The sequence below is a fragment of the Mycobacterium hubeiense genome (assembly GCF_002838065.1).
Taxonomy (GTDB): Bacteria; Actinomycetota; Actinomycetes; order Mycobacteriales; family Mycobacteriaceae; genus Mycobacterium; species Mycobacterium hubeiense.
Genome location: NZ_PIZU01000016.1, coordinates 55,715 through 112,283 on the forward strand (window position 1 = coordinate 55,715; position 56,569 = coordinate 112,283).

A 56,569-nucleotide genomic window follows, 5' to 3' on the forward strand; every position below is an offset into this window, starting at 1 on the left:
CGGATAGATCGGCTGAGACGGCTGGCGATGCGCGTGCTGTCGCTACGCACGATCGTCATCGTCGCGGCCCTGTCCGTCGTCGCTCTCGTCATCACCCTCGGCACCTGGGTGTGGATCGGCGTCACCAACGACCAGTACAACCAGCTGGACCGACGGCTGGATTCGGTCAGCAGCCTCGGGGATATCAGCACACTGCTCACCAGCGCCCAGAACTCGGACACCGATGCGCCGGCGCCGGACGGCAGCCTGGTGCGCACCGCGCGCATCGCCGGCACGACGGTGTCGGTGCCCAGCGATATTGTGTTGCCGCACTTCGAAAATGGCTATGCCAACACCACCATCGACGGTGTGGAGTACCGCGTCCGCACCTTTTCCGCCGGCCCGGCGACGATCGCGCTCGGCGCGCCGCTCGCGGAGACACAGCGCCGCATCGACGAACTGCATCTGCGGGTGTTGTTGATCTGTGCCGGGGTCATCGGCGGCACCATCTTGGTCGGCTGGGTGATCTCGTTGATCATGGTCAACCCGTTTCGATTGCTGGCCCAGCAGGCGCGCGCGATCAACGCCCAGTCCAACCCCGACGAGGTGCAGGTCCGCGGTGTTCGTGAGGCGGAGGAGATCGCCGAGGCCGTCGAAGGCATGCTGGCCCGTATCGGCAATGAACAGCAGCGCACCAAGGCGGCGCTCGAGTCGGCGCGCGACTTCGCCGCGGTCGCGTCGCACGAACTGCGCACGCCGATGACGGCCATGCGGACCAACCTCGAAGTGCTCTCGACACTGGACCTGCCCGACGATCAGCGCAAAGAGGTGATCGACGACGTGATGCGCACCCAGAGCCGCATCGAGGCGACGCTGACCGCGCTGGAGCGGTTGGCGCAGGGCGAACTCACCACAGTCGACGACTTCGTCACTGTCGACGTCACCGAGCTGCTCGACCGCGCCGCCCACGACGCGCAGCACACCTACCCCGGCCTGAAGGTGACGCTGGTGCCGTCGCCGAGCGTGCTGATACCCGGGCTGCCCGCGGGGCTGCGGCTGGTGATCGACAACGCCATCGCCAACGCCGTCAAACACGGCAGCGCCACCAAGATCCAACTCAGCGCGGTGCGCTCGGCCGACGCGGTGGAGATCGCGGTCGACGACAACGGCAGCGGTGTGCCCGAGGCGGAACGGGCCGAGGTCTTCGAGCGGTTCTCCCGCGGATCGACGGCCTCGCGTTCAGGTTCCGGTCTGGGCCTGGCGCTGGTCGCACAACAGGCCGAATTACACGGCGGCACAGCGTCTCTCGACGCCAGTCCGCTGGGCGGCGCGCGTCTGCTGCTGCGCCTGCCGGTGACGCGCTCACGCGGCTGGTTCTAGGACTGCGCAGCCGCGACCTACTCACTCGTCGCCGGTTCGGCCAGCGACATCTCGCCGGAGATGGTCAGGGCAGCACGAGCCGCAGCCGCTCCCACCCGCGCACCGTGGACGTCGGCGCCAGCTGGGCGGTGTCGTAGTCGATGTCCCATTCAGGGAAGCGGTTGAGCAGCTCGTCGAGCGCGACCCGGCCTTCCAATCGCGCGAGGTTCGCGCCGAGGCAATAGTGCAGGCCCTTGCCGAAGGTGAGGTGGCTGATGTTGTCGCGGTGGATGTCGAATCGGTCGGGATCGGTGTATCGCCGCGGGTCGCGGTTGGCCGCGCCGAACAGCAGCAACATCGCGCTCCCGGCGGGCACGGTGGTCTCGTAGCACTCGAAATCCTTTGCCATCCAACGGGCTACGTGCGGGCCGGTGGGCTCGAAGCGCAGCGTCTCGTCGACCGTCCGCGTCAACAGCGACCGGTCTTCGTACACCTCACGCCGTTGGTCGGGATGTTCGGCGAGCACCTTCGCGAGCCAGCCGATCAGCCGTCCGGTCGTCTCGTTGCCGGCGCCGGCCACCACCTGCGTGTAGTGCAGCACCTCTTTACGGGTCAGCTTGCGGGTCACGCCCTGCTCGTCTTCGAACTCGACGTTGAGCAGTGCCGTCATCAGGTCGTCGGAGGGATTCTTCGAGCGCCATTCGACGTAGTCGGCGTAGATGCGGCCGTCGGCGATCTTGTCGGCCTGCACCACCTTCATCGGCGCGCCCGGCCTGGTGCGCAGATTCGCGTCATTGGCGTCGCGAACCGAAATCTGTTCGGACTCAGGGATGCCCAGCAGCATGCCGATGACGCGCATCGGCATCATCGACGCGAGTTCTGCGATGATGTCGAAGCCGTCCGACCCGACCCACGGGTCCAGGCAGGCGACGCAGTACGCGCGGATCTGGTCCTCGATCTCCGCCATCCGCCGCGGCGTGAACACCCGTGACATCAATCCGCGCAGCATCGTGTGCACCGGCGGGTCTTCGAACATCATCACGCCCTTGGGCATGTCGAAGTCCGACTTCACCAGCTCGAGGATGTCACTTCGACTGTTGGAGAACGTCTCCCAGTTCGACAGCGCTTTCTCGACGTCGGCGTGACGGGAAAGCGCCCAGAAGTCGTAGCGCTCGTTGTAGTAAATCGGCGCTTCCTCGCGCAGCCGCGCGTACGTCGGGTAGGGATCCGCCACAATGTCGACGTCGTATGGGTCGTAATAGACTGCGGTTGCGGTCATTTCAGAAGGCTGCCTGCATCGACGGGAAGGGTCACACCGGTGATGTAGCGCGCCTCGTCGGAGGCCAGGAACAACACCGCATTGCTGATGTCGGCCGGGGTCACCCACGGGATCGGCAGGAAGTGGAACGACTGGCAGATGGGCGCAAGGTCGTCGGGGCCGGGATTCTCCAGGTCGGGCCGAAACAGCCGGTACGTCGACTCGTTCATCAGCAGCGGGCTGTTCACGTGGGTCGGATGGATGGTGTTGACGCGGATCGAGTGCTGGCCCAATTCGACTGCGAACGTGCGCATCAGGCCGACCACGCCGTGCTTGGCCGCAATGTAGTGGCCCACTTGCGGATAGGCTTTCAAGCCGCCGACCGAGCTGGTGATGATGACCGAGCCGCCCCGACCGCCCGCCAGCAGATGCGGGACGCCCGCCTTGACGGTCTTCCATACACCGCCGAGGTTGACGTCGAGGGTCTCGTTCCAGCTCGCCTCGGGCATCTTGTGCAGTTTGACGCCGGTGGTCCCGATCCCTGCGTTGGCGACGATGATGTCGAGGCGGCCGAGTTGTTCGACACCGCTGTCGACGGCGGACTTGAGCGCAGCGAAGTCGCGGACGTCGACTTCGGCGGTGACGACGCGGCGGTCGAGATTCTTGACCATGTCCGCCGTCTCGGCGAGGTCCTCCGGTGTGGCGGGCGGCGCGGGCGAATCGTCGAACCCGCGGCAGATGTCGACGGCGATGATGTCGGCGCCCTCTTCCGCCAACCGCACTGCGTGGCTGCGGCCTTGGCCGCGCGCGGCCCCGGTAATGAATGCGACCTTGCCGTCGACCCGTCCAGCCACTCGCACCCCTCGGTTGTTGGGCGATCGCCCAATATCTAGGCTGACGCCATGTCTAGCAGCCCCGCCGAAGGAGGGTCAAGGGCTGTTCGCGAGTCGGCCACCCGTCGGGCATTGATCCAGGCGACCGCCCAGATCATGCTCGACGAGGGCTACGCCGCGGCGACCTCTCGACGGGTCGCGGCCAAGGCCGGAGTTCGGCCAGCCTTGGTGCACTATTACTTCCCCAGCATGGACGACCTGTATCTGGCCGTGCTACGGGCGGGCGCCGAGGTCAACCTGCACCGCCAGCGGGACGCCCTCACCGAGGAGGCGCCGCTGCACGCGCTGTGGCGACTCAACAGCACGCAGGGCGCCCATCTCTGGATGGAGTTCATGGCGCTGGCCAATCACCGCAAAGCGATCCGCAGCGAAATCGCCTCCTACGCCGATCGATTCCGCGATCTCGAGGAGTCCGCGCTCGCCATGGCCTTGCACGCCCACCAGGTCGACGTCGACGAGTTCCCTCCCGTGGTGATGTCGATGATCGTCGCCAGCCTCGCCCGCATCCTGCTGCTCGAACGCGGCCTCGGCATCACCCGCGGTCATGCCGAGGCGCAGGAGTTCATCGACCGCTACCTCGATCGATTCGATCTGCCCTCATAGCGTCACGCGGTCAGGGTCCGCGCCCGCGAGCGAAACGTCTCGACGGTCGCGGCGTCGGCGTCCACCACACCCGCTGCTCGTAAGGCGGCCTCTTTGAACACCCGGGCGGCGGAGCTGAGCCGGTACTGGACGCGGCCCGTATCGCCGGTGTCCGCCGCGCGGCCCCACAGCAGCACCTCTGCGGCGTCGACATCACGCAACTGGTCGTACAGGTCCGCGCATACCGCCAGCGTTTGCACGAAATCGGCCGGCCGTGAAGCTGTTTCGGCGCCGAGTATCACCAGGGGCGTGGGGTCGGCCGGTTCACGCAGAGCGACGGTGACTTTCCAGCCCGCCATCGAGCGGTCGAACAAGTACCCACCGGCATTGCGGACGACGTCGAGCACCGTCGGGGCGACGATGTGCAGGCGGTAGCTCAGCGGTGCATCGGATGTCATCGCAGCACTCCGCCTCCGCCTCGGTTCCTGAACCGTATCCCGTTGGGCTTACTATATGTGGCACTATAGCGTGCGGCCACTAGGTGGACCGGGCGGCATGCCCGCCCGCGATAACAATTCGATTACCGTCCAGATCACGATCATTTAAGGCTTGCCGGGAAATCTTGAGAGATTTCACAATTCGGCGACCGATCTGGTCGCCGACTTATCGAATTGCGGTGAAATTGCGACGAATATCACGCCGCGCAGATGTAACACTTCCGGCGCCACTGAATGCGGCTTGTGCAGGATGTTTAGCGCGTGGCGAAGGCGGCTACTTTGGATTGCGGGACGGGGAATCACAATCCCAAATTGCAATCTGAAGGAAACTGATCATGAAATTCAGTGGTATCACTGCGCGCCGGAAAATGGCCGGTGCATCTGCGGGCCTGCTGCTCGGGGGGATCGCGGCCGCCACCATCGCGGCGCCAACCGCCGCCGCGGCCCCGGCCGGCTGTAGCGCCAGCGAGCTCAGCGGCACCGTCAGTGCCGTGATGGGCGAGGCGCGTCAGTACCTCAACAGCCATCCCGGTGCCAACCAGGCCGTCACCGCGGCGTTCAACCAGCCGCGTGAGCAGGCGGCGGCGAATCTGCGCGGCTACTTCACCGCCAACCCGCAGGAGTACTACGACCTGCGCGGCATCCTGGCGCCGATCGGCGACAAGCAACGCTAGTGCAATGTGACGGTGTTGCCGCCGGAGCTGTCGTCGGCCTACGACCAGTTCATGGCCGGCTGATTCCGGCACGACCGGGACACGACAACCCGCCGCTGCAGCCCCGCTGTGGCGGCGGGTTGTCCGTTTCGCACCGCGCCGTACGCTGACGACGTGGCCGAGCTCCATCCCGACATTGCTGCGCTGGCTCCCCTGCTGGGCACGTGGTCCGGTGAGGGCGCCGGCGAGTACCCGACCATTGAGCCGTTCGAATACGTCGAAGAAGTCACCTTCGGCCACGTCGGAAAGCCGTTTCTGGCCTACAGCCAACGCACCAAGGCCAAAGATGACGGCCGCCCGCTGCACGCCGAAACCGGCTACCTGCGCGTCCCGTCGCCGAGCCGAGTGGAAATGGTGCTTGCCCATCCGACCGGAATCACCGAAATCCAGGAGGGCACACTGTCGCTTCGCGAAGCATCGATCGTGATGGAGCTGCACGCGACGACAATCGGGCTCACCGCCACCGCCAAAGACGTGACGGCGCTGAGCCGTTCGATCCGCGTCGACGGCGACGAGCTCACCTACACCGTCCGGATGGGCGCGGTGGGTCAACCCCTGCAACACCATCTGGCCGCGACACTGCATAGGAAGCCAACGTGACCATCCCCCAAACGCTGGACGGCAGAATCCGGGTGCCGGCCGACCTCGATTCCGTCACCGCCATCGGTGAAGAAGACCACTCCGGCATCGACCCCGCCGCTGTCGAGCGGATCTGGCAGGCCGCGCGGCACTGGTATGAGGCCGGCATGCACCCGGCCATCCAGGTGTGCCTGCGGCACAACGGAAAAGTGATCCTCAACCGCGCGATCGGGCATGGCTGGGGCAATGCACCCACCGATCCGCCCGAAGCGGAAAAGGTCCCCGTCACAACCGAAACGCCGTTCTGCGTGTACTCCGCCGCCAAGGCGATCACCACCACGGTCGTGCACATGCTCGTCGAACGCGGGGTCTTCTCGCTCGACGACCGGGTCTGCGAGTACCTACCCAACTACACCAGCCACGGCAAGGACCGCACGACGATCCGCCACGTGATGACGCACAGCGCCGGCGTGCCGTTCCCGACGGGGCCACGACCAGACGTCACCCGCGCCGACGACAGCGAATACGCCCGCGAACAGTTGGCCAAACTGAAACCGCTCTACCGGCCGGGCCGTGTCCACATCTATCACGCGTTGACGTGGGGGCCGCTGGTCCGCGAGATCGTCGCGGCCGCGGCCGGTAAGAGCATCCGCGAGATCCTGGCCACCGAGATCCTCGAGCCGCTCGGCTTCCGGTGGACGAATTACGGTGTGGCACCGGAGGATGTGCCGCTCGTCGCGCCGAGCCACGCCACCGGCAAGCCCTTACCGCCACCGATCCGGGCGGCCTTCCGCAAGGCGGTCGGCGGCACGCTGCACGAGATCATCCCGTTCTCCAACGACCCGTTGTTCCTCACCACGATCATCCCGTCGTCCAACACCGTCTCCACCGCCGACGAGTTGTCCCGCTTCGCCGAGATCCTGCGGCGCGGTGGCGAACTCGACGGCGTGCGCATCATGCAACCCGAAACTTTATGGGCTGCAACAAAGGAATGCCGGCGGCTGCGACCGGATCTGGCGACCGGTCTGGTGCCGCTGCGCTGGGGCACCGGATACATGTTGGGCTCTAAGCGGTTCGGTCCGTTCGGCCGCAATGCGCCGGCGGCGTTCGGACACACCGGATTGGTCAACATCGCGGTGTGGGCCGACCCGTCGCGGGGTCTCGCCGCAGGGGTCATCAGCAGCGGGAAACCCGGCAACCATCGCGAGGCCAACCGCTACCCCGCCCTGCTGGACCGCATCGCCGCCGAGATCCCGGTCATCGAGACGTAGATGACGTCGGCGTCGGCGTCGTAGTACGGCGTCACCGGCGACAACTGCGGCATACCGTTCGACTTGATCGTGGCCAGCACGCCGAGTCGCGCGTCGGCCAAAAGCGCACGCGGGTTGAATGGGGAGTCGGTCACACCCTGCCCAACCGTTGACCGCGCGCTCGCTATTCCTCCGGAGGCACACGATGGACGAACCCATCCGCAACGATCACGCCGAGCTGTTGCGCCGGCGTGCGCTGACCGAGGATGCCGCCCGGCCCGACGCCGTCGCACGCCGGCACGCGGCGAACGGACGCACGGCACGCGAGAACATCGCCGACCTCGTCGACCCCGGTTCGTTCGTGGAGTACGGCCGCTTCGTCATCGCCGCCCAGCGGTTCCGCCGCGACGTCGACGACCTCATCGCCCGCACGCCCGCCGACGGTCTGGTGGCCGGCACCGCGCGCGTCGACGGCGGGGCGTGCGCGGTGCTGTCCTACGACTACACCGTGCTCGCCGGTACGCAGGGCGTGCTCGGGCACCGCAAGAAGGACCGGCTGTTCGACATCATCGAACGGATGCGGCTGCCGACGGTGTTCTTCGCCGAGGGCGGTGGCGGACGACCCGGCGACACCGACTATCCGACGGTGTCGTCACTGGAAGTGCGCGCGTTCAAACTGTGGGCTGCGCTGTCGGGACTGGTGCCGCGCATCGCGATCGTGAAGGGACGATGCTTCGCGGGCAATGCCGTCATCGCCGGGTGCGCCGACCTGATCGTGGCCACCGAAGACGCGTCGATCGGCATGGGCGGCCCGGCGATGATCGCCGGCGGCGGGCTCGGCGACGTGCACCCCGACGTGGTCGGGCCGATCTCCGTGCAGGCGCCCAACGGGGTGGTCGACGTCGTCGTCGCAGACGAGGCGGCCGCCGTCGTCGTCACCAAACACCTCCTGGGCTATTTCCAGGGTGCGACGGAGCCGGGTGTCGCCGCCGATCAAACCGCCTTGCGCACATTGGTTCCCGAGCGCGCGCGACGCGCCTACCACGTCGGCCCGATCATCGAGACGCTCGCCGACGAAGGTTCGGTGACATTTCTGCGGGAGCGGTTCGCACCGGAGATGGTGACGGCGCTGGCCCGCATCGACGGCCGCGCGGTCGGCGTCATCGCCAACAACACCCGAGTGATGGCCGGCGCGATCACCGCCGCCGCGTCGGACAAGGCGGCCCGGTTCCTGCAACTGTGCGACGCGTTCGGGATTCCGATCGTCTCGCTCGTCGACTGTCCGGGCTACATGGTGGGCCCGGCGGCGGAGGCCGAGGCGTTGGTGCGACGCGGCTCGCGCATGCTGGTCGCGGGCGCGGCGCTACGGGTGCCGATGGTGGCGGTGATCATTCGCCGCGGTTATGGGCTGGGCGCACAGGCGATGTGCGGCGGTGGTCTGCACGAGCCACTGCTGACGGTGGCCTGGCCGGGCGCGCACCTGGGACCGATGGGCCTCGAGGGCGCGGTGCGGCTGGGGATGCGCAAGGAATTGGAGGCGATCGCCGACGAGGACGAACGCGAAGAGCGCGTGCGGCAGGCCACCGCGGCCGCGCAGGACAACGCCAAGGCGCTCAATGCCGCGTCGATGTTCGAAATCGACGACGTGATCGATCCGGCCGAGACGCGCTCGCTGATCTCGGCGACGCTGGCCGCGGCGCCGCCGGCGCCACCCGAGCGGCGTCGCTTCGTCGACACCTGGTAGCTCAGAGCGTCAACACCTGCTGACGCGGTTTCCCGGGACATGTCCGTCCAGTTGCGTCAACACGTGCTGACGCCGCTAGGAGCCGTTCTCCAACTCCAGGTACATGATGTGTAGGCCCACCAAGCCATGCCGACGTGACCGGTAGGCCCGCGGAACGGTGCCGATGATCCGAAAGCCCAGCGACTCCCACAGCCGCACGGCGGCCACATTGGTTTCCACCACAGCGTTGAACTGTATTGCCTTGTAACCGTTTTCACGGTGCCAGCGAATCACCCACTCCGCCATTGCACGCCCGACGCCGCGGGCAGACGACGCGGGGTCGACCATGAAGCTGGCGGTGCCGACGTGATCGCCGCGGCCGGGCTTGTTTGGCCCCATCCGTGCGGTGCCGACCACCGTGCCGTCGACCACAGCGACGATCGTGTGCCCCGGCGGCGGCGCCAGCCACGCATCCCGTATCTCGTCGTCCGTCAAATCGTCTGGGTATGTGTAGCTTTCGCCGTCGGCGACGATGGCCCGGAAGAACGGCGCAATCTCCGCGATGTCAGTGGAGCGCGCGGCGCGGATCTCCATGTCACTACGCTAACGGCATGGCGGCGCGGTCAGACATCAGGCGGTGGAGTTTCGCCCAGTACGGGCTGTTGATCATCTCGCTGTTCCACGTGGTGCAGGCGATCATCGGGTTTATCGTCGAACCCAGTTTCGCGACGGGTCCCGACGCCCCGACCGCGCAGATCCTCGGCATGGACTACAACGGGTGGCACGCGGTCGCCGGGCTGGCGCTGTTCGGTCCGGGCCTGGTGTTCGCGTGGCGCAAGTCGTGGGCCGTGCTCTACCTGCTGGTGGCAGCCGTCGCCGGCGCCCTGCCCGGCATCTGGGCGTTCTTCTCGCATCAGGTGGCGTACGTGTTCACGTTCCCCAACAACGTCACCGACGCGATCGTGCACCTCGTCACCGCAGCGGTGATGGTGGCCGTGGCCGCAGTGCAGATCCGCCTCGACGGAGGGCTGGGCAACTCGCTGGCCGACCTGCGCTCGAAGCAGCCCTGATCGACGACCGACAGGGCGCGCACCGCACCGGCGACGGCGAGCCTGTGCTGCGCCGAATCGATCCACCGCCAAACAGATTTCGGCACCGGCACATCGGGGTAGACGTCGCGAAACATCTGATCCATCTCATCGAACTCGTCCGCGTTGCGCACCGATCGACGGAACTCGGCTCGCTGGGGCTCGCATGATCCGATGGCGCCCCTGCGAAGTGATGGCTCCCAGACCTCGGTGAGCTCGGGTTGTCGTTGCAACCGCCAGACCGCGGAGGAATCCACCAGGAAGTGGATCAAGGCCCGACGGCCTTCTCGTCGGCTCGCGCGGTCACCCAGCCGTCGTAGTCCCAGCCCTTCGCCTGCTCGCGCGAGCGGGCCAGCGCCTCGATGCGCCGGAACTGCTCGACGTAATCGCGTAGCGCGAGGTTAACGGCTTCCTTCTTGGTGTGTACCCCGGCGATCCGCATGACTTCGGCCAGCGCCTCGTCGTCCAGGTCGATCGCCAACATCGATCCTGCGGGCCGTCGTGAAATCGCCCGTCCTACCGTCTAGGCATGGCAACTTTGCGATTGAAGCGACGGGCCGGGTCCGAGCCGCACAAACCGCGCAAGACCAGTCCGTCGCCGCTGACGCCGCCGTGGACCCCAGGACCGGCGCGTTACGGCGTCGGGGTGCGGCACAACGTCGCGGTGCCGATGAGCGACGGCGTCAACCTGCGCGCCGACATCCACTACCCGACCGTCCCGGAGACCGGTGAGCCCGCGACCGGCCCGTTCCCGGTGCTGGTCTCGATGACGCCCTACGGCAAGAAGGCTCCGCCGCCGGCCGCGCAGATCGGCGGCGGCGCGACGCCGTACCTGATCAAGCGCGGCTACATCGAGGTGATGGTCGACGTGCGCGGCACCGGCGCCTCCGAAGGATCCTTCGAAATGCTGGGCGTCGAGCAGACCCAGGACGGCGTGGACCTGGTCAACTGGGCGGCGACGCTGCCGAACTCCAACGGGCGCGTCGGCATGTTCGGCATCTCGTATCTGGCGATCAACCAGCTGATCACCGCCGCCGCGGTCGGGCCGGACTCGCCGTTGAAGGCGATCTTCCCGGTGATGGCCGCGCACGACTTCTACCGCGACGTGGTGACGATGGGCGGCGTGCCGCACATGCGCACGGTGCGGGCGTATGGCGCGGTCTACTCCTTGCTCAACCTGGTCAATCCGACGCTGGAGTTGATCGCCCGCGGCGGGCACGAACGCCCACGCGCTGGAGGTTTTGCCGCGGTGCGCCAGCGCGGCCGCGGCCAGCGGCAGTACTTCCGGACGCTGTCCGCCGACGCCGCCGCCGGCGGCGACACCGCATTCGACGGGCCGTTCTGGGACACCATGCGGCCGGGCGCGCTGCTGCCCAAGATCGTGGACAACGGCGTGGCCGTGTTCCTCGTCGGCGGCTGGCACGACGCGTTCCAGCGCGGCGCGCCGCTCAACTACTCCTCCCTGCAGAACGCGTTCGCGGGCCGACCCGTCGACGCGCCGATGGAGCCCGGCCAGCCGATCTCGGATCGGTTCCGGCTGCTGATGGGTCCCTGGTATCACGTCTCGGACTTCGACGGCCTGCACATGCACGCGCTGCAGTTGCGGTGGTTCGACCACTGGCTCAAGGACGTGCCGGAAGCCGCAGTGTCCGGGGAGCCGTTGACCTTCCAGCCGATCGGCAGATCCGAGTGGTTCCATGCGCGCGAATACCCGTTCCCGGACGCGACGCCGACGCGCTTCTACCTGTCGACGCAGAACCGGCTCGCCCGTGAACCCGACTCCGACGAGTCCGCTGCGACACTGAAGTACGTTGCGCGCGGCCCGATCTCGGGCCGCAGCCTGGAGCAGTGGAGCCTGGGGCTCGGCAGTTTCGCCATCTCGCAGCGCGGCAGGCGTATCCGCTACGACCTGGACAACCGCCGTCTTCAGCGCGAGGCGTTGTGCTACACCACCGACCCGTTCTCCTCGCCGACGATGGTCGCCGGGCCGATCACGCTCACCGTGCACGCGACGGCCACCACGTCCGAGACGCTGTGGGTGGCGCACCTCGACGACGTCTTCCCCGACGGCACCAGCCGCCCGCTGACGCAGGGTGCGCTACTCGGCTCGCATCGGGCGCTGGACCCGTCGCGCACGTGGTATCTGCCCGACGGCACCGTGCTGCGGCCGCATCACATCAGCACCCGCGAGGCCGTGAAACCCGTTGTCCCCGGCGAACTCACCCGCTACGACATCGAGATCTTCCCGACCGCCGCGGTGATCGAGCCGGGCCACTGCCTGCGCCTGACGATGACGACGTACGATTTCCCGCACTTGGTGCCCACCAAGCCCGCGCGTCGCGCGTTGGCCGGTGGGGAGTACCGGCTGCGCCAGGGCGGGGCGACGCCGTCGCACGTCGTCATTCCGCTGGCGGACGCGTCGCCCGGTAGAACGTAAGCCGATGTCGACCAGATGCGGCCGGCAACGGTAACGGATCACGTTGATAACAAGGCAATTACGGACCGCGCCGCGCGGCTGAGCAGACAGGCCGCGCTGCTAGCTTCCGGAGGTGCTCGTTGGCAATTGGATACAGCGCGTGGCCGCGGCCGCGCTGGCTGCGGTGATGACGTCCGCACTGTTGGGTACACCGTCGGCGACGGCGTTCTCGCGTGACGGCCTGCCGGTGGAATACCTGCAGGTGCCGTCGGCGTCGATGGGCCGCGACATCAAGGTCCAATTTCAGGGCGGGGGGCCCAAAGCGCTCTATCTGCTCGACGGCATCCGCGCCCAGGACGACGTCAACGGCTGGGACATCAACACCCAGGCGTTCGAGTGGTTCTACGAATCGGGACTCTCGGTCGTGATGCCCGTCGGCGGCCAGTCCAGCTTCTACACCGACTGGTACCGGGAAGCCAAGCACAACGGGGGCACCACCACCTACAAGTGGGAAACCTTCCTGACCCAGGAGCTGCCGACGTGGTTGGCCGCCAACAAGAAGGTTGATCCCCATGGCAATGCCGTTGTGGGACTGTCGATGTCAGGCGGTGCGGCGCTAACGCTCGCGGCCTGGCATCCCGAGCAGTTTTTCTTCGCGGCATCGCTGTCCGGATTCCTCAACCCGTCGAATGGGTTGTGGCCCACATTGATCGGCTTCGCGATGAAGGACGCCGGCGGTTTCAACTCCACCGACATGTGGGGGCTGGCCAGCGATCCGGCGTGGCGGCGCAACGATCCGACGGTCAACGTCGGCCGGCTCGTCGCCAACAACACCGCGATCTGGGTGTACAACGGCAACGGCGCGTCGTCGGATCTGGACGCCCCCGGCGGCAACTTCGGCACGCTCTACAGCGCGCAGTTCCTGGAGAACATCACCGTCACCTCCAACAAGGAGTTTCAGGAGAAGTATCTGGCCGCGGGCGGCCGCAACGCGGTATTCCACTTCCCGCCCAACGGAACCCACAGCTGGGGGTACTGGGGCTCGCAGCTGCAGGCGATGAAACCCGACATTCTGCGGGTGCTCGGCGTCGCGGCAGCCACCTGAGCGGACCGTAACGTCAGCCCAGCGACTCCCAGAAGCCGCTGAGGGCGGCCGCGCTGCGTGCCGGATCCTGCAGCATCCACCAATGTCCCAGGCCGTCAAGCACTTCGGTGCGAGCACCGGCGCGGTCCGCCGCGCGCTGCCGCAGTTCCAGTGAACCGACGTAGGGGTCCTCGGTGGGCATCAGGGCCAGGCCCGGCCGCGCGGCGGCGGCAGACAATTTGCGGCCCTCCTCGGCCATCGCGGGCTGAGCGGCCGAGCGGTACAACGACAGGATCGCCCGTCCCATCTCTGGGCCTTGGGCGGCCACAATCGTGGTCGCGATGTCGAGCGGAATGCCCAGTGGCACCAGCTGTTCGGCGCGCTCTGCCGCCGTGCCGCTCATCATGGTTTCCACCAGCTGCTCGCCCTCGTCCGGTGTCTGCCACACCTGCGCCATGTCGTGCCAGACGTACTCCGGGTCGAACAACCCGATGACATCGGTGGCCCAGCTGCGCACCAGCTCGGGGCGATCCATCACCGCGTTCACCACGTGGGCGCCGCCCCAGTCATGCCCGACGAGGTCGACGGGTCCGTCGATCCGACTTAACTCGGTTTCAAGCCAGTCGCGGTACGCAAGGTAGGTCGCGGGGAAATCGTCAGGCAGGGGGGCGCCGAACCCGGGTGGCGACAGCATCACCACATCGTCACGGCCCAGCTCATCGATGAGCGGGCCCCAGATCGCCTCGGTTTCCGGATTTCCGTGCACCAGCACCAATGTCATGCCGACATCTTGGCACGGGTCTGCCGGGTGTCGGTCAGTACCAATCGGGTTGGCTCATCCGCCGCGGCTCTCAGCGCGAGGCGACGGCGGCCGCGGCGGTCTGGGCGATCACTTCCGCCGTCCGGTGGGCCATCGCCATGGTCGAGATCATCGGGTTCACGCCCGTCGCGGTCGGCAGCGCGCTCGCGTCGCCGATGTAGACCCCCGGCGTGTCGTGCAGCTCGCCCGACGGGTTCGCCACCGATGTTGCCGGATCGGAACCCATGCGGCAGCTGCTCATCTGGTGCGCCGAGAAGATCCTGTGCCCGCCCGCGCCGAGCGGGAGCTCCTTCATCGCAGCGATGAACTCGTCGAGATCCTCACCGCGCCGCCAGCGCCTGTCCGTCGCGGCGAACGGGACGATCTCCTCGGCGCCGGCCGCGGCGTGCAGGCGGATCTGGGCTTCCATCGAGCGGCGCGCGACGCGGACGTCGACCTCGTCGGTGAGCGCATAGTGCACCACCGCGTTACCTGCGCCGTCGATCGTCACGGTGCCGTGGCCGCGGTCGCGAGGGATGCCCACGTACCAGGCGGCGTGCTCCAGCCGCGCCATCGTTTCCTTGAGCTCTTCACTCGACGCGCGGGCCATGCCACCGGCGACGATCGACGTCGCCCACTGCGCGTTCTGGATGAGGAAGCCGTGACCGCCCTCGATGTCGGCGAACTCGTCGACCATCGCCGTCATCGGCGCGCCCCACCACGGCCGCTGCGGTTCGGGATGCAGGGCAAGCGTCGCGATCACCGGGTGCAGGTGCAGGTACCGGCCGACCGCCGGGCCGCCGATGCCCGACCGCAGCAGCAGCGCAGGGGATTCCAGCGAGCCGCACGCCACCACCACGCGCGGTGCGCGCACCTCGACAGCCGCCGAAGCTCCGGTCTGCGGGTCGACGTACGTGGCGAGCACGCCTGCGGCGCGACCGTTTTCGGTGAGCACCCGGTCGGCCTGGCAGCGCACGATCACCCGCGCGCCGGCCGCCACCGCGTCTCGTAGATACGTACGACGGACGTCGAGCTTGGCGCCCGAGCGGTCGCCGAGGCCGATGTAGCCGGCGGTGTCGGGCGAGTACGCGGCCGGGTCGGCGTTGCGGCTCAGCCCGGTGAACGACCAGCCGAGGGCCGCCGCGCCGTCGCGCATCCGCTCGTGCGGGCCGTTGAGGTCCGAGCAGTCGGCGTTGACGCCGAGTCGCGTCCACACCGCGTCCGTGTGCCGGTCGAACTCGGGCCCGTCGACACCGTCGAGGCCGAACTCGCGCGCCCACTGCTCCCGCACGCTCAAGGGCGTGCGCAGGCAGTTGGACCAGTTGATCGTCGGCCCGCCGCCGAGTGTGCCCCCGGCCAGCAGCGTGACGTTGAAATCGGCGGTCGGGGTGGGGCCGCCGCGCCAGAAGAACTGCTGGAACGCGGGCAGCTCGAGCCCGCTGAAGTCCGGCTCGTTGAAGTTTCCGCCGGCCTCGAGCACGACGACGTCGAGGCCCGCCTGAGCGAGCACGCCGGCGATCAGGCCACCACCCGCGCCCGAGCCGACAATGCAGACGTCGGCGTCGACCGTCGAACCGTCAGGGACAAACGGCTCGGGCGCCTCGCCGCCGCCGGGCTCGATGCCGGGAGCGCCGGGATAACCGAAGCCCGCCCACATCGGGTTGGTGCCGGTCTGCGGATCCGGACCGGCGTACCCGAACGCGAGGGTCAGCGACACCAGGGAATTCAGCCCCGCCGCGATCTCGGGGCCCATCGACGCGACGTCGCGCATCAGCTGCTCGCCCGCCGGCCCGGCCCTGAACCCCTGCGCGTGCAGCCCGTCGAGCAGGGCGAGCAGGCCCGCACGCTGATCGCCGGGCAGCCCGGACAGCACCTGCTCGACCCCGACGTGCGCCTGCAGTTCGCTGCCGCGCATCGCCCAGAACCCGGTGGGGTCGTCGGCCCGTTCCATCGACGGGATGACGGTGTCCGCGAGGGTGCGAAGAACTTCGCGGTGGGTGTCGGTGATCTGGGCGTTCATCGTTGCTCTCCTCTTGCGACGTCTTGACGCTATGCCTCGACGGGGGTCAGGCGGCCGTCTTTGGTCGTGTTGAGGGCACCGGTCAGTTGACGGACCGCGGCCGCGGCCGTGCGTGACTGATCGGCGATGACCCGACGGACACGTCGTGCCCCGGTCACGCCCAGCGGGGCGACGGTGACGACGGTCGGGATCAGCACCGGCGACAGGGTGACCAGGAGGATGAAGGCGATGGCGATGTAGCTGCCCATGACGGACTCGACTTTCTGTGGGTTTGAGTCGGCTGAGTTGCCGGTTGAAGGTGTGCAGAAAATTACCGAGGCAGCTGATGGCGGGCGATGTCCGCGACAGACCAAGTTTCGGGAACTTGTTGGCTCCCGAAGACAACTTGGGCCAGTACTGTCTGGTCATGGCACGCGCGCGCGCCGAGGACGACGCGGCCGTCGCAGACATCGCGGCGGCGATCGTCGCCAAACTGGGCACGCGACTCGACGACCTCAACCGCTCGGTCCAGCAGCTGGTGGCCACCGAGATCCCCGCGCTGGCCGACGACGCCCAGATGATGCAGCTGCTGCACGACAGCGTCGAGGGAAACATCGACACCGTCTTCTCGGCGATCCGCCACGGCATCCCCATCGAACAGGTGGAGCCGCCGACCGCCGCCCTCGAGCACGCGCGGCGGCTGGCGCAGCGCGCGGTGTCGGTCAACGCATTGGTGCGGTCCTACCGGCTCGGCCACAAGGCGGTGCTCGACGCCGTGCGCGACGAGGTGCGCGCCGCCGACCTCGACGCGACGGCGAGCCTGGACGTGTTCGGACAGATCGCGGAGATCACCTTCGGCTACGTCGACTGGATCTCCCAGCAGGTGGTGACCACCTATCAAAGCGAATACGACCGCTGGACGCAGAAGCGAAACAGCTTGCGTGCGTTACGGATTCGTGAAATCCTGGGCGGCGCACAGGTCGACGTCGACGAGATGACCGGTGCGCTGTCATACCCGCTGCGGCGAACCCACCTGGCGGCCGTGCTGTGGTGTGACGAGTCGGGCGATGAAGACGAACTCGTCGTGATGGAACGGTTCGTCACGCACCTCGCGGAGTCCGCCGGTGCTCGTGAGGCCCCGTTGTTCCTCTCCGAAGACCGGTTGACGGGCTGGGCGTGGATTCCGTTGTCGGCCGACGCCGCACCCGATGCGGCCGCCGCGATCCGCGCCGCGGCCGAGGCGCGGGCCGATGCCCCGTGCATCGCGCTGGGCACGCCGCTGCCGGGTGTCGAGGGCTTCCGCCGGTCACATCGTCAGGCCAGGGACGCGCACGTCGTCGCCACCGCGTCCGGACCGCACCCGCGCCGCGTCACCGCCGCCGGCGATCCCGGCCTTCGGGTGGCGGCGCTGCCCGGCGGCGACGTCGAGTCGGCGGCCGCGCTGGTCGCCGAGATACTCGGACCGCTCGCCGAGCGCACCGACAACGACGAACGGCTCCGCGAGACGCTGCGGGTGTTTCTGCGCGCAGGCGCAAGCTACAAGGCGGCCGCCGAGGAACTGCACCTGCACGTCAACTCCGTGAAATACCGGGTGGCCAAAGCGGTCGAACGGCGTGGCCGGCCGATCGCCGAGGACCGACTCGACGTCGAGGTGGCGCTGCTGCTGTGCCAGTGGTACGGCGACGCCGTACTGCGAACTTGATTGGTCCGCTTGAGTAGATGCCAAAAGGCCCTATCCGGCTGTTGGTAAGTGAAGTCATCCTCAATACGTGTGTGCCGGGCGAACCGCCGTTAGCTGTGACAGTTTGGATGCCAAGCGTAGACCGATGATCGACACAGATCGTTCCACACTCCCGTATGCTCGTGGGCGACAACCTTTTTCGCCGAACTGCCTATCTCACGCCGCTCATGTGGTTCTCTGGTGGTTGTGAACGCGGCGACCGTGCCGGACACCAGTACCAGGAGAGCTATCAACCTGGTGCTGGCCACGTGGGTCTCGGCGATCAACTTCTGGGCCTGGAACATGATCGGCCCGCTGTCCACTACTTACGCGAGTGATCTGGCGTTGAGCAGTACCGAGGCCTCCATGCTCGTTGCTACGCCGATCTTGGTCGGATCTGTGGGCCGGATCGTCATCGGCTCGCTGACCGACCGGTTCGGCGGGCGAACGATGTTCATCGCGGTCTCCCTGGCGTCGATCCTGCCGGTGCTGGCCGTCGGGTCGGCCGGCGCGGCAGGCTCCTATCCGCTGTTGCTGGTGTGCGGATTCTTCCTGGGCATCGCGGGCACGATCTTCGCCGTCGGCATCCCGTTCGCCAACAACTGGTACGACCCTTCCCGTCGCGGCTTCGCCACCGGCGTGTTCGGCATGGGCATGGTCGGCACCGCGTTGTCTGCGTTCTTCACACCGCGGTTCGTCAACTGGTTTGGGCTGTTCGCCACGCACGTCATCGTCGCGGTCGCGCTCGCGGCCACGGCGCTGCTGTGCATCGCGATGATGCAGGACTCCCCGGCGTTCCAGCCGAACACCGACCCGGTGCTGCCGAAACTCAAGGCCGCGATGAAGCTGCCCGTCACGTGGGAGATGTCCTTCTTGTACGCCGTCGTCTTCGGCGGTTTCGTGGCGTTCTCCAACTACCTGCCCACCTACATCAAGACCATCTACGGCTTCTCCTCCGTCGAGGCCGGCGCGCGCACCGCGGGATTCGCGCTCGCCGCGGTGCTGGCCCGACCGATCGGCGGCGCTCTGTCGGACCGCATCGCACCCAAATACGTGGTGCTGGCCTCGTTCGCGGGTACCGCGGCGCTGGCCTTCGTGGCGACGTTCCAGCCGCCGCCCGACGTCTGGTCGGCGACGACGTTCATCACGCTGGCGATCTTCCTGGGCGTCGGCACCGGCGGCGTGTTCGCATGGGTGGCCCGTCGGGCGCCCGCGCAGTCGGTGGGTTCAGTCACCGGAATCGTCGCGGCCGCAGGCGGTTTAGGTGGCTACTTCCCGCCGCTGGTGATGGGTTCGACGTACGACTCCGTCGACAACGACTACACGACAGGGCTGTTGTTGTTGGTGGCAACGGCCCTGGTCGCGTTGGCCTATACCGCATTTCGATTGCACGCCCACGAGCCGGCGCGCACCAAGGAGCCCGAACCATGACCAAGCCGCACGTAGGCGGACCCGTCGAAGAGCTACTGGAACGCAGCGGCCGGTTCTTCACGCCCGGCACCTTCTCCGACGACCTGCGCACCGTGACCCGCCGCGGCGGGCGCGAGGGCGACGTGTTCTACCGCGACCGGTGGAGCCACGACAAGGTGGTGCGCTCCACCCACGGCGTCAACTGCACCGGGTCGTGCTCGTGGAAGATCTACGTCAAGGACGGCATCATCACCTGGGAAACCCAGGAAACCGACTACCCGTCGGTGGGGCCCGACCGCCCCGAGTACGAACCCCGCGGCTGCCCGCGCGGCGCCGCGTTCTCCTGGTACACCTATTCGCCGACCCGGGTGCGTTATCCGTACGCCCGCGGCGTGCTCGTCGAGATGTACCGGGAAGCGAAAGCGCGCCTGGGTGATCCGGTGTTGGCGTGGGCCGACATTCAGGACAACCCCGATCATCGCCGCCGCTATCAACGCGCCCGCGGCAAGGGCGGCCTGGTCCGGGTGAGCTGGGCCGAGGCCACCGAGATGATCGCGGCCGCCCACGTGCACACCATCAAGCGGTACGGGCCCGACCGGGTGGCCGGCTTCTCGCCGATCCCGGCGATGTCGATGGTCAGCCACGCCGCCGGGTCGCGGTTCGTGGAACTGATTGGCGGCGTGATGACGTCGTTCTACGACTGGTACGCCGATCTTCCGGTGGCCTCCCCGCAGGTGTTCGGCGACCAGACCGACGTGCCGGAGTCCGGCGACTGGTGGGATGCAGCCTATTTGATGATGTGGGGCTCCAACGTCCCGATCACCCGCACCCCCGACGCGCACTGGATGGCCGAAGTCCGCTACCGCGGCACCAAAGTCGTGACCGTGAGCCCCGACTACGCCGACAACACCAAGTTCGCCGACGAGTGGATGCCGTGCGCGGCGGGCACCGACGGTGCGTTGGCCATGGCGATGGGCCACGTCATCCTCTCGGAATGCTTTGTGCGCCAGCGAGTTCCGTTCTTCGTCGATTATGTCCGCAAGTTCACCGATCTGCCGTTCCTGATCAGGTTGGAGCAGCGCGACGGTGCGCTGGTGCCGGGCAAGAACCTGACCGCGGCCGATCTCGGCCACGACGTGGAGAACGCGGCGTTCAAGCCGGTGATCCTCGACGGGGCGACGAATACCCTTGCGGTGCCGCACGGTTCGCTCGGGTTCCGCTACGGCGACGAGGGCCTGGGCAAGTGGAACCTCGACCTGGAAGATCTGGTGCCGGCGCTGACCGTGGCGGCAGAAGGCGGCGAGACGGCCGAGATCCGGTTACCGCGGTTCGACACCCTTGACGGGCACGGGGAGACGCTGCAGCGGGGGGTGCCGGTGCGGCGCGTCGGCGAGCACGTGGTGTGCACGGTGTTCGATTTGATGCTCGCCCAGTACGGCGTGGTGCGCCCCGGTCTGCCGGGGGACTGGCCGACGGGTTACGACGACGCGAGCGCTCCGTACACCCCGGCCTGGCAGGAGCCGATCACCGGAGTCGCTGCCGCCCAGGCCGTCCGGGTGGCCCGCGAATTCGCCCGCAATGCCGAGGAATCCAACGGCCGCTCGATGATCATCATGGGGGCGGGCATCTGCCAATGGTTCCACGGCGACGCCACCTATCGCGCGGTGCTGGCGCTGCTGCTGCTCACCGGATCGATGGGCCGCAACGGCGGCGGCTGGGCCCATTACGTCGGCCAGGAGAAGTGCCGGCCGGTCACGGGCTGGGCGACGATGGCGATGGCCACCGACTGGTCGCGTCCGCCGCGTCAGATGGCGGGCACCTCCTACTGGTACGCGCACACCGATCAGTGGCGTTACGACGGGTATCGCGCCGATGCGCTGGCCAGCCCGGTGGGTCGCGGGCGCTTCCGCGGCAAGCACACCATGGACGTGCTGACCTCCGCGGTGGCGATGGGGTGGAGCCCGTTCTTCCCGCAGTTCGACCGGTCCAGTCTGGACGTCGCCGACGAAGCCCTTGCCGCGGGACAAGATATCCCCGGCTACGTCGCTGCGCAATTGGCGTCGGGACAGCTGAAGCTGGCGGTCACCGATCCGGACAACCCCGTCAATTGGCCTCGCGTGCTCAATGTTTGGCGGGCCAACCTGCTGGGCTCGTCGAGTAAGGGCAACGAGTACTTCCTGCGCCACCTGCTCGGCACCACGTCGAACCTGCAGGGCCAGCCCAGTGACCTGCGGGCACAGGAGGTCACCTACACCGACGAGATCCCGGAAGGCAAGCTCGACCTGTTGATGTCGATCGACTTCCGGATGACGTCGACGACGCTGCTGTCGGATGTGGTGTTGCCGGCGGCGACGTGGTACGAGAAGGCGGATCTGTCGAGCACGGACATGCACCCGTACGTGCACGCGTTCAGTCCGGCCATCGACCCGCCGTGGGAAACCCGTTCGGACTTCGAGGCATTCGGCGCCATCGCCCGTGCGTTCAGCGCCATGGCACCCAAGCACCTTGGCCTGCGCACCGATGTGGTGCTGGGCACATTGCAGCACGACACCCCTGGGGCGATGGCGTATCCCGGCGGCGTCGAGCGGGATTGGCGCCGCACCGGTGAGGTGCCGGTACCCGGCAAGACGATTGGACCGATCGCGGTGGTGGAGCGTGACTACGCCGCAATCGCGGACAAGTGGTTCACGCTGGGCCCGCTGGTCGACACGCTCGGCGTGACCACCAAGGGCGTCACCACGCACCCCATGGAGGAAGTCGAGGCGCTGGCCTCCAAGTTCGGAGTGATGAATTCGGGTGCGGCGCAGGGCCGCCCCGCGATCACCACGGCGGAGCGGATGGCCGACGTCATCCTGGCGCTGTCGGGGACGACCAACGGCCGCCTGGCGGTCGAGGGATTCCGGCAGCTGGAGCAGCGCACCGGCCGCAGACTGGTCCATCTCGCCGAGGGCAGCGAGGAACGCCGCATCACCTACGCGGACACCCAGGCACGGCCGGTGCCCGTGATCACCAGCCCGGAGTGGTCCGGCAGCGAGACCGGCGGTCGCCGATACGCGCCGTTCACAGTGAACATCGAGGAACTCAAACCGTTCCACACCCTGACCGGACGGATGCACTTCTACCTCGACCATGACTGGCTGGAGGAACTCGGCGAGCAGCTGCCCATTTATCGCCCGCCACTGGACATGTCGCGGTTGTTCGGCGAATCGGCGGTGGGCAGCAGCGGCGTCGGGTTGACGGTTCGGTACCTGACGCCGCATTCGAAGTGGTCGATCCACTCCGAATACCAGGACAACCTGTTGATGCTATCGCTGTCGCGGGGTGGGCCGACGATGTGGATGAGCCCGGTAGACGCCGCGAAAATCGAAGTACGCGACAACGATTGGATTGAAGCCGTCAACCGCAACGGTGTGCTGGTGTGCCGCGCGATCGTGTCGCACCGGATGCCAGAAGGTGTGGTGTTCGTCTACCACGCGCAGGAACGCACCATCGATGTGCCTCTGACCGAGACCACGGGTAACCGTGGCGGTATTCACAATTCGCTGACGCGGTTGCTCATCAAACCCAGCCATTTGGCGGGTGGCTACGCGCAGAACGCGTTCGCGTTCAACTATCTCGGCCCTACCGGCAACCAACGCGACGAAGTGACGGTGGTGCGCCGACGCAGCCAGGAGGTGAAGTACTGATGCGGGTGATGGCCCAAATGGCGATGGTGATGAACCTTGACAAGTGCATCGGGTGTCACACCTGCTCGGTGACGTGTAAGCAGGCCTGGACCAATCGGGCTGGTACCGAGTATGTGTGGTTCAACAATGTGGAAACCCGTCCTGGACAAGGGTATCCGCGCACCTACGAGGACCAGGAGCGCTGGCGGGGCGGCTGGCGGCGGGACCGGCGTGGCCGGCTGCGACTACGCGACGGCGGCCGGTTCAGCAAGTTGCTTCGAATCTTCTCGAACCCAAAGCTGCCGAGCATCGACGACTACTACGAGCCCTGGACTTACGACTACGAGAACCTTACCGCGGCACCGCTGGGCGAACAGTTTCCGGTCGCGCCGCCGCGCAGCCTGATCAGCGGAAAGCCGATGAAGGTGTCGTGGTCGGCGAATTGGGACGACGACCTGGCCGGCTCACCGGAGATCGTGCCCGGCGATCCGATTCTGAAGAAGATCAACGAGCACGTGCGGCTGGAGCTCGAGCAGACCTTCATGTTCTACCTGCCGCGGATCTGCGAGCACTGCCTGAACCCGTCGTGCGTGGCGTCGTGCCCGTCGGGTGCGATGTACAAACGGACCGAGGACGGCATCGTGCTCGTCGACCAGGACCGCTGCCGCGGCTGGCGGATGTGCGTCTCCGGATGCCCCTACAAGAAGGTGTATTTCAATCACAAGACCGGCAAGGCCGAGAAGTGCACGCTGTGTTATCCGCGCATCGAGGTCGGGCTACCGACGGTGTGCTCGGAGACCTGCGTGGGTCGGTTGCGCTACCTGGGCCTGGTGCTCTACGACGTCGACCGGGTGCTGGAAGCGGCATCGGTGGAAGACGAGAAAGACTTGTACGAGGCACACCGGCAGATCCTGCTCGACCCGACCGATCCCGAGGTGATCGCCGGCGCGCGCGCAGAGGGCATCTCCGACGAGTGGATCGAGGCTGCGCAGCGCTCGCCCGTCTATGCGCTGATCAACACCTACAAGGTTGCGCTGCCGCTGCATCCGGAGTTCCGCACGGTCCCAATGGTGTGGTACATCCCACCGCTGTCTCCGGTGGTCGACGCGGTCAGCCGCGACGGGCATGACGGCGAAGACATCGGCAACCTTTTCGGCGCGCTGGAAGCGCTGCGCATTCCCATCCAATACCTGGCCGAACTCTTCACGGCCGGTGATACCGCCGTGGTCGAGGCCGTGCTACGCCGGCTGGCCGCGATGCGCTCCTACATGCGGGATATCAACCTGGGCCGCGAAACGCAGCCGCACATTCCGCAGTCGGTCGGGATGACCGAAGAGCAGATCTACCAAATGTACCGGTTGTTGGCGCTGGCGAAATACGAAGAGCGCTATGTGATCCCGACCGCCTACGCCGCCGAGGCCCACGAGCTGGAGGAGCCGGGCTGCTCATTGTCGTTCGAGGGTGGGCCGGGGATGTACGAGTCCGGTCCGTTCGGCGAGGCCAGCGGCGGGCCGGTGCCGGTGGCGGTGGAGACCTTCCACGCGCTGCGGCAACGGCAGACCGACGAGGGGATGGCCGCCAACGCCGGGCGTCCGTCGCGCGTGAATCTACTCAACTGGGACGGCCGTGGCGTGCCCTCCGGCATGTTCCCCTCCGGGGGGCCACAGTGAAGCTCCGCCCGCGATCAAACATGTTGCACCACAGGCTGGTGTGGCAGTGTGCGTCGCTGCTGCTGTCCTACCCAGACCAAGACCGCCTCAACAACGTCGACGAACTTCTCGTCCACCTCGATGGAGACACAGCAGATCTGTTGGGACGCACCGCCACTGCGCTCAAGGCCAGCGGTCCGCTGCAGGCATCCGAGGACTACGTCGATACGTTCGACCTGCAGCGCCGTTCGACGATGTACCTGACTTATTGGACCGCCGGCGACACCCGTAATCGCGGCAGCGAAATGCTGGCGTTCGCAGCGGCTTACCGTGACGCCGGTGTCGATCCGCCTCGCGATGAGGCACCGGATTATCTGCCGGTTGTGCTGGAGTTCGCCGCCACCGTCGACCCCGACGCGGGGCGGCGATTGCTCGCCGAGCATCGGGTGCCGATCGATGTGCTGCGCCAGGCGCTGACCGAGGTGGGTTCGCCGTACGCGCACGTCGTAGCCGCGGTGTGCGAGACACTGCCGGCGGCCACCGACCGGGAGGTGCAACGCGCGCGCCAGCTGGCGCAGGCCGGTCCACCTGCCGAAGCCGTTGGGCTGCAGCCGTTCACGTTGACAGTGCCGCCTCGGCGGGTGGAAGGAGGCCGGTGAGATGTTGGGCGAGATCTTCTGGAACACGGCGCCGTACGTGACGCTGGCGATCGTGGTGGTCGGAATCTGGTGGCGATACCGTTACGACAAGTTCGGGTGGACGACCCGTTCGTCGCAGCTCTACGAGTCACGATTGCTGCGGATCGGCAGCCCGATGTTTCACTTCGGCATCCTGGTGGTCATCGTCGGCCACATCATCGGCCTGCTGATCCCGGAATCATGGACCGCCGCAATCGGTTTGAGCGAGCACGCCTACCACATACAGGCCGTGACGCTCGGCACGATCGCCGGGATCACCACACTGGCCGGCGCCGCGCTACTGATCTACCGGCGCCGCACTCGCGGGCCCGTGTTCATGGCCACTACCGTCAACGACAAGATCATGTACGTGGTGTTGGTGCTGGCTATCGTCGCCGGCTTGTACGCGACCGCACTGGGCTCCGGCGTCGTCGGCGAGGCCTACAACTACAGGGAGAGCGTGTCGGTGTGGTTCCGCTCCATCTGGGTGCTGCAGCCACGCGGTGATCTGATGGCCGAGGCACCGCTGTACTACCAGCTGCACGTGCTGATCGCCCTCGTGTTGTTCGCCCTGTGGCCATTCAGCCGATTGGTGCATGCGTTCAGCGCACCGATCGCCTACCTGTTCCGGCCCTACATCGTCTACCGCAGCCGTGATGTGGCGGCCAAAGACGAATTGGTGGGGTCACACCCGCGACGCCGGGGCTGGTGACCCCATCTGATCGCATCGTTGACGGCATGCGTACGGACGCCTCACAGTGTTCGCCCATGCCCGGTCATGTGCTCATGGTCGGGTAGGCAGGCAACTCGAAGTCGTCGCGCACACTTCGCGTGAGGATCAGCTCAGCGAGCGGACGGAAGTTCATCGCCCTCATTGCCAGGTTGCGAAACCAGATACCCAGCCTCGTCTGTGTCGCGAAGACAGGAAGATATTTCTGGGCGGCGTCCTGTTTGGCTTGGACGAAATGGCGCAATCGCGTCTCATAGGCGTCGAAGGCTCGCCGGTAATCCCCACAGGCACAAACGAGTTCGCCAGCGAGCACATAGGCCTCGGTCATCGCCAAACCGGTGCCCTCGCCAGCCAGCAAGGAGACACAGGCGGCGGCGTCGCCGACGAGCGCTGTTCGGCCCCGCGACCAGCGACCCAACCGGATTTGGCTGACGACATCGAAATACAGATCATCGACGCCGTCCAGCGCTGCAAGGATGTGGGGGCATTCCCAGCCCGCATCACCGAACTCGCGACGCAGAAGGTCCTTGCGCGCCTCAAGGTCCCCGGGGTCGGCGGCGTGGCGAGAACGGAACACGAACAGAAACAACGTGCGATCCCCCCGCAATGAGAACCGCCCGATAGATCGACCCGGCTCGCTGTAGGTCACGTAGACCAGGTCATCGCGGGGCTGATACCCCTCGACAACACAGGCCGCGACCCGGCAGCCCAAATAGTGTTCGACGTCTGACTCGGGCCCGAACGTCAGGCGGCGCACGTTGGAGTGCAACCCGTCGGCACCGATGACGAGGTCAAAGTCGCGGGACGTGGCTTGGGTGAAGCTGAGACTCACGCCGTTGGGGTGTTCGTCGATCGCGGTGATGGAATCGCCGAAGATCGTTTCCACGTCGTTTTCTATCGTCGCGTAGATGGTGGCGGCCAGGTCCCCGCGCGGCAGGCTGATGAAACCGGCGCCCGCTGCGCGCCGGAATGACTCGACGCCCAGGCTGGCTCGCACCTGATCGTCGGGCCCGACCGAACGGATCGACTGCACCTGATAGCCGGCCTCGCGGATCGCCGCCTCGATGCCCATCATCTGCGCGATCCGGTAGCCCACCCCCCAGAAATCGATCACGTAGCCGCCTGTGCGAAACTGCGGCGCCCGCTCGATCAAAACCGGCTCGTGGCCGCTTCGGTGCAGCCAGTGCGCCAGCGACGGGCCCGCCACACCAGCTCCGCTGATCGCGATCTTCATGGCCTCAACTCCAATGACCGATCAGATGCGATTGTCGATGGCCCCTTGAAGCGTCCTCGATACCAACCGCCGACTGGGATGCATGTGCGGGGAGCAATGAGATCATCCCACCATCAAAGCGTCGAGTTCGCTCGCGTCAACTTCCCGCAGCCGGCGGTGCATCGCTTTGGCGATTCTGGCGGCCTGAATCTTCGCCCGTTGGGCGACAGGCCCTTGGTACATCTCGTCGACGGCGGCGTTCCACAGTTGCAGCCAGCGCACAAAGTGGTTGGCGGACAACGGATGCCGCTGGTGAAGCCGCCGATGAACGACTAGAGCGCTGCCGTGGTAGAGCCCTGCGCGGAACAAAACGGTTTCCCAAAAGTCGCACATCACCGCAAGATGCGACTCGAGGCCTTCGGCCCGTAACTCTGTGAACGGTTCGGCGAGCAGATCGTCAGCGAACGCCCGCCGGTAGAAGCGCCGCAACAACTTTTCCACGTCTGCACGGCTGGACAGATCCGTCATCGCTCGTCCGATTTGTGCGCGACGATGGCAACGGCGGTCAAACGGTCGCGATGCTTGCTGAACGTGCGGCGCATGTGAAGCACGCGTCGGCGCGCATCGCGTTGAATGAGCACATTTTTGGCGAACCGCAACGCACCAAGGATACCCTCGTCGGAAATCAGCCGCCGTGGTTGCAGCAGCGCCATCGGTGCGGTCTCGATGTGGTCGACAAGCAGACCGCGGGCGGCCAGCAGCTGTCGCCACTCGGCGATGGTGAGCGGACGAGCGTTGACTTTGATCGACTTGGCCAGTGCCTGGCGGATGTCGGTCTTGACATCCTCGGGCAGCTCATCGGGTGTCAATGCGAGTTCGTGGATGGCGTAGCGGCCGCCGGGCCGCAGTAACCGTGCCGCCTCAGCGACGATGGCCGCCTTTGCTTTATCGCCCTGCATAGTCAGCATCGCCTCGCCGACGACAATGTCTGCACTGGCGTCAGGTAGCCCGGTATCCGCCGCTTTGGCGACCCGGACGTCGCCGTATCCCAAGGTCATCGACCGCACCGCCCGGGCAGCGTCGGGATCCTGCTCAACTCCGATATACGAACGGGGTCGGCGATAAATGATTTCGGCTGCGGTGCGACCCAGCCCTGGCGCCAGTTCGACCACGTCGCAGGCCGTCACATCGGCCAGCGCTAACAGCTTGTAAGTGAGTTCTGCGCCTCCCGGGCGAAGCACACGCTTGCCGAGACGAGCCAGCAACCAGTGGCCCTGCACCACATCGTCGTGTCGATTGGCCAATGGCAGAGGCAGATCGGAGTCGGTAGTGTCCCGCGCGGCCATTCACATCTCCCTCGATGTTTTTACAAGTAGAATTGTATAAACTCTAATTCATGACGTACATGATTGGGAAGCCATGTGTCGATGTAATGGACCGGTCGTGCATCAAGGAGTGCCCGGTCGACTGCATCTACGCAGGCGCCCGCGCGTTGTACATTCGCCCCGACGGGCTGCCGAGGGCCCAACAGTGACTCGCGAAGAGGTGCTGGCCACGTTGAGGGGTGCGACCAGCGCGTTGACGATCCCGCAGATCGCCGATGAGCTTGGGGTGCATCCCAATACGGTCCGATTCCATCTGGACACCCTGGTCAGCGATGGCCGGGTCGAACGCGTCGAGCCCGACCACAGGCGCCCAGGCCGACCACCGTTGATGTTCCGCGCCGTGCACGGGATGGATCCCGGCGGGACCCGGCGTTACCGAGTGCTCGCCGAGATCCTCACGTTGGCCCTTGCCGGGGACCGCAACGCCAGCGCCAAGGCACTCGAGGCGGGCCGGGCGTGGGCACGGCGAGTGACCAGCCCGGCACGCAAGACGCCAGGCGCCCAACAGTCGATCAATCAGCTGGTCGAACTGCTCGACGAGCTAGGGTTCTCACCGCAACGACGAAAGGCCCACGGACAGCAACAAATTGGACTGCGGCATTGCCCGTTCTTCGAATTGGCGCAGGACCGCTCCACCGTCGTCTGCCCAATCCATCTGGGGCTCATGCAGGGGGCGCTGGCGACGTGGCGCGCACCGGTCACGGTTGACCGGCTGGAGCCGTTCGTGGAGCCCGACTTGTGTCTGGCCCACCTCACGCCGGCCGCGGCATCATGAGTCTTGCGTCAGCCCTTGCGGTTGGCGGAATACTGTTGCTGTCCAGCTGAATAGGAGACATACCTACAGATGCAATCAATCTCATTGATCGACATGGCCGAACAGAAGCTGACAGAGGCGCGAACCGCGCATAGTGGCCGGGCTGCGCACACTATTTACGGCGGTCATGATCACGAACTGCGGCAGACGGTCATGGCGTTGGCCGCCGGGCAGGAGCTGGCTGAACACGACAGCCCGGGAGAGGCCACACTTCAGGTACTACACGGCCATGTCCGCCTCCACACGAAATCCGATGCGTGGGAAGGCAAGACAGGTGATCACGTAACGATACCGCCCTCGCGCCACGCGTTGACGGCGATTGAAGACTCGGTGATTTTGCTGACGGTCGTTGCGCAGCTGCCGCGCGCGTAATCACGCTGCGCGATGCGACCGCAGAGCGGCTGGTGGGGCTGCCGAATCAGCGCGAGATCATGCGTCTGCCCGGGTGTGCGGCATGCCATGCTGCGATCGACGCGTCCCACTCCTCGCCATCCAGCGCGGTCAGCGAAGCGGGGAACAGCCCATCCTCCTCCTTGCTGATGTGTACATACAGGTCTGAGACCGCGTCGCGAATGGCCTGCTGGCCGTCGGCTGTGGAAACGTCGACCGTGGCGAGCAGTTCGGCCAGCTCACGGTGCTCGCGAACAAGTGGAGCGATGTGCTCAGCGTACAACTCCTCGCGCGCCATCACCCGAAACAGGCCCGTCTCTTCGCCCCGCCAGTGCGCAGCCAGTTCGGTCGCCATCTCAGCCAACAGGTGCCGCACCCGGGCCAGGTCGCCCCGATCGATCGCCCGCACCGCCTCCCCGCCCAAGTTGATGGCACGTTCGTGTTCGGCGATGTAATCGCGCAGCAGCGGCATCTCCCGGCATCCGCAGTAGTGGCACATCACCTCCAAACGCTACGCGCCTGGCCGTTGAGGGCCTTTGGCCCTCATAATGAGGAGGCCTTCGGGCAGAGACCTACTGGCCCTTCCAAGTAGGGACCTTTTCCTCTCCCGCGGCGTTCGCCGATAGCAGATGGTGGCTGTATGGAGCTATTGACAACGCTTGACGCGGGGTTCCTCCAAGCCGAGGACTCTGACCGGCATGTCAGCCTCGCGATCGGCGCCGTGTCCGTGCTTGCAGGACCGATGCCTGATTTCGAATCGCTGGCCAAAACCCTTGCCGAGCGCATTATGGCGGTGCCGCGGTTCGGGCAGATCCTGCGCACCCAGCCGCTCGATCTCGGCGCTCCGCGATGGGTGGACGATACCGACATCGACATCTCCCACCACATTCGACGCTCGGCGCTACCGCGTCCGGGCGACGATGCGGCGTTGTTTCGGTGGGTCGCCGAAGTCATGGAGCGGCGCCTCGATCGAGACCGGCCACTGTGGGAATGCTGGATCGTCGATGGCCTGGCGCACAACCGGTGGGCAATCTTGATGAAGATCCATCACTGCATCGCCGACGGGATCGCGGCCACCCGGATGTTGGCCCGGCTCTGCGACGACGTCGCAGGCGACACATTTGCGACCCAGATCCGAGCGGCCCACGAACCAACGGGGGGCGGATTGCGGATGCCGGCACTCACTCTCAACCCCATCGACTGGATCTCTGGAGCCTGGCGCACATCGCTGGGTGCGACAACCGCCGCCGCTGCGGCCCTGCAGGGGGCGGTCGAAATCGCCGGTAGCCTGCTTCGCCCGGCGGCGCCGTCATCGCTCACCGGGCCGGTGAGCAACATGCGCCGCTACGCCACCGTCGAGGTGTCTCTCGAAGACGTCACAAAAGTCTGCGATCGATTCGAGGTGACCGTCAACGACGTTGCCCTGGCAGCAATCACCGACAGCTTCCGCGCGATGCTGATACGCCGCGGTGAGACGCCCCAGCGCAATTCGCTACGCACACTGGTGCCGGTTTCGGTGCGGTCCAACGACGCCACCGACAAGGCCGACAACCGTGTCTCGGTCATGCTTCCGTATCTTCCCGTCGACAAGGCCGACCCCATTTCACAGCTGCGAGCCGTGCATTCGCGACTCACAAGGGCCAAGGCAAGTGGACAACGCCAAGCCGGCAACATCATCGTCTCCGCCGCCAATGCGATCCCGTTCCCATTCACGGCGTGGACGATTCGGGCATTGACCCGGCTACCCCAACGTGGCGTCGTCACCTTGGCGACGAACGTGCCCGGCCCACGGAAACGCTTGCGCGTCATGGGACGTGAAGTCATTCGGCTGCTCCCGATTCCGCCGTTGGCATTGCAACTGCGGACTGGGGTTGCGATTTTGAGCTACGCCGACCACCTCGCGTTCGGCATCATCGGCGACTACGACGCCGCGCCCGACGTCGATGAGCTTGCCCGCGGCATCCAACGGGCAGTCGCACGTCTAACGGCCGTCAGCGCTGGCCACTGGCGTTCCACGCCGGTGGGGACTCTCGCGCTCGTACAAGGAGGTTGATCGAAAATGCCGAAGGGACAAGCCCTTGAGGTACTCAATCGCAGACAGTGCCTGGATCGGTTGCAGACCGTGCGGGTGGGCCGTCTGGTATTCACCGAGGACGGTCTGCCCGCAGTGCAGCCCGTGAATTTCGGCGTGTGGCGCGAAGACGTGGTGATCCGGGTTGCCGGCGGTGCGAAGCTGGCGGCCGCCACGAATAACCTCGTCGTCGCGTTCCAGGCCGACGAATTGGATCCCGACCTGCGCACCGGCTGGAGCGTCACCGTTGTCGGGCACGCACAGCCCATTACCGATGTGAGCGAATTGGTGGAAGTGGCCGGAACGTTCGTGCAGCCGTGGGTCGACGGTCGGCGCGACCATTTCATCCGGATCCGGACCGAGAAGATGACCGGGCGGCAATTCCGTGAGCCTGGCGTACCTCAGTACAAGAGCGCGACCGGGAGCACGGCCTCGTCGTGAGGTACAGCGATGGCGCTGACTGAGTCGCCGGTGGGGTTCGACTGCACGATGGCCGGATTGGCGACCTGCCCGATGACGCACGTCACCGAACTCGAGGCCGGCCGTGGGATCCTTCGCGAGATCAGCGGACGAAAGACGATGCCGCAGGTGTTAATCCGAGTCGGAATCGCGCCGTCGATTGAGAACAAACCGGCGCCCACGCCGAGGCGGGCACTGCGGGAGGTCTTGGAGTTTCGCCCGTGATCCCCAGACGACTGCCGCATGATGAGGTAGTTATTCCGCATGGGCAGCCTCGTTCCCACGGCTTCGAATGGAAGGTCTGGTAATGGTCAAGGTCTTCTTGGTCGACGACCATGAAGTCGTCCGTCGTGGCTTGGTCGACCTGCTCGCGTCGGACCCAGAGCTCGAGGTCGTCGGAGAAGCCGGCTCCGTCGGCGAAGCAATGGTGAAGATTCCCGCAGTGGGCCCTGATGTCGCCGTGCTCGACGTTCGCCTGCCCGACGGTAATGGGATCGAACTTTGCCGCGACCTACTGTCCGAGCTGCCGGAACTGCGCTGCCTGATGTTGACGTCATACACCTCTGATGAAGCGATGCTCGATGCGATACTGGCCGGCGCCAGCGGATATGTTGTCAAAGACATCAAGGGCATGGAACTCGCACAAGCAATCAAAGACGTCGGCACCGGAAAGTCACTCCTCGACACTCGCGCCGCGGCCGCGTTGATGGCGAAACTTCGCAGCGCCACCCAGACCAAGGATCCACTGTCCGGTTTGACCGACCAAGAGCGAACGCTGCTGGGGTTGCTCAGCGAGGGCCTGACCAATAAGCAGATTGCCGCGCGGATGTTCCTTGCCGAGAAGACCGTGAAGAACTACGTGTCGCGACTGCTGGCCAAATTGGGGATGGAGCGCCGGACCCAGGCAGCTGTGTTTGCGTCCAAGCTGGATCAACAGCACCGGCCGGCCAACTAGTCATGCCGAACCGTCGCTGCCTGTGTGCGCCGGTGTCACGATGGGTGCCGTGAGCGAGGGATCGACACCGCAACCGGGCACCCGTCCCCTTCGTGACACTTTGTCGCAGCTGCGGCTGCGCGAACTCCTGGACGAGGTTCAAGATCGCATCGGACAAATCGTGGAGGGGCGCGACCGGCTCGACGGTCTCGTCGACGCAATGCTGGTCGTCACGTCCGGCCTTGAGCTCGATGACACCTTGCGCACGATCGTCCACACAGCCATCGAACTGGTCGACGCCCAGTATGGGGCGCTTGGAGTGCGCGGAGAAGGTCATGAGCTGGTCGAGTTCGTCTACGAAGGAATCGACGAACCCACGCGTGAGCTGATCGGGCATCTGCCAGAGGGCCGCGGCGTTCTGGGATTGCTTATCGACGAGCCAAAACCCATTCGGCTGGACGACATCCGGAATCATCCTGCATCCGTGGGATTTCCGCCCAATCATCCACCGATGCGTACCTTCCTGGGTGTACCCGTACGCATCCGCGACGAAGCCTTCGGGAATCTCTATCTGACCGAGAAGACCGACGGACGACCGTTTAGTGAAGACGACGAGATAGTGGTCGCAGCCCTCGCCGCGGCCGCCGGAATCGCGATCGACAACGCGCGCCTATACGAGCAGTCCCGGGTACGCCAGTCATGGATAGAGGCGACCCGTGATATCTCCACCGAAATGTTGTCGGGCGCCGACCCGGCAACGGTATTTCAGCTCATCGCGGATGAAGCGTTAAAGGTGNGAGCAGTCCCGGGTACGCCAGTCATGGATAGAGGCGACCCGTGATATCTCCACCGAAATGTTGTCGGGCGCCGACCCGGCAACGGTATTTCAGCTCATCGCGGATGAAGCGTTAAAGGTGACCGGCGCACAGACCACAGTGGTCGCGATTCCGTCCGATGTTGACATGCCATCCTCCAATGTCATTGAACTAGTGGTGACGGCGACCGCCGGCTCGGTGTCCGATCCAGTCGGCGAAACCACGATTCCGATACGGGACACGCCGATCGGGCAGGTATTCGTGGACGCCACGCCACAGAAGTTCGACAAGGTCGACGTGGGCATCGGTGCCGGCGTCGGCCCTGCACTGGTGCTACCCCTTCGCGCCACCGATACCGTCGCAGGCGTCTTGGTCGCGCTCCGGCATCAAGACGCATACCCGTTCAGCGCCGAACAACTCGACATGTTGGCAGCGTTCGCCGACCAGGCCACGCTCGCCTGGCAGCTCGCCACCTCGCAACGGCGGATGCGCGAACTCGACATCCTGACCGACCGCGACCGCATCGCCCGAGACTTGCACGACCATGTCATCCAGCGGCTCTTCGCGGTCGGGCTGACGCTGCAGGGAACCATCCCGCGCGCAAGGTCAACCGAAGTACAACAACGCCTTTCGGGTTGCGTGGACGATCTACAAGAAGTCATCCAGGAGATCCGTACCGCGATCTTCGACCTGCACGGTGCACCGTCTGGCATGACTCGGCTGCGGCAACGGCTAGAGGAGGCCGTCGCCGGGTTCTCGGGCCCGGAGCTGCATACCACGGTCCAGTTTGTCGGTCCGTTGTCGGCCGCCGATGCGCGCCTGGCCGATCACGCGGAAGCTGTTGTGCGTGAAGCCGTCAGCAACGCGGTGCGGCACGCGAACGCCACCACCTTGACCGTCAGTGTCAAGGTCGACGACAACCTCACCATCGAGGTCGTCGACAACGGGCGGGGCATACCAGACGACATCGCCGTCGCGAGTGGCCTGATGAACTTGCGTCAGCGCGCCCAGGCGGTCGGAGGGGACTTTACGGTCGAGCGCGTACCCACCGGCGGCACGTTGTTGCGGTGGTCGGCGCCACTGCCGTAGGCCCTAGTCTTCGAGCCAGTCGACAACGTCCGACAGTGGACGGCGTGGAGTCGACGGAAGCGGGTCGGCAGTTACCGGCGCCCAGCCGATCCGCAGCAACATCTGCGGGAAGCCGCTGTCACCAAATACCTCTTCTTTCACGGCCTCTCGTGTTTCAGCGATCTCCAGGGGTTCGGTGACCGGGCAACTCGCCAGCCCAAGGGCGGTGGCCGTGAGCAGCATCAGGCTAGTCGCCTCACCGGCGCGTAGCCGGGCCAGCGGGCTGTCGTCCTTGGTCCCGAGCGCCAACACCACGGCGGCGTCGTCCTCCGGTGAAACGTCAGGAGGCTGCGCCAGCGCGGGTCCGGCGAACAGCCGGCCCGGAATCGGTGCCGTCGGATCGGACTGCGGTGTGTTTCTGGCCGGCACTCCTGCCAACGCGGCGTGGCGACCGCTCCAAGTCGACAACTCGACCAGGTAGTCATGATCCGTTGCGTGCTGCCAGACAGCTTGCGCGACAATGCGTTGCAGCTTCGGGAGCAACGCGACTTGCCGCAACATCACACCCGCGCGCGCGGCCCGAGCACCCATCAGCGCCACGTCGGCGTCAGGTACACACCAAGCTGTGTAGCGACGCCGATCGGTACGTCGTTTAGGTATCGCCGCCGCCAATGCCACGTCAAGTTCCCCGGCAGGGTGGCGATAGACCTCGATCGCGGCCAGATGTTCCGGGTCAGCGGAGTTGGGCAACCGGTGTACTTTCGCGTGCCAGCCAAGGGCCGCCAATGCGACGACAGCGTGGTTCAGGGATGCGCCACAGCTCAGTAGCAGATCCCGGCTGTCCGGATCGGTGCTGGGTAGATGTTTGTCCGGATCGGCATACAAATGCAGACTCTGGGTTCCGACCCGCCAGCGCCACGGTTGAGAATTGTGGATCGACGGCGCCCTGGTGGCGAGCGACAAAACCGTGTGGATCGTCTCGTGATCCGGGAACAGCGCGTTCATACCCTTAGAGTCGCCCGCGATCGGGCTGGCCGCTAGGGACGAAAGTCCCCGTTACCTGAGCACTTGGTATGGACTGGTATTTCGCACGAACAGCTGACGCCGTGCTCAGAACTTGACCAGTGCGCTGCCGGTGACCAGCTCGTAGACGAAGTTGACGAAGAAGAACCCGAAGAACAAGAAGTTCAGCACCAAAAGGACGTAGTGCCACCACCGCGGCCGCGCGGGCTTGGGCAGCTTCGAGTTCAGGTACATCAACATGAACGGGAACATCAGCGCGCCGAGGTTCGACATGTTCGCCGAGATCTGCACCAGGCGCACCGGTGTGGTCAGGTGGATCGCGCCGGCGATGACCGCGAGCACGACCAGCATGTACGGGTAGTAGAAGCGGCGGGGATCGCCTTCGAGCAGTCGGCGCAGGCGCGGGCTGGCGGCGTGGGCGGCGTCGGTGAAGTTGCGCACCAGCGCCTCGAAAATGCCCAGCTGCGTGGAGAACAGGATCAGCACACCGGCGATGAGCATCAGGTAGAACATCGGCTGGCCGTACTGTTCGCCGAGTTTCTCCGCGGTGAACGTCGGCACGTTGGCCGTCGTCGGCTCTTCCCCGCTGGTGGCGACGACGTGCGCCATCAGGATCGTCGGCAGCAGCATGCCGATCATCGCGCCGCCGAAGAACACCACCCACTGATCGACGAGCAGCAGCCGGTACCACCGCTTCCATCGGGAGCCGTTCTCGGGCGTGTCCGGGAACGTCACGCCGACCGGCAGCACCTCTTGCCGTCCGCCGCGCAGCCCCGCGAGAAAGCCGACGCGATAGCCCATGCCGTAACCCTTGTCGCGGTAGTGCGCCATCGCGTACCAGTTCAGGCCCGACGAGAGCGCGGTGAACCCGGCCAGCGCGCCCAGGGTGGTCGCGGTGATGCCGGCGGGCGGTGCCGCCGGGGTGACCAGGCCGCGGATGCCCTCCCACCACACCGACGCCGGCACGATGGCGATGTCGACCACGATCAGGATCGCCAGCAGCGAGCCGATGATCACCCAGTTGCTCAATTCGAGTGCGCGCGAGATCTTTCGGGCGACGACACAGATCAGGAAGACGACGAACAGCAGACCGATCGCCAGCAGCCGGGTGTACTCAAGCTCGTCGGGCTCATGCACCCGCCCGACGATCAACGCGAACAAGCCCTGACCGGCGCTGGCCGCCCAGCCGCCGAAGATGAACGCGAAGTAGAAGACGATGAGCGCGAACGGAATCCACCGTTTCCAGCCGGGCGGGACGCGGCCCCAGCCGACGATCGGAACCTCGCCCGTCGCCATCACGTACCGGGAGACCTCCACGTTGTAGAAGGTCTGCAAGATCGCCGAGACCGTGATCACCCAGCCGATGCCGATGAAGCCGTACGCACCGACCGCCTGCGGTCCGAGCAGCCACTCCCCGCTGCCGATGGAGATGCCCAACGCGATGAGGCTTGGGCCGATGACGAATTGGATGACTTGCACCGGCCCGAGCCGGGACACCTTGAACACTTCCTCGGGCTCGGGCAAATCGGCGACGCCCAATGGTGGACGGCTGGTACCGAGTTGGTAACTCTGCGATTCGCGTACTGGTTCAGTCTCGGTACTGCCGGCCATCGGGCCCTCCGCGATGAGATCTGCATGCGATACGTGCCTTCTGCGGGCTTACACCACGCCGCCACGAAGGTCAATGGTGTGGGTAGCGTGGTCGGGGTGTCGAGGCGAATCCGCGGGGCCGTCCTCTTGCCGCCCGATGCGCCGACCACGGTCGCGCGGGTGATCATCGCGGTGCGCGACACGTCCTACGCCGACGCCCCCGCCGCCGTCGTTGCCAGCGTCACACTGCCCGACACGAAAATCGGTCCCGGCGGGCGTCTTCCGTTCGAGCTGGCGATCCCGGAAACACCGGCGGCTCAGCAGCTTTCGCTAGAGTGCCACATCGACGTCACCGGCGGTCAAGCGGTGACCGCCGGTGACTTGCTGTCGACTCAGTCCATCCCCGTGCCACCCGAGGGCGACGTCGACGCGCTGGACATCCCCGTCACCGTGGTGTGAACCTCACCCCCACCGCATCTCGTAGATGCGATTGTCGGTGCCGCGGTAGGCGACGTGCTGATGCCCGTTCTCGGTGAACCCCGCGGGATCGTCCGCGGCCAACGGCGCCCCGGCGAACGCGGTGAGGTCGCTGTAGCCCGGGGCCGCACCGGGATACCACCAGATCTCATGCAGCCGACCGTCGGACGAGCGGTAGATGACGTGCTTGGTGTTCTCCGCGGGAACGTAGTACGACGACGGATTTCCGACCGCCGCCGGCGCGCCCGCGGCCGCCGTCAGATCCCACCCGCCCACCGGGGCGACGCCGGTCCAGTACAGCTCGTAGAGGTGGCCGTTACCGGCGCGGTACACGATCTGGTGCGTGTCGTTGTGCGCGGTGTAGTACGCGTGCGGATCGCTGGCCGACGTCGGTGTGCCGGCCGTCCCCGACAGATCGTCCAGCCCGCTGGGGCCGTTGTTCCAGTAGACCGACATGATCTTGCCGTTGCTGGCGCGGTACACGACGATGTTGTATCCGCCGCCGCTGTAGGCCGACGGGTTGCCCACCGCACGCGGCGCCGAGATGGCTCCGGTCAGGTTGCCGCCGTAACCAACTGGGGCGACACCGGTCCAGCTCATCTCGTGCAGATGTCCGTCGCCGCCGCGGTACACCACATGGTGGCCGTCGGTGGCGGGGTCGTAATAGCCAACGGGGTCGCCGGATGCCTTTGGCGCCCGGGCGGTTCCGCCGAGATTGTCGTGACCGACCGCGCCCGTCGACCAGTACAGGCTGCGCACGGTGCCGTCGCCGCCGCGGAACAGCAGGATCTCGGTGTTGCGTGCCGTGTCGACATACGCGAAGGGGTTGCCCGACGCGGTGGGTGCACCGGCGTTGGCGGTGAGATTCGTGGTGCCCGTGCCGCCCTGGGCATCTCGCCACAGTGCGTGCAACCGGCCCGATGTGTCGCGGTAGGCGACGTTGTGCACCCCCAGGCCGGGAATAACGCACGCCGTCGGCCGATTCGCGGCGGCGGCCGTGCCGAACTCCGCCGAGCGATCGACCAGGCGTCCCGCACGCGGGTACAGCGTCTGGACCGCTGCGATGTCGCCGGCCGACAGGGCGGTGCGCTGGCCCATCACCACGCCGGGCGGAAGCTGCACCCTCGGCACGATGGTGGGCATGCCGTTGATGGAAAACGCGGTCCCGCTGTAGTGCATGATCGAGCCGAAGTCGTACGCGCCGATGTCGTCGCCGTCGGAGACGTGTTGGTTGAAGTTGTGCCGTGCGTCGGGGTCGATGTTGGCCCAATTGATCGTCACGAAGTTGTCGCGGTCTTCGCGGCTTTGCTCGTGCCACAAGCCGATCGCGTGCCCGATCTCGTGGATGATGCTTCCGGTCGTGCATCCCGCAGCCATCTGGATGTCTTGTTGGTTGCCGCGCTTGCCAACTCGTGACGAGCACTCGGTGGACGGCCGGAAACGTACGAAGTTGGGGTAGTGGCCCGCGTTCGCCGCGGTGCGGCGGACGAATCGAATCTTGGTGTTGGCGTGCCAATGGGCGATCGCGTCGGTGACCCGGTTCTGGTTGGGCAGCGCGGGGTCGATCTCGAACGGCACCGTGGCGTGCGGCCAGCGGAACCCCTCACCCGTGATGCCGATACCCTCGGCCCGCGCCGCCTCGACCTCTTCGATGGTGCCCAGCATGATGTCGCCTTCGAAGATCGCCAGTCCGTTGACGTTGGCGTACTGCAGTTTCTTGTCCGTGAACGTGGCCCCCGACACCGCAGCCGTGCCGGCCACCGGTCCCGTATTGTACTCGCATGAGCGCTTTTCACCGTTCGCCATGATGTCCTCCTGAAATAGGCGTGCCGAACATCGTGGCGCCAGGCAGCCGCGGATGCGCGAGTAGACGACTACTCGAATTTCGTCGGTGTGCCTGGCCGTGGCCACGTACCGCTCTCACGGCCGGATGGCGTCGATCGCCCGGTAGATGCGCTGCTCGCTGACGGGCCGGGCGGTGCCCACCTGTTGCGCCCACAGGCTCACCCGCAGCTCCTCGATTTGCCAGGCGATGTCACGGACATCGTCGGCGGCGGCCCGCGAGGGTGACAGCGCCTTCACCAGGTCGTCGTAGGCGTCCTCGACGGCGTGCACGCGCAGCATCCGTTCACGGTCGGCTTCGATGCCGTGGGGGAGCCGCTCGAGGCGGCGTCCGACGGCGGTGAGGTAGCGCGCCAGGTCATTCAAATGCGTTGCGCCACTGGCGGTCACGAAACCCGTCGGCAGCAGCCTGTCCAGCTGGGCGCGGATGTCGGCGATCGCGTCCGCCTGCGCCGCAGACGGCTTGTCCGGTAGCGCGACGTGCACCCCGTGCGCAGCGGCGAGCAACTTGTCCACCCGGCCGACGATGTCCAGCGTCGTCGCCACCAGCCGGCCGGCCACCCGATCCCGTAGCGCACCGAACTCGGCCCGCGTCCACACCGGCGCGGTGACCAACGCGTCGACCGCGGCGTCTGCGCAGTCGTCGAGCAGCGCGTTCAGCGAGCCGTCCGGATTGCCGCGCAAAACCAGTCGCGCGCGTGGATCCAGCGCCCGTTCAACGGCTTTGACTGGCGACGGGATCGACAGCCGCAGTAACCGCCGCAGCCCCGGACCTATTGCGGCGTCTTGTTCCCCGCGCGTCGCGAACACCCGCAGCTCCACGGCCGCCCCCGCGTCGACGAATGCGGGGAAGCCCTGCACCCGGTGACCCCCGCTGATGCGCTCCACGGTGCGGGGTACCTCGTCGAGATCGTCGGGCCACGCGCGCAGCCCGGTGCACTCCAGCCCGTCGGCGACAGCCTGGGCCACCGCCGCCCGCGCCGAACCGGCCAGCCGGTCCTGCAGGGCGGCGAGGTCCTTGCCGCGGGCCACCTCGGTGCCGTCGGCGGATTCGACGGCGAACGTCACGCGCAGATGCGGGGGCACCTTGTCCAGGTCGAACGCATCGATCGGCACCAGAATGCCGGTGAGCCTGCGCAGCTCACGCTGCACGGCCTCCAGTAGCGGTCCGCTGCCCGGATCCAGCCCAGCCACCACCGCCCGCGCGGTATCCGGCGCAGGAACGAAGTTGCGCCGCAGATCTTTTGGCAGTGAGCGGATCAGTGCGGTGACGAGTTCTTCGCGCAATGCCGGGACATGCCAGGCGAACTCGTCGCCGCCCAGCCGCGCCAGTACCTCCACGGGCACGTGCACGGTCACACCGTCGTCCTCGGCGCCGGGTTCGAAGCGGTAGGTCACCGGCAGCGCAAGGTCGCCGGCCTGCCAGGTGTCGGGATGGTCGACCGTCTCGTCCTTGCGCAGCAGCTCGTCACGGGTGAACGTGAGGAGGTTCGGCGTGCGGTGCCGCTGCCGCTTCCACCAGGCGTCGAAGTGCCGCGCCGACACCACGTCGGCGGGGATGCGGGCGTCGTAGAGGGCGTAGATCTCGTCGTCACCCACCACCAGGTCGCGTCGACGGGCCCGCTCCTCCATCTCGGTGAGTTCGGAGAGCAGCCGCGCATTGTCGCGGAAGAAGTGGTGCCGCGTCTGCCAGTCGCCCTCGACCAGCGCGTGGCGGATGAACAATTCACGCGCCAACTCCGGTTCGATCTGCGAATAGTTCACTCGCCGGCGTGGCACCAGCGGCAGCCCGTAGAGCGTCACCCGCTCGTACGCCATCACCGCACCGCGCTGGGCGTCCCAGTGCGGCTCGCTGTAGGTGCGCTGGACTTGCTCGTCGGCGATTCGTTCGACGATCTCGGGTTGGATGCGTGCCGCGATGCGACCGTACAGCCGGCTGGTCTCGACGAGGTCGGCGACGACGATCCAGCGCGGCGGGCGTTTGGTCAACACCGAGCCGGGCGCAAGAACGAACTTCGCGTTGCGGGCGCCGGTGTATTCCCGCGAATCCCCTTCGCGCAGACCGATGTGCGACAACAGCCCGGCAACCAGCGCGGCGTGCACCGACGCGGGATCGGCGGGCTCATCGGACTCGCGGATGCCGAGATCGCGGGCGATCGTGCGCAGTTGCCCGTGCAGGTCCTGCCACTCCCGGATGCGCAGGTAGTGCAGGAACTCTTCGCGGCACATCCGCCGAAATGAGTTGCCGGAACGCGCTTTTCGCTGCTCCCCCAGATAGCGCCACAGGTTCAGGTAGGACATGAAATCCGAGTGATCGTCGGCGAACCGGGCGTGCTTCTGCCGTGCCGCCTCCTCGTGGTCGGCGGGCCGCTCCCGCGGGTCGGGGATCGACAACGCCGCTGCCAGCACCAGTATTTCGCGCACGCAGCCCTCGGTGTCGGCCTGCAGGATCATCCGGCCGATGCGCGGGTCGAGCGGCAACCGGGCCAGCCGACGGCCGAGATCGGTTATCGCGCCGCCGGAATCGAATGCGCCGAGCTCCTGCAGCACGGTCACGCCGTCGCGGATGCTGCGCCGCTCCGGCGGGTCGAGGAAGGGAAACTCCTCGATGTCGCCGAGATGCAGCGCCGCCATCTGCAGGATCACCGCGGCCAGGTTGGTGCGCAGGATCTCCGGCTCGGTGTAGCGCGGCCGCGACGCGAAGTCGTCCTCGGAGTAGAGCCGGATGCACACGCCGGGTGCCACGCGACCGCAACGGCCGGCCCGCTGCGCCGACGACGCCTGCGAGATCGGTTCGATAGGCAGCCGCTGCACCTTGGTGCGCCGGCTGTAGCGGGAGATCCGTGCGGTGCCGGGGTCGACGACGTAGCGGATGCCCGGCACGGTCAGCGATGTTTCGGCGACGTTGGTGGCCAACACGATTCGACGACCGGCGTGCGGCGCGAAGACCCGCTGCTGCTCGGCGGTGGGCAGCCGCGCGTACAGCGGCAGCACCTCGGTGTGTGGCCCTACCGCGCCGCGCAATGCCTCTGCGGTGTCGCGGATTTCGCGTTCACCGGACAGGAACACCAGCACGTCGCCGGGCGGCTCCGTCGATAGCTCGTGCACCGCGTCGATGATGGCCTCGGTCTGATCGCGTGGCTCGACCCGAACGATCTCGTGGTCAGGGTCGTCGGGGTCGTCCTCGTCTGCCACCGGCACCGCGACGTCCAGCGGGCGGTAACGGATCTCGACGGGATACGTCCGCCCCGACACTTCGACGATCGGCGCCCCACCGAAGTGCTTCGAAAAGCGGTCCGGCTCAATGGTCGCCGACGTGACGATCACCTTCAGGTCGGGCCGCCGCGGCAGCAGTTCCCGCAGATAGCCGAGCAGGAAGTCGATGTTGAGGCTGCGCTCGTGGGCCTCGTCGAGGATCAGCGTGTCGTAGCGCAGAAGGCGGCGGTCCCGCTGGATCTCGGCGAGCAGGATGCCGTCGGTCATCAGCTTGACCAGGGTGCGATCGCTGACCTGGTCGGTGAACCGCACCGTGTAGCCGATCACGTCGCCCAGCGGCGTGCCCAGTTCGTCGGCGATGCGGGCCGCGACCGTGCGAGCCGCCAGCCGGCGCGGCTGGGTGTGACCGATGGTGCCGCGGATGCCGCGGCCCAACTCCAGGCAGACCTTGGGCAGCTGGGTGGTCTTGCCCGACCCCGTCTCGCCGGCGACGACGACCACCTGATGGTCGCGGATCGCGTCGGCGATCTCGCCGCGGCGCTCGCTGACCGGCAGGTCGGGGTAGCTGATCGTCGGAACGGCGGCCGATCGGGTGGCCACCAGCGCTTCGGCCGCGCTGATCTGTTCCGCGATCCGCTGTAAATCCCGCCCGCGCGAATTCTTCAGCCGACGAGCGAGCCGGACGGCGTCGCGGATCGTCAGGCCGTCGAGGCGCTCACGCAGCTGCGCAACAGACGGTCCGGACACTCCGGCAAGGATAGGTGCCCGTCTCGGGCGTTCACACCTGCGCGTACGCCCGCGCCGCGGCCTTTTCCTCGTAGTAGCGCGCCCGCTCGTCGACCGCGGCCAAGAACTGCGCGAGGGTCTCGCGCGCCTGCTCGCCGTCGGGGCCGAAGTCCGACCGCTCGAAGATGCGCCAGTAGCGCAGGATCGGCTGCAGCACGTCGTCGTGGTGGATGCGCAGATCGTAGATGCCGGCCTTGGCGATGGTGATCGCGTTCTCCGCGAAGCCCTCCATGCCGGCGCCGGGCATCTGGAATCCGACGATCTCCTTACAGATCGCCGCCATGGCGGCGTCGGGTTCGATCTCGAGGGCGGCGGCCATCAGGTTGCGGTAGAAGACCATGTGCAGGTTCTCGTCGAGCGCGACCCGCGCCAACAGCTGATCGGCGATCGGGCAGCCCGACGCCCTGCCGGTATTGCGGTGTGACACCCGTGTCGCCAGTTCCTGGAACGACACGTAGGCCACCGCCTCCAGCGGCGTCTTGTCGCCCGAGTCGTATCCGGCCACCGTGTGCGCCATCCGCATGCGTTCCAGGTTGGACGGGTCGACGCCGCGGGTGACCACCAGGTAGTCGCGGATCGCGATGCTGTGGCGGCCCTCCTCGGCGGTCCACTGGCCGACCCACTGGCCCCACGCGCCGTCCCGGCCGAACCTCGTCGCGATCTCGCGGTGATACGACGGCAGGTTGTCCTCGGTCAGCAGGTTGAGCGTGAGCGCGGCCTGTGCGACCGGATCGAGCGGGCTGTCCTCGGGTGTCCAGTCCTCGCCGCCCAGGAACGCGAAGTCACGGCCGCGGCTCCAGGGCACATAGTCGTGCGGATTCCACGGGCGCGCCACGGAGAGATGGCGTTCGAGGTTCGCCTCGACAACCGGTTCCAGCTCAGTGAGCAGGCGGGTTTGTAAGTCAGTGACCATCGTGTGCCTTCCAAATCACCTTCCGGGACCCAACCTACGCTACCGTAGGTTACGCAACCGTAGGAAGTCCAGACGCCAAATTGCCTTCCGTAGGCTGGTTGAGGTGAGTGTTCAACCCGCGGTTCTTCAGGACAGCTTCGCCCGCGAGCTGCCGGAGCTGGCGGTGCGCTGGCAGGCCCAGGCGGTGTCCGATCCGCAGCTGATCGTGTGCAACGAGTCGTTGGCCGCCAACCTCGGACTCGACGTCGACTGGCTGCGCAGCCCCGACGGCCTCCAATTCTTGGTCGGCGCCCGCCTTCCCGACGATGCGACGCCCGTCGCGCAGGCCTACGCCGGTCACCAATTCGGCGGGTTCGTCCCGCGGCTGGGCGACGGCCGCGCGCTGCTGCTCGGAGAGGTCGTCGACGCCAAGGGCCGACGGCGCGACATCCATCTCAAGGGTTCGGGGCAGACGCCGTTCGCGCGCGGCGGCGACGGGTTGGCCGCGGTCGGTCCGATGCTGCGCGAGTACATCGTCAGCGAGGCGATGCACGCGCTGGGTATCCCGACCACCCGGTCGCTGGCCGTCGTCGCCACCGGCCGCCCCGTGCAGCGGGAGACGCTCTTGCCCGGCGCGGTGCTGGCCCGGGTGGCCAGCAGCCATCTGCGCGTCGGCACGTTCCAGTACGCCGCGATGACCGGCGACGTCGAACTGGTTCGCCGTCTCGCCGACCACGCGATCGCGCGGCATCATCCCGCCGCTGCCGAAGCCGACAACCCTTATCTCGCACTGTTTGACGCGGTGATCGCGGCGCAGGCCGCGCTGGTGGCGCGATGGATGCTCGTCGGGTTCGTGCACGGGGTGATGAACACCGACAACATGACGATCTCCGGCGAGACCATCGACTACGGGCCGTGCGCCTTCATGGAGGCCTACGAACCGGCGACGGTGTTCAGTTCGATCGACTCGTGGGGCCGTTACGCGTACGGCAATCAGCCGCCGGTCGCCGAGTGGAACCTGGCCCGGTTCGCCGAGACGCTGCTGCCGCTGTTCGCCGACGACCAGGAAGCCGCGGTGGCGCTGGCGATGGAATCACTCAGTGTGTTCCGTCGGCGCTATGACACGGCGTGGTCGGCGGGGATGCGGGCCAAACTCGGGTTGGGTCCGTCGGACGCGGGCCCGCTGATCGACGAACTCTTAGCGCTGCTGCAGGCCAACCGCGTCGACTACACGTCGTTCTTCCGTCACCTCGGCGAACACGCCCGCGGCAACCCTGAACCCGCCCGTGGCCTGTTCGCCGACCTGGCCGGGTTCGACTCGTGGGCGGCGCGCTGGCGGGCGTTGGGCCCGGACGCTGCGCTGATGGACCGCTCGAATCCCGTCTACATCCCGCGCAACCACCTCGTCGAGGAGGCGCTGGTGGCGGCGACGGGCGGTGATCTGGCTCCGCTCGAACAGTTGATGACGGCCGTCGTCGCGCCGTTCGACGAGCGTCCCGGTCTGGAGCGCTACGCCGAACCCGCGCCGGACGACTTCGGGGACTACCGAACTTTTTGCGGGACTTGACGATCGACTCGCCTTAGACTGGGCCTCCCATGACTCACTCCGTACGACGCCTCGCGACCTCGGCGCTCGCAGTGGCATTGCTGGCAGCGCCGATGGTCGCGTCGCCGGCCATCAGCTCGGCCTGCCCGCCCGGTGAAACGGGCGTCACCAACGGCTGCGCACCGTTCTGCCTGCCGGGGATGTACCTGAGCACGCAGACAGGGCTGTGCACCAAGCTGCCGCCCCCGCCTGCGCCTCCTGCGCCGCGCTAGCCCGCGTCGGGATTGCGCTGACGGTCGTGAATTCCGTTAGACCGCAGCCCTGAATGCAATCTCAATCGCGGGCAGCGGGCCCGTCGGGCCGTCGCCGAATGTGTCGCGTGCAGCGGTGGTAGCCCGCCCGCCTGAGCTCGCATTGACCAAGTACTTGGAGTGCTACGCCCGCGAGGCTGCAGTTACCGAGGCCTCCACTCGAAAAACGTCTCGGTAACTACAGTTTCGCGGCGGTCACGGCGTCCGAGACGTGTTGAGGTGCGAGTGGCGATAGCTGTAGAGGCCGTAGATCAGCAGCCCGATGACGAGCCAGATACCGAACCGCATCCAGGTGGTCGACGTGAGGTACGTGGTCAGCCAAATCGATGACGCCACCCCGATGAGCGGAACGATGGGCATGCCGGGGGTGCGGAATCCACGCTCGATCTCAGGAGAGCGGTAGCGCAGCACGATCACCGAACTGCACACCACCGCGAAGGCCAGCAGGATGCCGATGTTCGTCAGCTCGGCCGCCTCGGCGATCGGCAGAAAGCCGGCGATCAAACCCGAGCCGATGCCCACTATCCAAGTAACCCGAACGGGCACACGGTGTTTGGCGTCGACCGCAGCAAACCAGTGGGGCAGCAAACCATCCCGTGACATCGAGAACCACACCCGCGTCACCGCGAACATGAAGGTGAACATCACTGTGGCGATGCCGAGGATGGCCCCGACCGAGATCAGCGTCGCGATGCTCGGCAGCCCGACGTCCTCGAACGCCTGCGCGAAAGCCGATTCCGAGTCCAGCTCGCTGTAGTGCACCATCCCGGTCAGCACCAGACAGGCCAGCACGTAGAGCGTCATCGAGATGGCCAACGAGATGATGATGGCCTTGGGAAGCACCCGCCGGGCATGCGCGGACTCCTCGGCAGCGGTGCTCATCGCGTCGTAGCCGAACACCGCGAAGAACACCACCGACGCGCCGGCGAACACCCCGCCCCACCCGAACGGCAGGAACGGCGTGTAGTTGTCGGTGTTCACGTAGAACACACCGAGCCCGATGATCAGCAGGACGAGCGCGACCTTGAGCCACACCAGCGCGCTCTCGAAACGGGCTGCGTTGCGCACCCCCCGCGTCAGCACGAAGGCGATGAGCAGACACAGCAGAAGCGCGAACAGATCCACCACGCGGTCCGGCTGTGAGGGGTCGCTGCCCGGCGCCCCGAGCATCCACTCGGGCAGTCCGATCCCGAGCTGTTCGACGAGGAACCCGAAGTAGCCGGAGATGCCGATGCCGACGACGGCGACGATCGCGGTGTACTCGAGCAGCAGATCCCAGCCGATGAACCACCCGACGCCCTCGCCGAGGACGGCGTAGCCGTAGGTGTAGGCCGATCCGGCCTTGGGGATCATGCCCGCGAATTCGGCGTAAGACAACGCCGCACAGGCGCTTGCGACGCCGGCGACCAGGAATGACAACAGCACGCCGGGGCCGGCGGAGTCCTTCGCCACGGCTCCGGCCAAGGAGAAGATGCCGGCGCCGATGATGCCGCCGATGCCGATGGCGGTCAGCTGCCACAGGCCCAGCACGCGTTGGAGCCCGCCGCCTTCCTCGAGGTCCTCCGGCTCGATCTCGTCGACCGGCTTACGACGAAAGATCCCCGTTGGGGACGCGTTCAGGATGCTCATCGTGTCCAGGCTTACTCTCTTCGAGCCCGGTTCGAAGCAAATCCCACGCAAGACGTCGCGCTTCAGCCGCCCGGGCGTGCATCAGCTGCTGCACGCCCGGGATCGGGTTGGGCTGCGGATCGTGCCCGTCGACCACGGCGGTGTGCACATCCTCGGCCACGCGAATCGCCATCAGCGCTGCCTCGTTGACGCGGTTGAGCGCTTCGTGCAGACGGTCGTCCTCGATGAGCAGGTGGGCATTGTTGAGCTCCACCGAAAAGTCGTGCACGACTTGGCTGATCTGCTCGAAGATCGGGTTCATCGCTTGCTCGCGCTCGTCGCGGTCTTCGATGCGCATAATGCTCGCGCCCTGGTTCCACAACGATGCCAGCATGTGCGTGTGCGCGACGACGGCGCGCGATACCTCGATCGTCGCCTGCTTCTCGAGCTGTCTGCGTAGATGGAACCGCTCGACGCGGGCCAACTCCTGCGCAGCCGCCATCTCGGCGCGGTGCAGCGACTGCTGCGCGTCCATCTGGGCCTCATGAAGCGCACGTGTGAGCCTGAGCTCCTTGGCGAAGCGCTCCGATGCGGCGGCGAGGTCCTTGCGTGCGCGGTCGATTGCCTCGGCGGCGTTCCTGTTCGCCTGCTTCTGCAGGCTGACGGTGTGCCAGATGGAGACCATGACGACCGTGAAAACGACGGCGCCGAAGAACCACTCGGACTTGGCGCCGATTTCTCCGGGGCTGAAGGCGATGAACCAGACGATCGCCAGCGCACCCGCAAGACCCGCCGCAAGCCAGGCTGCGGTGCGCCAACCCGCGAGCCGGTCCGGCACGTCGGGCTCAGGCTCGGCGGCCGGCACGGCCGGTATCGGCTGCGTCGAATCACTCACGCCGCCGCGTGCTGCAGGCGGCGGGGTCCACGTTTCTTGCAACACTCCGGTCATCGTGGCCTCCCATTGCCCTGAGCCTTCCCGCCATGCGGGTTCAGACTAAGGAACGTCTGATGCAGCGGCAGCATGGGCTGCCCATGCGGCGCTCGTACCGCTCGCTGTGACGCGACACACCATCGAACGCTAATCTCATCCGGTGCTCACTTGCAGCGGTGCGCGTGGACCCCACCTCGCGTCTGCTGCACACCCACCACGGAACTGACCGCTAGAGAATTGAGGGCCCATGGCACCGCAACCCACGCCGCAAGGGGATTCGTCAATCATCGTCAACCTCTCCGAGGCTGCGATGCATATGTACAGCGCCGCGATCGACGCGCTGCCGTTCCCCGAGGACAAGAAGTTCCACAAGCGCGCGGATGTCGTTCTGTCGGGCATGCGCAAACTGCGCGCCGCGCTGGCCGAGGCAGCAAGCAGCACCAGGCCGTCACCCGGGGTGATCGTCGCGCTGAGCAACGTCCGGCAGCGGTACGACTCACTGATGGCGCACGCCGCCGCGGCGCCGGGATCGAGTCTGGGACAACAGTTGTACGTCGCGCGCATCAACGCCAAGCTGTCCGCCCAAGAGCTCGCCAACGGGGCGGGGCTGACGCCGGAGCTGCTCGACGAGCTCGAGGCCGGCGCAACCCCCACCAGCGAGCAGGCGACGAAGATCAAGGAAGCGCTCGCCGCCCTCGGTGGTGTGCCGGGTACCGAACACCTCGACCAACCGGCACCTGCGCCCCAGGATCACCCGGAGAACCACGTCAACGGTTGGGACCAGGCCCTCGTCGGGGAAGGCGCCGGCTAACCGGCGAGGTCGTCTGACCGGCCGGCGCGCAGTCGCGACCACTGGGCGATCGGCCGCCCATTGCTTCGAGTGTTGGACCCGTCGACCTGCCACTGCTGTGGCCAGCCGGGCGGCGAGTCCTCCCATGGCTCTTGTCGGCCGTAGACCGTGAGGTCCATCAGCGCATAGCTGTAGTCCATCACCTCGACACCGCGGAGCGTCGTCCAGTACGTCTCGAAGACGCGCCCACCGTCACGCAGGTAGCACACAAGGTGCATCATGCCGACGTGGCGCCCGAAGAGCAGTGCGTCGAGGGACGGCAGTGCCGAGTACCACGGCACGTCCCAACCCATGAAGTCGTGGTAGCGGATGCTCTCGTTGAATGGTCCCTGACAGAAGACGGCGTACGTGATGTCGCGTGAGTGCAGGTACGACAACTCTGCGACCTGGGTGGTGCACCAGGTGCATCCTTCGCACTGCTCTGGCGCGGGTCGACCGGCATGCCACATGAAGTAGTACGCGACCAGCTGTCGGCGCCCTTCGAAGGCGTCTAGCAGGGTGAGCGGTCCGTCGCGGCCGATCAGCGTCAGGGCCGGGTCGACTTCGACCATCGGCAGGCGTCGGCGCGCCGCCGCAATCGCGTCACCCTCTCGGGTGTGCGCTTTCTCCCGTGCCCGCAGCCGCTCTATTTCCGCCTCGAAAGTGGCGCGGTCCACCACCGCGGGCACCGCCGGTACATCGTCCATGACATTCCCCTTATTCGACGAGATCGGCTTGCGCCGGCCCGAACAGGTACAGGTGATCGAGCACTCCAGTCGGGTCACCCGACCAGTCCATGGCCGCCAGCTGGCTGCGGCTGCGACGGCCGGTGCGCCAGCGCAGCGTCTCGAAACGCGTTGTGGTGAGCGCGAGTTCGGGCTCACCGTCGGGCCCGCTGCGGTACTCATCGTCTTCGACCCTCACCCGTAGCGGCACCGGCGGCTCCAGCATCGCGAGCAGCTCGTCGGCGATGCGCCGCACCCCGTCCGAGTCCCGGGCGCCGGGCCGGTCCAGGGCACCCCGCAGGTCGTGCTCGTGGATGACGATGTCGCCGAGCGGCGGCTCCAGCCCGGTGGTTTCGGCAAGCTCATGCAGGCGGGCCGACGCGTCGGCCCAGGTGGCCAGGATCGCGTCGATGTCGACTCCGCTGAACCGGGCAACCTGCGCGGCAGTCTGTTCATCGGTGGCCGGTCCGGCCAGCCGTCCACTCGCCCAATCGTCGGCGACGGCCGCAAGATGGGCCAGCACGTCGCGCACCGACCACTCGGGACACGCGGGAACTACAGTGGCCCAGCCCTTCTCGTCGAGCCCGGACACCAACGCGGTGATGCGGTCCATGGTTTCCCGATAGAGCCGCGAATCGGTGGTCACGTGTCGTCCCCGTACTCGTCGTGCCAACGCCACCATTCGTACGGCGGCGACTGCGGGTAGCCCTGCGGTGAATCCTCCCAATCCTCCTGGCGCCCAAGTGCCGTCATGTCCAGCAGGTTCCAGGTGTTGACGAATGCCTCGTCGCCGCGGTCGTTGATGAAGTAGGTGCGGAACACCCGGCCGTCGTCGTCCCGGATGAACGCATTGGTGCCATGCCACTGGTCGCAGTCGATGTCTTTGTCGAAGCTGTCGGTGATGGTGTACCAGGGAATGTGTTCCCAGCCCATCCGCTTCTTCAGGCGCGCGATGTCGGCCTGCGGTGCGGGCGAGGCGTAGACGAACGTGGTGTCGCGGGCATTCAGGTGCGCCAGGTTGCCGACGTGGTCAGCCATCAAAGAGCAACCGACGCAGGCATGTTCGGGCCAGCCGTGCACATCGGGTTGATAGAACGCGCGATAAACGATCAGCTGCCTACGCCCCGCAAACACCTCGAGTAGGCTCACTCTGCCGTCGGGGCCGTCGAACTCATACCGCTTCTCCACCGGGGTCCACGGCATTCGCCGACGCAAGGCGGCCAGCGCATCACGGGCGCGCGTCAGCTCCTTCTCCTTGACCAGCAGCTCCCGCCACGCGGTCTGCCACTCCGCAGCGGAGACGATCGGGGTTGTTCTCATGCCTCTCCCTGATGTTCAACAGTTCAGTTGAATGTCTGGCTCCAGCACACCACGGTTTGCCGCTATAGTCAACAAGGTGGTTGAAGATCAGGCTCTTGACCGCACGTACGCCGCACTCGCCGACCCGACGCGCCGCTGGCTGCTGGAGACGCTGCGCCAGGGCGACGCCCGCATCACCGATCTGGCGGCGCCGCTGCCGATGACCTTCGCCGGGGTATCCCGCCACATCGGGGTGTTGGAGTCGGCCGGCCTGGTGCAGCGTGAGGTCCGCGGCCGCGAGCACTGGGTATCGCTGGCGCCGGACGGGTTGACGATGGCCAAGCAGTGGATCAACGAGCAGACCGACTTCTGGGAGACGCGCGCGGATGCACTGGCCGCGCGGCTACGCCGGAAGCGCCGCGCACAATGACCGCGGCACCGACCGTGCGGGTACAACGCGTGATGCCGGCCGCGCCGGACGTGGTGTTCGACCAATGGCTCGATCCAGAAGCGTTGGCGGAGTGGATGTGTCCGCGCCCGACCTATTGCGTCTCAATCGTCGTCGAACCTCATGTCGGCGGGAAAGTGCACTTCGACGTCGACGATTCCGGCACCAGCGTCCTGATCACCGGCCGCTTCCTGGCCATCGACCGACCCCGCCTGCTGCGCTTCACGTGGAGCTCGTCCGACTTTCCCGACCCCACCCTCGCCAGCATCGTCAATGTCACCTTCGAGCCGCACGGCGAGGACGAGACGCTGATGTCGATCGAGCATTCCCTCTTGCCGCCAACGGAATTCGACAACTACAACAGCGGGTGGGCGCTCACCTGCGACCAGCTTGCGACGGTTCTGCGGGCGTGAACTCGATGTGCAGTTCGGTCAGGCCGCGCAACAGGAAGGTGGGCTCGTAGGAGTACCGGCGGGCACCTGCGGGTCCGTGTGCGGATTCGTCGATCCGCAACTCGCGCGTCCGGTCGAGGAGCCGGCGCACGGTGATCTGCCCCTCGACTCGCGCCAGGGGCGCGCCCGCACAGGTGTGGATACCGCGCCCGAAGGCGATGTGCTCGCGCACGTTTCGCCGCTCTGGGCGAAACTCATTCGGATCCTCGAACTTTCGCGGGTCTCGGTTGGCGGCGCCGAGGCACAGCATCACTACTGTCCCGGCCGGAATGTGCACGCCACCAAGGGAAGTGGTCTTGCGGGCCAGCCGGAAGTCGACCTTCGTCGGGCTCTGCATCCGCAGCGCCTCTTCGATGAAACCCGGGATCATTTCCGGCTTCTCGCGCAGCATCTGCTGGAACTCAGGACGTTCACCCAACGTCTGCACCGCCGCACTGAGCAGCTTGGTGACGGTCTCCTGACCCGCCGCGAACAAGAATGTGGCCGGTCGCACGACCTCGAGGAGCTCGGGTGTCGATCCGTCCGGATAGGTGGCGGTGGCCATGCCGCTGAGGACGTCGCCGCGCGGTTCACGGCGCCGCTCGGCGATGTATGCGCTGAATTTGTCGTCGAGATACTGCAGCGGATTGAGGCCGACGGGTTCGCCGTCCAGCGCGCCCACCCTGCTGCCGGGCGCCCGCCCCGCACCCAACGCGTGCCGGATCTCGTCGCGATCCTCCTCCGGCACCCCCAGCAGGTCGGTGATGGCCAGCGTGGCGAAGGGCTTGGCGTATTCGCTGAGAAACTCGCAGCGGCCGTTGTCGATGAACTCGTCGAGCTGGCGATCGACCAGCTGCCACATGTAGTCCTCGTTCTCCTTGAGCCGGCGCGGCGTGAGGAGCTTGCTCAGCAGCGACCGCGCGCGCTCATGGGCTGGCGGATCCATGACGACCATGTGCTCAAAGATCGGGAACTCATGCCGGTGCGCCTCGATCTGCTCGGTGATGTCGTCACCCTCGGGTTCGAATGGCAGCGGCGGGAACGGGCCGCCGATCGCGTTCACCGCCGAGAAAGATTCGGTGTCCTTGAAGGCCGCCACCACCTCCTGATAACCCGTGACGGCGACGACGCCGTGGTGCGGCTCGCGGAAGACCGGGCCTTGGCTCCGCAGATACTCGTAGTACTCGTAGGGGTTCTGGCTGACGGCTTCGTCCGAGAAGTAGTCCACCGAGGCGAGATCGGTCATGGTCTCGCTGTCCTTTCATCGGGCGTCCAGAACTGGTCGATCGATCAGCTTGTTAGGATGAGCCATGCCTACCACGGGCGGCGAAGAACCGTCAAGAATTCACCGCGGCGGAGCCCGCTGAATGCCCGCCGCCGCACGCGCGTCGAAGCCCGTCGATGCCCGCCGGCGATTGATCGAGGCGACCGCCAAGATCATGCGCGACGACGGGTATGCCGCCGCGACCTCGCGGCGCATCGCCGCGGAAGCCGGGGTCAAACAGGCGCTGGTCTACTACTACTTCCCCACGATGGACGATCTGTTCGTCGAGGTGTTGCGCACCGGCGCCGAGGCGTCGCTCGAACGGATGCGTGCCGCCCTCACCGATGACGACCCGCTGCGGGCGTTATGGCAGGTCAACAGCGATTCTCGGCTGACCGGCCTCTACACGGAGTTCATGGCACTGGCCAACCATCGCAAGGCGGTCGGGGCCGAACTCAAGGCGTACGCGGAACGGGTACGCGACATCGAAACCGCGGCGGTGACCGTCGCACTGCGCGCCGACGGCATCGACCTCCGCGAGTATCCACCGATGGCGATCTCCATGCTGATCGCCCAAACGGCGCGCAGCTTGTGCAACGAGAGTGCCATCGGAGTCACTGCGGGTCACGACGAGTTGCGCGCATTCGTGAATCGACTGCTGACTCTGCTGCGCGCCGCCAGCTCGAGTGTTGACAGCAGCGCCGATTAGTGCCACCGTTCCTGATCGATCGACAAACAATTTCGGGAATCTGAGGTGGAGTCATGAGCGGGCGCGTAGAGGGCAAGGTCGCATTCATCACGGGCGCTGCACGCGGCCAAGGTCGCAGCCACGCGGTACGACTCGCGCAGGAAGGCGCCGACATCATCGCCGTCGACGTGTGCGCGGCCATCTCCAGCAACACGCAGATCCCGGCTGCAACACCCGACGACCTCGCGCAGACTGCCGATCTCGTCAACGGCCTCAACCGCCGCATCGTGACCGCCGAAGTCGACGTGCGTGACTTCGACGGGCTGAAAGCAGCGGTGGACAATGGCGTCGAGCAGTTGGGTGGGTTGGACATCGTCGTCGCCTACGCCGGCATCGGAAACGGCGGCGAGACCTTGGACAAGACCAGCGAAGACGACTGGCGCGACATGATCGACGTCAACCTGTCCGGAGTATGGAAGACGGTCAAAGCCGCTGTACCGCATCTGCTTTCCGGGAACCGCGGCGGTTCGGTCATCCTCACCAGCTCGGTCGGCGGCCTCAAGCCGTATGCGCACACCGGCCACTACATCGCCGCCAAGCACGGCGTGATCGGGCTGATGCGCACCTTCGCCGTCGAACTCGGGCAGCACTTTATCCGGGTCAACGCGGTGTGTCCCACGAATGTGAACACACCGCTGTTCATGAACGACGGAACCATGAAGCTGTTCCGGCCGGATCTGGAGAATCCGGGTCCGGACGACCTCGCCGTTGCGGCGCAGTTCATGCACGTCCTGCCGATCGGCTGGGTTGATCCGATCGACGTCAGCAACGCCGTGCTGTTCCTGGCGTCCGACGAATCTCGTTACATCACGGGGCTTCCCGTGACCGTCGACGCCGGCAGCATGTTGAAGTGACGCCTACGGGCAGGCGACCTCGATCTCGAAGGGCTTGTTGACGGGCTGCATGGGGTTGGCCATGTCCACACCCGTCGCGGTGCCGGAGATCTTGTAGGTGTTGCCGTCCTTCTCGGCCTTGGCCTCGCCCTGGCCGGTGCCGCTGGTGTAGCCGAGCGTCACGCCGTTGACGTTGCCCAGTCCGACCGAGCTGACGGTCGGCGAATCGCCCTCGCTGACCACGGCGGCGATGCCGGTGGCGGCGCCACCGATGGCGATGTTCATGTTGCCGCCCATCGCGCTGCACACCACGGTGCCCTCGACGTTCTGGTCCTGGCCGTCGATGATGACCTTGGTTTCACTCGCGCCCGCTTCGGCTTCCGCCGTCGCCTCCGCAGTGGTGGCCGGGGACTCCGACTTGTCCTCTGACGAGCATCCCGACAGACCGGCGACGACGATCGCCGCGCCGCCGACGCCGATCAAGAACCCACGCTTCATCTTGTTCTCCTTTGCGTTGTGTCAAGACATGGTTCGACGACGGCAACGTAAAT

50 protein-coding genes and 7 pseudogenes are annotated in these 56,569 nt (G+C 66.5%); 31 read left to right on the forward strand and 26 right to left on the reverse strand.

Annotated elements, in window-relative coordinates:
• The first annotated feature begins 27 nt into the window (after positions 1-27).
• Positions 28-1,359 (forward strand): sensor histidine kinase, encoded by a 1,332-nt coding sequence (locus CWS39_RS14275; protein WP_102143580.1) that lies wholly within the window; start codon positions 28-30, stop codon positions 1,357-1,359.
• 64 nt (positions 1,360-1,423) lie between these two features.
• On the opposite strand, the gene CWS39_RS14280 is transcribed toward CWS39_RS14275, so the two are convergent.
• Positions 1,424-2,617, reverse strand: a complete 1,194-nt coding sequence (locus tag CWS39_RS14280) for a cytochrome P450 (RefSeq protein WP_102143581.1) — start codon at positions 2,615-2,617, stop codon at positions 1,424-1,426.
• Complete coding sequence (locus CWS39_RS14285; protein ID WP_102143582.1) at positions 2,614-3,450, reverse strand: mycofactocin-coupled SDR family oxidoreductase; 837 nt, start codon at positions 3,448-3,450, stop codon at positions 2,614-2,616. Before CWS39_RS14285 ends, CWS39_RS14280 begins: the two co-directional genes overlap by 4 nt.
• 48 nt (positions 3,451-3,498) lie before the next feature.
• On the opposite strand from CWS39_RS14285, the gene CWS39_RS14290 reads away from it, so the two are divergent.
• Entirely contained in the window at positions 3,499-4,092 is a 594-nt protein-coding gene (locus tag CWS39_RS14290) for a TetR/AcrR family transcriptional regulator (RefSeq protein ID WP_102143583.1), read from the forward strand.
• 2 nt (positions 4,093-4,094) lie between these two features.
• Here CWS39_RS14290 and CWS39_RS14295 read toward each other — a convergent pair whose 3' ends face one another.
• Complete coding sequence (locus CWS39_RS14295) at positions 4,095-4,529, reverse strand: hypothetical protein (RefSeq protein ID WP_233213511.1); 435 nt, start codon at positions 4,527-4,529, stop codon at positions 4,095-4,097.
• Positions 4,530-4,903: 374 nt separating this feature from the next.
• On the opposite strand from CWS39_RS14295, the pseudogene CWS39_RS14300 reads away from it, so the two are divergent.
• The 3 genes and pseudogenes from CWS39_RS14300 to lipE all read left to right on the forward strand — a co-directional run bounded on the left by CWS39_RS14300 (position 4,904) and on the right by lipE (position 7,131).
• A pseudogene (locus CWS39_RS14300) lies at positions 4,904-5,305 on the forward strand (heme-binding protein).
• 90 nt (positions 5,306-5,395) lie between these two features.
• Complete coding sequence (locus tag CWS39_RS14305) at positions 5,396-5,881, forward strand: peroxynitrite isomerase (RefSeq protein ID WP_102143641.1); 486 nt, start codon at positions 5,396-5,398, stop codon at positions 5,879-5,881.
• 14 nt (positions 5,882-5,895) lie between these two features.
• Complete coding sequence (lipE, locus tag CWS39_RS14310) at positions 5,896-7,131, forward strand: lipase LipE (protein ID WP_199178125.1); 1,236 nt, start codon at positions 5,896-5,898, stop codon at positions 7,129-7,131.
• Here lipE and CWS39_RS14315 read toward each other — a convergent pair.
• Positions 7,116-7,265, reverse strand: a pseudogene (locus tag CWS39_RS14315) (PPOX class F420-dependent oxidoreductase); the annotation flags it as partial. The gene lipE and the pseudogene CWS39_RS14315 overlap by 16 nt on opposite strands.
• 50 nt (positions 7,266-7,315) lie before the next feature.
• On the opposite strand from CWS39_RS14315, the gene CWS39_RS14320 reads away from it, so the two are divergent.
• A complete protein-coding gene (locus CWS39_RS14320; protein ID WP_102143584.1) occupies positions 7,316-8,854 on the forward strand; it encodes a carboxyl transferase domain-containing protein in 1,539 nt (512 codons plus the stop codon).
• A gap of 75 nt (positions 8,855-8,929) precedes the next feature.
• Here CWS39_RS14320 and CWS39_RS14325 read toward each other — a convergent pair whose 3' ends face one another.
• A complete protein-coding gene (locus CWS39_RS14325) occupies positions 8,930-9,427 on the reverse strand; it encodes a GNAT family N-acetyltransferase (protein WP_102143585.1) in 498 nt (165 codons plus the stop codon).
• Positions 9,428-9,444: 17 nt separating this feature from the next.
• Here CWS39_RS14325 and CWS39_RS14330 point away from each other — a divergent pair, with 17 nt between their 5' ends.
• Positions 9,445-9,903, forward strand: a complete 459-nt coding sequence (locus CWS39_RS14330; RefSeq protein ID WP_102143586.1) for a DUF4383 domain-containing protein — start codon at positions 9,445-9,447, stop codon at positions 9,901-9,903.
• Here the strand turns inward: CWS39_RS14330 and CWS39_RS14335 are convergent.
• Positions 9,903-10,161, reverse strand: a pseudogene (locus CWS39_RS14335) (PIN domain-containing protein); the annotation flags it as partial. The gene CWS39_RS14330 and the pseudogene CWS39_RS14335 sit on opposite strands and share 1 nt — an antisense overlap.
• A 97-nt stretch (positions 10,162-10,258) precedes the next feature.
• Positions 10,259-10,405: pseudogene (locus tag CWS39_RS14340) on the reverse strand (type II toxin-antitoxin system VapB family antitoxin); the annotation flags it as partial.
• Between the two features lie 45 nt (positions 10,406-10,450).
• Between CWS39_RS14340 and CWS39_RS14345 the strand changes: the two are divergent.
• Together CWS39_RS14345 and CWS39_RS14350 are read left to right on the forward strand one after the other, a co-directional pair.
• Positions 10,451-12,358 carry a CocE/NonD family hydrolase gene (locus CWS39_RS14345; RefSeq protein ID WP_102143588.1) on the forward strand — a complete coding sequence of 636 codons (1,908 nt, stop codon included), beginning with the start codon at positions 10,451-10,453 and terminating at the stop codon, positions 12,356-12,358.
• Positions 12,359-12,524: 166 nt separating this feature from the next.
• Complete coding sequence (locus CWS39_RS14350) at positions 12,525-13,442, forward strand: esterase family protein (protein ID WP_102143643.1); 918 nt, start codon at positions 12,525-12,527, stop codon at positions 13,440-13,442.
• A gap of 13 nt (positions 13,443-13,455) precedes the next feature.
• Here CWS39_RS14350 and CWS39_RS14355 read toward each other — a convergent pair whose 3' ends face one another.
• From CWS39_RS14355 to CWS39_RS14365, 3 genes are all read right to left on the reverse strand, one after another.
• A complete protein-coding gene (locus CWS39_RS14355) occupies positions 13,456-14,202 on the reverse strand; it encodes an alpha/beta fold hydrolase (protein ID WP_102143589.1) in 747 nt (248 codons plus the stop codon).
• A gap of 70 nt (positions 14,203-14,272) precedes the next feature.
• The gene (locus CWS39_RS14360) at positions 14,273-16,240 is read right to left on the reverse strand and encodes a GMC family oxidoreductase N-terminal domain-containing protein (protein WP_102143590.1); all 1,968 of its coding nucleotides are present in this window, start codon (positions 16,238-16,240) and stop codon (positions 14,273-14,275) included.
• 29 nt (positions 16,241-16,269) lie between these two features.
• A complete protein-coding gene (locus tag CWS39_RS14365) occupies positions 16,270-16,488 on the reverse strand; it encodes a hypothetical protein (protein ID WP_102143591.1) in 219 nt (72 codons plus the stop codon).
• 158 nt (positions 16,489-16,646) lie between these two features.
• Between CWS39_RS14365 and CWS39_RS14370 the strand changes: the two genes are divergently transcribed.
• From CWS39_RS14370 to narI, 6 genes and pseudogenes are all read left to right on the forward strand, one after another.
• On the forward strand, positions 16,647-17,921 hold the full coding sequence (locus tag CWS39_RS14370) for a PucR family transcriptional regulator (RefSeq protein WP_102143644.1): 1,275 nt from the start codon (positions 16,647-16,649) through the stop codon (positions 17,919-17,921).
• A 225-nt stretch (positions 17,922-18,146) separates the two neighbouring features.
• Complete coding sequence (locus CWS39_RS14375; RefSeq protein ID WP_102143592.1) at positions 18,147-19,370, forward strand: nitrate/nitrite transporter; 1,224 nt, start codon at positions 18,147-18,149, stop codon at positions 19,368-19,370.
• Entirely contained in the window at positions 19,367-23,035 is a 3,669-nt protein-coding gene (locus CWS39_RS14380) for a nitrate reductase subunit alpha (RefSeq protein ID WP_102143593.1), read from the forward strand. The genes CWS39_RS14375 and CWS39_RS14380 overlap by 4 nt, the downstream gene beginning before the upstream one ends.
• A complete protein-coding gene (gene narH / locus CWS39_RS14385; RefSeq protein WP_102143594.1) occupies positions 23,035-24,684 on the forward strand; it encodes a nitrate reductase subunit beta in 1,650 nt (549 codons plus the stop codon). Before CWS39_RS14380 ends, narH begins: the two co-directional genes overlap by 1 nt.
• Before the next feature lie 20 nt (positions 24,685-24,704).
• Positions 24,705-25,322 (forward strand): nitrate reductase molybdenum cofactor assembly chaperone, encoded by a 618-nt coding sequence (gene narJ / locus CWS39_RS14390; protein ID WP_102143595.1) that lies wholly within the window; start codon positions 24,705-24,707, stop codon positions 25,320-25,322.
• Positions 25,318-26,052: pseudogene (narI, locus tag CWS39_RS14395) on the forward strand (respiratory nitrate reductase subunit gamma); the annotation flags it as partial. The gene narJ and the pseudogene narI, both read left to right, overlap by 5 nt.
• Before the next feature lie 64 nt (positions 26,053-26,116).
• Here the strand turns inward: narI and CWS39_RS14400 are convergent.
• From CWS39_RS14400 to CWS39_RS14410, 3 genes are all read right to left on the reverse strand, one after another.
• Positions 26,117-27,304: an FAD-binding domain gene (locus tag CWS39_RS14400; RefSeq protein WP_102143597.1), complete on the reverse strand. Its 1,188-nt coding sequence runs from the start codon at positions 27,302-27,304 to the stop codon at positions 26,117-26,119.
• Between the two features lie 102 nt (positions 27,305-27,406).
• Positions 27,407-27,811, reverse strand: coding sequence for a group III truncated hemoglobin (locus CWS39_RS14405; RefSeq protein ID WP_199178119.1), 405 nt, complete (start codon positions 27,809-27,811; stop codon positions 27,407-27,409).
• Positions 27,808-28,629: a methyltransferase domain-containing protein gene (locus tag CWS39_RS14410; protein WP_102143598.1), complete on the reverse strand. Its 822-nt coding sequence runs from the start codon at positions 28,627-28,629 to the stop codon at positions 27,808-27,810. The genes CWS39_RS14405 and CWS39_RS14410 overlap by 4 nt, the downstream gene beginning before the upstream one ends.
• A gap of 50 nt (positions 28,630-28,679) precedes the next feature.
• On the opposite strand from CWS39_RS14410, the pseudogene CWS39_RS29195 reads away from it, so the two are divergent.
• The 3 genes and pseudogenes from CWS39_RS29195 to CWS39_RS14420 form a co-directional block, all read left to right on the forward strand.
• Positions 28,680-28,793 (forward strand): annotated as a pseudogene (locus tag CWS39_RS29195) (ferredoxin family protein); the annotation flags it as partial.
• A 20-nt stretch (positions 28,794-28,813) separates the two neighbouring features.
• Positions 28,814-29,443 (forward strand): helix-turn-helix transcriptional regulator, encoded by a 630-nt coding sequence (locus CWS39_RS14415; RefSeq protein WP_199178127.1) that lies wholly within the window; start codon positions 28,814-28,816, stop codon positions 29,441-29,443.
• A 69-nt stretch (positions 29,444-29,512) separates the two neighbouring features.
• A complete protein-coding gene (locus tag CWS39_RS14420) occupies positions 29,513-29,854 on the forward strand; it encodes a cupin domain-containing protein (protein WP_102143600.1) in 342 nt (113 codons plus the stop codon).
• 46 nt (positions 29,855-29,900) lie between these two features.
• On the opposite strand, the gene CWS39_RS14425 is transcribed toward CWS39_RS14420, so the two are convergent.
• Positions 29,901-30,344, reverse strand: coding sequence for a hemerythrin domain-containing protein (locus CWS39_RS14425; RefSeq protein WP_233213512.1), 444 nt, complete (start codon positions 30,342-30,344; stop codon positions 29,901-29,903).
• Positions 30,345-30,512: 168 nt separating this feature from the next.
• Between CWS39_RS14425 and CWS39_RS14430 the strand changes: the two genes are divergently transcribed.
• The 5 genes and pseudogenes from CWS39_RS14430 to CWS39_RS30295 all read left to right on the forward strand — a co-directional run bounded on the left by CWS39_RS14430 (position 30,513) and on the right by CWS39_RS30295 (position 35,240).
• On the forward strand, positions 30,513-31,925 hold the full coding sequence (locus tag CWS39_RS14430; RefSeq protein ID WP_102143602.1) for a WS/DGAT/MGAT family O-acyltransferase: 1,413 nt from the start codon (positions 30,513-30,515) through the stop codon (positions 31,923-31,925).
• 6 nt (positions 31,926-31,931) lie between these two features.
• Complete coding sequence (locus CWS39_RS14435) at positions 31,932-32,384, forward strand: pyridoxamine 5'-phosphate oxidase family protein (protein WP_102143603.1); 453 nt, start codon at positions 31,932-31,934, stop codon at positions 32,382-32,384.
• 9 nt (positions 32,385-32,393) lie between these two features.
• Entirely contained in the window at positions 32,394-32,627 is a 234-nt protein-coding gene (locus CWS39_RS14440) for a hypothetical protein (RefSeq protein WP_199178120.1), read from the forward strand.
• A gap of 82 nt (positions 32,628-32,709) precedes the next feature.
• The gene (locus CWS39_RS14445; protein WP_102143604.1) at positions 32,710-33,357 is read left to right on the forward strand and encodes a response regulator; all 648 of its coding nucleotides are present in this window, start codon (positions 32,710-32,712) and stop codon (positions 33,355-33,357) included.
• A gap of 40 nt (positions 33,358-33,397) precedes the next feature.
• Positions 33,398-35,240: pseudogene (locus CWS39_RS30295) on the forward strand (sensor histidine kinase).
• 3 nt (positions 35,241-35,243) lie between these two features.
• Here the strand turns inward: CWS39_RS30295 and CWS39_RS14460 are convergent.
• Positions 35,244-36,224 carry an Acg family FMN-binding oxidoreductase gene (locus tag CWS39_RS14460; protein WP_102143606.1) on the reverse strand — a complete coding sequence of 327 codons (981 nt, stop codon included), beginning with the start codon at positions 36,222-36,224 and terminating at the stop codon, positions 35,244-35,246.
• 105 nt (positions 36,225-36,329) lie between these two features.
• Positions 36,330-37,853, reverse strand: a complete 1,524-nt coding sequence (locus CWS39_RS14465; RefSeq protein ID WP_102143607.1) for an Nramp family divalent metal transporter — start codon at positions 37,851-37,853, stop codon at positions 36,330-36,332.
• Positions 37,854-37,931: 78 nt separating this feature from the next.
• Between CWS39_RS14465 and CWS39_RS14470 the strand changes: the two genes are divergently transcribed.
• Entirely contained in the window at positions 37,932-38,291 is a 360-nt protein-coding gene (locus CWS39_RS14470; RefSeq protein WP_142386847.1) for a hypothetical protein, read from the forward strand.
• 3 nt (positions 38,292-38,294) lie between these two features.
• Here the strand turns inward: CWS39_RS14470 and legP are convergent, their stop codons facing one another.
• The 3 genes from legP to CWS39_RS14485 form a co-directional block, all read right to left on the reverse strand.
• On the reverse strand, positions 38,295-40,070 hold the full coding sequence (legP, locus tag CWS39_RS14475) for a Dot/Icm T4SS effector Zinc-dependent metalloprotease LegP (protein WP_199178121.1): 1,776 nt from the start codon (positions 40,068-40,070) through the stop codon (positions 38,295-38,297).
• Between the two features lie 159 nt (positions 40,071-40,229).
• Positions 40,230-44,114, reverse strand: a complete 3,885-nt coding sequence (gene hrpA, locus CWS39_RS14480; protein WP_102143609.1) for an ATP-dependent RNA helicase HrpA — start codon at positions 44,112-44,114, stop codon at positions 40,230-40,232.
• 31 nt (positions 44,115-44,145) lie between these two features.
• Positions 44,146-45,066, reverse strand: a complete 921-nt coding sequence (locus tag CWS39_RS14485; RefSeq protein WP_102143610.1) for an acyl-ACP desaturase — start codon at positions 45,064-45,066, stop codon at positions 44,146-44,148.
• Between the two features lie 103 nt (positions 45,067-45,169).
• Between CWS39_RS14485 and CWS39_RS14490 the strand changes: the two genes are divergently transcribed.
• Both CWS39_RS14490 and CWS39_RS14495 read left to right on the forward strand, forming a co-directional pair.
• Entirely contained in the window at positions 45,170-46,612 is a 1,443-nt protein-coding gene (locus CWS39_RS14490; RefSeq protein WP_199178122.1) for a protein adenylyltransferase SelO, read from the forward strand.
• A 29-nt stretch (positions 46,613-46,641) separates the two neighbouring features.
• Positions 46,642-46,863, forward strand: coding sequence for a hypothetical protein (locus CWS39_RS14495; RefSeq protein ID WP_102143611.1), 222 nt, complete (start codon positions 46,642-46,644; stop codon positions 46,861-46,863).
• 234 nt (positions 46,864-47,097) lie between these two features.
• On the opposite strand, the gene CWS39_RS14500 is transcribed toward CWS39_RS14495, so the two are convergent.
• A complete protein-coding gene (locus tag CWS39_RS14500) occupies positions 47,098-48,531 on the reverse strand; it encodes an amino acid permease (protein WP_102143612.1) in 1,434 nt (477 codons plus the stop codon).
• Complete coding sequence (locus CWS39_RS14505) at positions 48,488-49,375, reverse strand: hypothetical protein (RefSeq protein ID WP_233213513.1); 888 nt, start codon at positions 49,373-49,375, stop codon at positions 48,488-48,490. The genes CWS39_RS14500 and CWS39_RS14505 overlap by 44 nt, the downstream gene beginning before the upstream one ends.
• A 313-nt stretch (positions 49,376-49,688) precedes the next feature.
• Here CWS39_RS14505 and CWS39_RS14510 point away from each other — a divergent pair, with 313 nt between their 5' ends.
• Complete coding sequence (locus CWS39_RS14510; RefSeq protein ID WP_102143613.1) at positions 49,689-50,252, forward strand: helix-turn-helix domain-containing protein; 564 nt, start codon at positions 49,689-49,691, stop codon at positions 50,250-50,252.
• Here CWS39_RS14510 and CWS39_RS14515 read toward each other — a convergent pair.
• From CWS39_RS14515 to CWS39_RS14525, 3 genes are read right to left on the reverse strand one after another with little or no spacing between them, the layout of a single operon-like run.
• Complete coding sequence (locus tag CWS39_RS14515; RefSeq protein ID WP_102143614.1) at positions 50,249-50,977, reverse strand: DUF899 family protein; 729 nt, start codon at positions 50,975-50,977, stop codon at positions 50,249-50,251. The two genes, CWS39_RS14510 and CWS39_RS14515, sit on opposite strands and share 4 nt — an antisense overlap.
• Before the next feature lie 10 nt (positions 50,978-50,987).
• Positions 50,988-51,641, reverse strand: coding sequence for a maleylpyruvate isomerase family mycothiol-dependent enzyme (locus CWS39_RS14520; RefSeq protein WP_233213514.1), 654 nt, complete (start codon positions 51,639-51,641; stop codon positions 50,988-50,990).
• A complete protein-coding gene (locus CWS39_RS14525) occupies positions 51,638-52,315 on the reverse strand; it encodes a DUF899 domain-containing protein (protein ID WP_102143616.1) in 678 nt (225 codons plus the stop codon). The genes CWS39_RS14520 and CWS39_RS14525 overlap by 4 nt, the downstream gene beginning before the upstream one ends.
• Before the next feature lie 76 nt (positions 52,316-52,391).
• Here CWS39_RS14525 and CWS39_RS14530 point away from each other — a divergent pair, with 76 nt between their 5' ends.
• Together CWS39_RS14530 and CWS39_RS14535 are read left to right on the forward strand one after the other, a co-directional pair.
• A complete protein-coding gene (locus CWS39_RS14530) occupies positions 52,392-52,724 on the forward strand; it encodes an ArsR/SmtB family transcription factor (RefSeq protein WP_102143617.1) in 333 nt (110 codons plus the stop codon).
• Positions 52,721-53,155, forward strand: a complete 435-nt coding sequence (locus CWS39_RS14535) for an SRPBCC family protein (protein WP_102143618.1) — start codon at positions 52,721-52,723, stop codon at positions 53,153-53,155. The genes CWS39_RS14530 and CWS39_RS14535 overlap by 4 nt, the downstream gene beginning before the upstream one ends.
• On the opposite strand, the gene CWS39_RS14540 is transcribed toward CWS39_RS14535, so the two are convergent.
• Positions 53,118-54,419 (reverse strand): cytochrome P450, encoded by a 1,302-nt coding sequence (locus tag CWS39_RS14540; RefSeq protein ID WP_102143619.1) that lies wholly within the window; start codon positions 54,417-54,419, stop codon positions 53,118-53,120. The two genes, CWS39_RS14535 and CWS39_RS14540, sit on opposite strands and share 38 nt — an antisense overlap.
• Positions 54,420-54,540: 121 nt before the next feature.
• On the opposite strand from CWS39_RS14540, the gene CWS39_RS14545 reads away from it, so the two are divergent.
• Both CWS39_RS14545 and CWS39_RS14550 read left to right on the forward strand, forming a co-directional pair.
• Entirely contained in the window at positions 54,541-55,146 is a 606-nt protein-coding gene (locus CWS39_RS14545) for a TetR/AcrR family transcriptional regulator (protein ID WP_102143620.1), read from the forward strand.
• A 53-nt stretch (positions 55,147-55,199) separates the two neighbouring features.
• Entirely contained in the window at positions 55,200-56,039 is an 840-nt protein-coding gene (locus CWS39_RS14550; protein ID WP_102143621.1) for a mycofactocin-coupled SDR family oxidoreductase, read from the forward strand.
• A gap of 3 nt (positions 56,040-56,042) precedes the next feature.
• On the opposite strand, the gene CWS39_RS14555 is transcribed toward CWS39_RS14550, so the two are convergent.
• Positions 56,043-56,516, reverse strand: coding sequence for a lipoprotein LpqH (locus CWS39_RS14555; protein WP_102143622.1), 474 nt, complete (start codon positions 56,514-56,516; stop codon positions 56,043-56,045).
• Positions 56,517-56,569: the final 53 nt, after the last annotated feature.

Coding starts and splice junctions, on each gene's coding strand:
- CWS39_RS14360 (WP_102143590.1), bottom strand. CDS start 16,240: ATGAACGCCCAGATCACCGACACCCACCGCGAAGTTCTTCGCACCCTC.
- CWS39_RS14550 (WP_102143621.1), top strand. CDS start 55,200: ATGAGCGGGCGCGTAGAGGGCAAGGTCGCATTCATCACGGGCGCTGCA.
- CWS39_RS14555 (WP_102143622.1), bottom strand. CDS start 56,516: ATGAAGCGTGGGTTCTTGATCGGCGTCGGCGGCGCGGCGATCGTCGTC.
- CWS39_RS14365 (WP_102143591.1), bottom strand. CDS start 16,488: ATGGGCAGCTACATCGCCATCGCCTTCATCCTCCTGGTCACCCTGTCG.
- CWS39_RS14290 (WP_102143583.1), top strand. CDS start 3,499: ATGTCTAGCAGCCCCGCCGAAGGAGGGTCAAGGGCTGTTCGCGAGTCG.
- CWS39_RS14435 (WP_102143603.1), top strand. CDS start 31,932: ATGCCGAAGGGACAAGCCCTTGAGGTACTCAATCGCAGACAGTGCCTG.
- CWS39_RS14535 (WP_102143618.1), top strand. CDS start 52,721: ATGACCGCGGCACCGACCGTGCGGGTACAACGCGTGATGCCGGCCGCG.
- CWS39_RS14485 (WP_102143610.1), bottom strand. CDS start 45,066: ATGGTCACTGACTTACAAACCCGCCTGCTCACTGAGCTGGAACCGGTT.
- CWS39_RS14465 (WP_102143607.1), bottom strand. CDS start 37,853: ATGGCCGGCAGTACCGAGACTGAACCAGTACGCGAATCGCAGAGTTAC.
- narJ (WP_102143595.1), top strand. CDS start 24,705: ATGTTGCACCACAGGCTGGTGTGGCAGTGTGCGTCGCTGCTGCTGTCC.
- CWS39_RS14280 (WP_102143581.1), bottom strand. CDS start 2,617: ATGACCGCAACCGCAGTCTATTACGACCCATACGACGTCGACATTGTG.
- CWS39_RS14295 (WP_233213511.1), bottom strand. CDS start 4,529: ATGACATCCGATGCACCGCTGAGCTACCGCCTGCACATCGTCGCCCCG.
- CWS39_RS14525 (WP_102143616.1), bottom strand. CDS start 52,315: ATGAGAACAACCCCGATCGTCTCCGCTGCGGAGTGGCAGACCGCGTGG.
- CWS39_RS14445 (WP_102143604.1), top strand. CDS start 32,710: ATGGTCAAGGTCTTCTTGGTCGACGACCATGAAGTCGTCCGTCGTGGC.
- CWS39_RS14370 (WP_102143644.1), top strand. CDS start 16,647: ATGGCACGCGCGCGCGCCGAGGACGACGCGGCCGTCGCAGACATCGCG.
- CWS39_RS14345 (WP_102143588.1), top strand. CDS start 10,451: ATGGCAACTTTGCGATTGAAGCGACGGGCCGGGTCCGAGCCGCACAAA.
- CWS39_RS14380 (WP_102143593.1), top strand. CDS start 19,367: ATGACCAAGCCGCACGTAGGCGGACCCGTCGAAGAGCTACTGGAACGC.
- CWS39_RS14275 (WP_102143580.1), top strand. CDS start 28: ATGCGCGTGCTGTCGCTACGCACGATCGTCATCGTCGCGGCCCTGTCC.
- CWS39_RS14405 (WP_199178119.1), bottom strand. CDS start 27,811: ATGACGGATCTGTCCAGCCGTGCAGACGTGGAAAAGTTGTTGCGGCGC.
- CWS39_RS14430 (WP_102143602.1), top strand. CDS start 30,513: ATGGAGCTATTGACAACGCTTGACGCGGGGTTCCTCCAAGCCGAGGAC.
- CWS39_RS14425 (WP_233213512.1), bottom strand. CDS start 30,344: ATGCCGCTGCTGCGCGATTACATCGCCGAACACGAACGTGCCATCAAC.
- CWS39_RS14410 (WP_102143598.1), bottom strand. CDS start 28,629: ATGGCCGCGCGGGACACTACCGACTCCGATCTGCCTCTGCCATTGGCC.
- CWS39_RS14325 (WP_102143585.1), bottom strand. CDS start 9,427: ATGGAGATCCGCGCCGCGCGCTCCACTGACATCGCGGAGATTGCGCCG.
- CWS39_RS14355 (WP_102143589.1), bottom strand. CDS start 14,202: ATGACATTGGTGCTGGTGCACGGAAATCCGGAAACCGAGGCGATCTGG.
- CWS39_RS14320 (WP_102143584.1), top strand. CDS start 7,316: ATGGACGAACCCATCCGCAACGATCACGCCGAGCTGTTGCGCCGGCGT.
- CWS39_RS14510 (WP_102143613.1), top strand. CDS start 49,689: ATGGCACCGCAACCCACGCCGCAAGGGGATTCGTCAATCATCGTCAAC.
- CWS39_RS14400 (WP_102143597.1), bottom strand. CDS start 27,304: ATGAAGATCGCGATCAGCGGAGCTGGTGTGGCGGGCCCGTCGCTGGCG.
- CWS39_RS14330 (WP_102143586.1), top strand. CDS start 9,445: ATGGCGGCGCGGTCAGACATCAGGCGGTGGAGTTTCGCCCAGTACGGG.
- CWS39_RS14545 (WP_102143620.1), top strand. CDS start 54,541: ATGCCCGCCGCCGCACGCGCGTCGAAGCCCGTCGATGCCCGCCGGCGA.
- CWS39_RS14540 (WP_102143619.1), bottom strand. CDS start 54,419: ATGACCGATCTCGCCTCGGTGGACTACTTCTCGGACGAAGCCGTCAGC.
- CWS39_RS14460 (WP_102143606.1), bottom strand. CDS start 36,224: ATGAACGCGCTGTTCCCGGATCACGAGACGATCCACACGGTTTTGTCG.
- CWS39_RS14500 (WP_102143612.1), bottom strand. CDS start 48,531: ATGAGCATCCTGAACGCGTCCCCAACGGGGATCTTTCGTCGTAAGCCG.
- CWS39_RS14350 (WP_102143643.1), top strand. CDS start 12,525: ATGACGTCCGCACTGTTGGGTACACCGTCGGCGACGGCGTTCTCGCGT.
- CWS39_RS14515 (WP_102143614.1), bottom strand. CDS start 50,977: ATGGACGATGTACCGGCGGTGCCCGCGGTGGTGGACCGCGCCACTTTC.
- CWS39_RS14495 (WP_102143611.1), top strand. CDS start 46,642: ATGACTCACTCCGTACGACGCCTCGCGACCTCGGCGCTCGCAGTGGCA.
- CWS39_RS14420 (WP_102143600.1), top strand. CDS start 29,513: ATGCAATCAATCTCATTGATCGACATGGCCGAACAGAAGCTGACAGAG.
- narH (WP_102143594.1), top strand. CDS start 23,035: ATGCGGGTGATGGCCCAAATGGCGATGGTGATGAACCTTGACAAGTGC.
- CWS39_RS14440 (WP_199178120.1), top strand. CDS start 32,394: ATGGCGCTGACTGAGTCGCCGGTGGGGTTCGACTGCACGATGGCCGGA.